This window comes from Paenibacillus auburnensis, assembly GCF_927798115.1.
GTDB classification, from domain to species: Bacteria; Bacillota; Bacilli; order Paenibacillales; family Paenibacillaceae; genus Paenibacillus_AQ; species Paenibacillus_AQ auburnensis.
On the sequence record NZ_CAKMMG010000003.1, the window covers coordinates 346029 to 403699 of the forward strand.

Here is a 57671-nt window from a genome sequence, read left to right on the forward strand (position 1 = left end):
ACGATTGTAAAGGCTGAACGGCTACTCTCCTGCAGCCGCCGGTTCACTTTGTTAATGAAATCGATATCAATGCTTATCACCATGACCCCCAGCAGCTTGCCGTCCTCCAGATCAAAGATTTTGCGCATATGATAGATCGCCCAATTGTTCTCTTGCTTTGTCTGCAAATCAATACGGGAAGGCAGGTCCCTGGTTATATCGTCTTCTTGCAGAAAGTTGGTGAACCACCTCTCGTTGCGGGGGTGATAAGTGTAATCGACTGGCTTATTTGTACTAACCAGCAGATCCTGGCCGCCATTCAAGTTATAAATATAGACCGAGAAGGCCCGTTCCTTCATCGTAATATAATTCATCAGCAGCTGCGTAGCCTGATTCTCATTGCTCTGTGACGGGCTCTTAAGATAATTCTGAACCGGGTAGTTCTCTTGGGAAACTGCCGACACATAGCTGTTGATTCCGTAAGAGGAGATTAGGGAGATCTGCTCGATATCCTCCAGGAATTCCTCGATCCGGATATTCGATTGCCGGGTGATGTCCTCCAACAGATCAGTGTACTTGCTCTCCAGCATTTGTTGCGAAGAAATATAAGAATTAATAAACAGAATGATGATAGGGATCAGGATCGAAAGGATAAACAGGAGCACCATCTTATTTTTAATGCTGATGAATTTAAATTTTTGGTACAAGAGAACAACCTCCATACCCCAGTATTACAACGACTCTATGATATTCTCTGATGCCAGAGGTTGGCTACCCTTAATTTTTGATTCCCGATCAAAAACGACCCGAATGTAAAAAAATGAATCGTATGTTGTCAAATTTGTACATTTCATCGTACAGGCCGTTTCATTAAGCTGAATATAAACCAGGATAGAAAGGAGAATGATAGAAGCCCCATTCAATCTACCCACCAAAGACAGGTTGCTAGTTGAACTCCGTGTATTATTCATTAAGGAGGAATGATGAAATGAAGAGATTCAAATGGATGTCCGCATTTCTTGGCGCTGCTCTTGCTTTGACCTTATTGCCCGCAAATACGGGACATGCAGCGAACTCACAATTCATTGTAGATTTATCGAAAGATACCGGGACTATCAGGTATGGTGCCAACGGTTTTCTCTATGGTCTCAGTGATCCGGGCATTCCAAGCGATAATATGCTCATCCCTCTCAAACCGCAAACAATTTCTCAAAAAGCCCCGAATGGACTGCAGCACCCGAATGGCGACGCACTCGTAGTGGCTCCCCAATTCATCCGGGCGGGCGGACGACAAATTTTGATTGAGATGCAAGATATCTACCAGAATTGGCCCTATGAAAATAACGGCCTGGCTGATTACTTAACGAAGGTAGATACGATAGTGAATAACGTACTAGCTGACCCAAATAAAGAGGTCTATGCCTTTATTCCATTCAACGAACCCGACTGGATTTGGTACAACCCCACGGACAAGCTGCAGAACTTTTTTAACGACTGGAAAACCGTCTATCAACGGATCCGTTCGATTTATCCTAACGCAAAAATTGCCGGACCAACATACTCGTACTATAATGCGAATGTTTACAGCCAGTTCATGACCTTTGCAAAAGAGAATAACGTACTGCCTGACATCATGCTATGGCATGAGCTGGACAATTCATTCTTCACAGATTGGTATACGCATTACAACCATTATCGCGGAGTTGAAGCTAGTCTCGGTATTGCTGCGCGGCCGATCGTCATTAATGAATACGGAAGAGCTTCAACCGACATCGGCGTCCCGGGAAATCTTGTTCAGTTTATCGCAAAATTTGAGAGCAGCAAGGTAGACGGCAATCTTGCCTATTGGACTACGGCAGGCTCTTTGAACGATCTGGTCACTCAGAATAACCGGCCGACAGGCGCATGGTGGCTTTATAAGTGGTACGCCGGGATGACGGGCAGAACGGTGCAGGTCACTCCTCCTTCCCAGAATGGTTCGCTTCAAGGCGTCGCATCTCTGGACAGCTCGAAGAAGCAGGCGCGTATTATTCTGGGAGGTTCACTTAACAGTACGGACGTTTTCGGCACCGATGTAGTCATCAAGGGCTTCGGTTCAGCTTCCTACTTTGGTAGCTCTGCTCACGTCACGGTATGGGGTACGGATAACACGGGAACAACCCCCGCAAATGTTCCGTATGTGGTGCAAGAGGGAGACTATCCGATTGTTAACGGGCAAATTACAGTACCGGTCAATGGGTTAAAAGCGCAATCAGCCTATCAGTTAATCGTTACCCCTGATAAGGACTTGTCCCCCGTTGGCAGCTCTACCCGTTATCAGGCCGAGTATGCCGATATCACAGGAACAGCTGCAATTACTTATGGATCAACAGGGGGTTACTCCGGCACTTCATTCGTTGAAGGGTACGGAGGAAGCAACAACGCCAGTACAAATTTTGTAGTAAATGCCACAGGGGATGGTTATTATAATGTCACGGTCCGATATGCAGCGGGGCCGTTAGGCAGTGCACCTGCTACACGCAACCTCCGTATGGATTTGAACGGCAGTACACTGACAGACTTATCCCTACCGGCTACGGCCAATTGGGAAACTTGGGACAGTTCTACCCTTCGTGTCTTCCTCACCGCCGGCATTAACCGTATTAATCTGAAAGCGTTCACAAATGATGAATCGGATGCCGTAAACATTGACTATATCGATGTCGTGCCAACATCGGGCAGTATCACGTCATACCAGGCGGAAGCATCCGCCAATAGTCTCGGCGGCAATGCTGCCATTTCCAGCAGTGCCAATGCAGCAGGTGGCAGTGTAGTAAAATGGATCGGAGCGGGATCCGGGAACTACTTACAATTCAATACCATCAATGTGCCGGTGACCGGGCTTTACCAGATGGTCGTTACGTATGCCAATGCCGAAGTTGTAGGAACACACGCTTACAACAACAATATCGTGAACCGTTATGCCGATATCAGCGTGAACGGCGGAACGGCGCAGCGTAAGTATTTCCGCAATACGCTGAACTGGTCAACCTTCTATACAACAGTCGTCGACGTACAGCTGAACGCCGGCAGCAATACGATTCGCTTCTCTAACGGCACAGCCTACGCTCCGGATATCGACCAGATTTCCGTAGCTGCTGCAAAGAACTGATGCTACTAAAAACTGTTTAGGCGACAAATTAAAATAAACATAGGATGGCCTTAGTCTTGAATCAGGGAGACTAAGGCCATTGCTATGATTGGCATGTGTCTATGTTTGAAAGCTAAAAATTCATTCTTTTTAGCATTGTACTAATTCCGCGCATAACATGGTGCTACGAAATTCCCAGCTATATCATTTCTTTCTGAATATAATCAAAATATTCAAAATGCGCAGGAGACCGGCTGATCTTTCCGTTTCCTGTTGCATACATTCCGAAGTATACCCCTGTGAAACCTCCTGCTACCTCTGTTGCCACATACGAGCATTCCCCGCTGCCGATTATAACCCACTCCTGTCCGGCTAAGGAATAGCTGAAGATATACTGTTGGGAATCCGATCGGATGCTCAAAACCACCTCGGTTGCCACCAGCTCATCCTCCCTTTCCACCTTCCACAGCGAACCGATACGCCGGCGCAAGAACAGTGTCCTGCGGCCGTTATCTTTTCTCATCCCAATCTCGTAATGGGCTCTTTCGTTCATATAGACGGTCAATCCAGCTTCTTCACCGTCATTAACCGGATCAAACAGCAGCAGAGCTGAGACCGCACAATCGAAATCCTGCTGCCTGCGGCCGACAAAGGCCAGCTGCTGTGAGTCGTCCAGTGTATATTCTGTTCCATATAGCGTTAGACAGCTTTTCCGGTCAGAAAGCGAGTAGCTCTGTTCAGGCGGATTCTTAAAAAAGTTCCACTGCAGGCCCAGAGCCCCGCCATCGAAGCCGTCCCTGCCAAAGCGGGATAACCCCGCGTCATAGCCTCCGAAAAACCCCGGAGCTTCCATCTCCAATCCGATTCGTCCGTTTTCGCCAATCAGCGGCCAGCCGTCCTCGGTCCAGGTTACAGGTGCTAGGTACGTTTCCCTGCCCAGATGGTGGTGAAAGGGATACCCGACCGGCCGGATGCCGAGCAGTACGGTCCACCATGTGCCGTCATGGGCCTGAACGAAATCAGCATGTCCGGTAGCCTGAACCGGATGGCTGATGCTTCTGTGAGTCAGAACGGGATTGTATGGACAGGTCTCAAAAGGCCCGTAAGGCTGGCGGCTTCTGGCAACTGTCACCATATGGCCGTACTCCGTGCCGCCTTCGGCTATAAGCAAATAATAGAAGTCATTTATACGGTACAAATGCGGGCCTTCCGGAAAGCTGCCGCCGGTCCCTTCCCAGATCAGCTGCCGTTCTGTCAGAATGTCACCTGTAGAGAGATCCATTTCCGCCTGATAAACCCCCGGAACAGCATCCTTGTAGCTCCCCGTACCTGTAATATATACTTTTCCGTCTTCGTCAAATAATAGTGACGGATCAATTCCTCCCCATTGGTCCAGATAAAGAGGCTCAGACCATGGACCCTCCGGCTTTTCCGCCTGGATGATAAAGTTCCGCCCGCCAACCGTGTTGGTGGTCACAATGTAGAACTGTCCGTTATGAAAACGGATTGTCGGCGCATAAATGCCCATATAGCTGAACAACGGGCCACCGTCTGCCCCCTCGCTGCTGAGCAAGGGCACCTGGCTCTCCCTGGTTAAGCCGTAGCCGATCTGCCGCCAGTTAATTAGATCCTTGCTGTGGAAAATAGGCAGCCCGGGGAAATAACCAAACGAGCTGTTAACCAGGTAATAGTCGTCATCCACCCGGCAGATGCTCGGGTCCGGATAGGCTCCGCTAACAATCGGATTGCTGAATTTCATCTCCATGCTCCTTCTCTCTTTTTATTTGACAGCGCCAATGGTGATACCCTTAACAAAATATTTCTGGAAGAACGGATACGCGATCAGGATCGGCAGAACTCCGATAGCCGCAATGGCCATCCGGACGGAAGTGCTTGGGAGCTCCGCTATCGCTGCTCCGGCGTTCACGCCAGCAGCATTGCTGTTGCTTGTCAGGAACTGAATGTCCATCACCATCTTGGTGAGAATCGTCTGAATCCCGAACATCCGGGTGTCGGTAATATAGATCAGGCCATTGAACCAGTCATTCCAGTAGGCGATAGCCTGAAACAGCCCGATCGTTGCCATAATAGGCATGGATAACGGAAGGATGATCCGGTAGAAAATTTTGATCTCCCCCGCCCCGTCTATACTTGCCGCATCAATCAGTGCAGGCGGAATCGAGGTCAGGAAGAACGTCCGGACCAGCAGGATATTAAAGCCGTTCATCAGCAGGCCTGGCAGGAGCAGGCCGAAGAGTGTATTTTTGATATCAAAAAGCTGTGTATACACCAGATAAGTCGGCACCAGACCGCCGTTAAACAGCATGGTAAAAAAGACGATGAAGGTCCAGAACCTGTTCAGCGGCATATCCCGGCGGGATAACGGATAAGCCAGCATCGAGGTGATAGCCAGACTTACTGCAGTTCCAACCGTTGTTATAAGAATTGTAATGCCGTAAGCCCGGCCCAGCTCCAGCTGATGCTGCCAGAGATACTCATAGGCCTTCAGGCTGAACGCCTCCGGGAAGAACGTATAGCCCTGCCGGACGATACTTTCTTCACTGCTGAACGACGCAATTATCAGCAGGGCAAAGGGAACAAGACACGCCGCGGCAAATAGCCCCAAGACCATATTAGAAATCCATTTCATTGCTTTACTCTCGTTAATCATAATCCGCTCACCCCGATTCTGTTTAGAATAACGCATTATCTTTGCTGAACCTGCGGACAAGCAGATTCGCCCCGAGCACCAGAATGAAGCCGACGATGGACTGATAGACGCCGGCCGCCGATGCCATCCCCATATCCCCTGATACCATCAGTCCCTTATAGACATAAGTATCAATCACGCTCGTCGTATCCGAAATAAATCCTGCATTCATTGGCACCTGATAGAACAGCCCGAAATCGGAGTAAAAGATCCTGCCGATACCCAGCAGTGTCAGCATGACAATAACCGGCGTAATCAGCGGAATCGTTATGGAGCGGATCTGCGCCCACTTGGAGGCTCCGTCCAGCGTTGCAGCTTCATAGTATTCCGTATCAATACTTATAATAGAAGCCAGAAAGATTATGCAGCTGAAGCCGATAGATTTCCATAGATGAATAATCGTCAGGATAAACGGCCAGTACTTCGGCTCGGTGTACCACGAAATCGGATCAATCCCCAGGAGCGGCAGGACGGTTTTGTTCATAAAGCCCGTCTCCAGGCTCAGTCCGGCATAGGCCAGGTAACCGACAACAACGAATGAAATCAGATGGGGCAGGACAATAACACTCTGATAGAACCGGGACAGCACCTTTTTCTTGATCTCATTGAGCAGAATGGCAAAGGCGATCGCGAATAGCGTTCCCAGCACGATGAACACCGCATTATATAAGATCGTATTTCGCGTGATGATATAAGCGTCACTTGTCTGGAACAAATATTTGAAATTCTGAAAGCCGATCCATTCGCTGCCGAATATGCCTTTGGTGAAATTAATATTTTTGAAAGCAATGAATATCCCCAGCATCGGGAAATAATTGTTGATCAGCAGATAGACGATTCCCGGAATCATCAGCAAGTATAAGGGGGCATATTTAAGCTTCTTGCTGCCTTGCTTTAAGCTCAGCTGCTTCATTTGGACTGCACTTCCTTTCCTTTTGGCAAAATAGCATTTTAAAAATACGATCCAACCAGCCTTCTGCTGATTGGATCGTAAGCCTTCCTATTTGGACGCGTTGCCGGCAGCCCATTCATCCAGCTGCTTCTGCTTTTCGGTGATGATGGTATTAATACCGGCATCATCGAGCTTCTTCAGGAATTCGGGAAGCGCTTTGTCCAGCTCAAGCACGCCGCTCTCGATAGCCCGGCGGTATTGGTCAAGCACCGCATTGCAGGCGGCAATTTCAGCCTTTACAGAATCACCGTTAAAGGTAAAGCCGAGGGCTTTGGATTTGGCGGCAGACTGGTTGAACTCGTTCATCTTCACATACACTTCAGGATCATCGCCCTCGAAGACATAGGAGAGGAACTGGTTGCCGTGCATCCAGCCGTCACTCTTGTATCCGACATTGTCACCTGTAACTCCATCCGGGTATTTGATCACATTATCCGCACCTTGGACTTTTACATAATGCTTGCCTTCAATCCCCCAGTCGATCAGGTTTACAATGTCCTTGTCGGTGTACATCAGGTTCAGAAACTGCAATGCTTTTTCCGGCTTCTCTGAAGTGGCTGCAACACCGATAGCAACGTTAGTCACCGTATCGGTCATGGCCACTGGCTTCTGCGTACGTGCAGCAGTCATTTCCACCCCGACATTGCGGCTTTCCTGTGTTTCAAAGCCCGGCTTCATCGCGGATAACCAGCTGGCTGCCTTGCCGGATTTCACCATCACATTGTTTAATTCCGGGCTGGTTGCGGCATCCTTGACCAGGTAGCCTGCCAGATACCACTCGCGGATCTTGGTTACAATCTGTTTATACTCCTCGGAAGCGAACAGGTTCACGACCTTCACATCATCAAGTCCATGATTTAGCAGGACACCCAGGTTGTTCCCGAGCGGATCCTGGATTCCGTAAGTACTGAGAATCGATCCGTTCGTCAGGTTGGTAGCACCGGCCATTCCCGGCTCATTTTCTTTTACTGCCTTAAAGACTAACTCGAAATCATCAAAGGTTTTCACATCATCTAGGTTGATGTTATTTTTGTCCACAATATCCTTGCGGACTACTATACCGAAATCCTGCGCCAAATCGCGGAGACTCGGTACACCGTAGCTGACGCCGCCAACCTTGGTAGCGTTATAGTAATCGACGCCAAGGGCATCGATTGTCCCTTGCGCATTGGCTTCCATGATATTGCCAATCGGGTACAAGGCTCCTTTGGCTACCTGATTGCTGTAGGTGCTGAGCATGGCGAACATATCCAGCTTTTCCCCGCTTGATAGCATCAGGTTGATCTGGTTGGTGAAAGCGCTGTTACTAATCGGCAGAAGCTTGACCTTTACATTGATTTTGTCCACCGAAATCTTGTTGATGGCCTCCTGTACCTCCTGTATGTCTGCCGGTACATTGGAGAACGCCGGATAAGCGTACACCACTTCATAAGGCTCCTCTTTACTCCCGGACGGATCGGCACTGCCTGCTTCTTTGTTCCCTCCGCCTGTATTGTTACCCCCGGAATTTCCTGAACAAGCGGTTACTGCAAGCATAAATACCAGTATGAGACTCAACCAGCCAAGCTTTTTCTTCATTTTTCATCCCCCTGTACCGTGTGTGAGTTGGAATCGAATTTGCATCGAATCTGTTTATAATGTTACAGCGGGCCACATTTCCTCACTACTCTGTTTTCGACCTCACATTTGCACATTTTCGACCTGTATGCTTTTTACTGCTTATGCTTGTTCCGGTAGTCCTTCGGGCTCATCCCAACCACCTGCTTGAATCTCCGGGAGAAGTGGGCCAGGTTGGTGTAGCCTGCGCGGGAGGCAATGGAGCTGACAGACTGATTGGTTGCCGTCAGCAAATCGCGGGCCAGTAGCATCCTTCTGGATACAATAAACTCTGTGACGGAATGGCCGGATTCCTTCTTAAAGAGCCTGTCCAGGTAATCCGGGTTCAGGAAAACATGGCTGGCTACAGCCTCGCGGGTCAAATCCTCCGATTCCAGCTCCTGCAGGATGAACTGCTCCGCATCCTTCATAATCGGCTGTGATTGCTGAACCGTTCCTTCATAACCTGTCGCCTTGGAGAGGGTATGCTTCATCCACTCCTTCATATCCGTCAGAGAGCGGGCGGCCCGCTGGAACAGCACGGAGGAGGTTTCATCGTTAAACAGGAGCTGGGCCTCAATGCCGCTTAGCTTCAGTACATAATAGACCATCTGCAGAAAGTTATGGTGAAACCGGTATAAGCTGTCTGCATCTATGGTCTCCGCACCGCTTAGGCCATGAAGGAACTTCTCCGCCTCTTCCAGCACTCTGTCCCCGTGTCCCTCCTTCAGCAGCACAGACCAGGTACTCATATCCGGCAGAACTATATTCTGCTGGCCATAGGGTTTATTCCGCCACAGCAGCACTCTATTGCCGTGGGCTACATTGTTCAGGTCCCATTCCGCCAGCCGGCCTACCATATCCGTCAGCTCATGACCAAGAACCTCATTGCCGATGTAGACAGATATGTCGCAATAGAAATAGGTGCTTGCTGTATCTATAAAAGCACGCCCGCTTGCCTGCAGCGTCTCCTGGATTTCAAGTGCATTCCGCTCCACAGGAATCAGCGCCAGCAACTTGCGCTCCGGCAAGCCGAATAGCAGGCCGCTGCCCTGAATACCCAGCAGCTCGGCGCCGGAGTTGATCAGGGCATATTCGATGATTTTTTCGTCGCGGGGCGAAAAGGATTTGTTGTAGCGCTGGATGGATATAAGGGCAGGCAGCAGCCTCATGTCCGTATCATACGGAATGTTGCGCACTTCTGCTTCCCTGCGGATCAGCTCCGGATTGGACGGAATCGTATGGTTAATGATGTCCAGCCAGAAGCGCTCCGCCAGCAGCGGCTGGTGCTTGGACCAGAACTCCCCGAACCGGCTGTATTGCTTGGTCTCCTTGTCTTTATTGATTTTCTCCGCTGCCCTGCGGGCGACATCACGCAACTCATCCTCAGCAACAGGTTTCAATAAATAGTCAAAGCTCCCAAGCTGCACCGCCCGCTGCGCATACCGGAAATCGGCATGGCAGGTCATGAACACAGATTCGGTGCGCGGATAATGCTCCCTTACCCAGGCCAGCAGCTCAAGTCCGCTCCCTTGCGGCATCTCAATATCGCATAGCATGAAATCCACCTGAGCGCTTGCATAGATTTCTTTGGCCTGGCGGGAATTATAAGCCGTATAGACGGGACCTATCCCTAGGGAGGCCCATTCTATTTCACTCTTCAGCGAATCCGCAAACAGTTTTTCATCATCTACAATCAGCATGGTTAACATGGTGCAGTACCTCCAGGGCTATGGTTTGAATGATTATCAGGAGCAAACGGAAGCGTAATTCCAACGCTTGCCCCGTGCGGCACAGCATTGCAGAGGGTAATTTCTCCCTGCCCGTGATAGAGGAGGCGGAGCCTCTGCTTCAGGTTCCGTATGCCGATATGCTCACCTTCTTCATCAACGATACGCTCCTCCTGATTTATCATGCGGATAATCTCATCCCGAAAGCCCGGACCGGTATCACGGATCTGGATCTGGATTCCCGCCTGCGGCTGTTCACTCATCTCAAGTTCGATATACAGGTATACCGGATCATCCAGGGTAATGGCATGCTTAACTGCGTTCTCCACAAAGGTCTGAAGGACAAGCGGAGGCACCGGCGTACTCAGCAGAAATTCGGGAGCCTTGATCTCGGGAATCAGCTGACCGGGAAACCGCAACTCCTGAATGCGCAAATAATTGCTCACATGCTGCAGCTCGTCCCTGAGCGTGACAAAGCTTAGATTACTCTGAAACATATAACGGAAATAACGGATCAGATACAGCGACAGCTCCTCCAGCAGCTTCACTTCCCTGGTCCGGGCCAGGGTATGCAGCAGGTTTAACGTGTTGATATAAAAATGGGGCTTGATCTGCAACTGCAGATGCTGGAGCTCCGCCTTCTGCTTGTTCAGCTGCTCTTCGTAGACGTTAATGCGCAGGTTCTTGATCTGCTCCATCATATTGTTGAACGTATCGTTAACGGCCCTGAATTCAACGGACGTGGGAAATTGCTTAATCTGGGTATCCAGGTTCCCCTGCTGAATCCGGTTCATCGCTTTTAACAGGCGGTTCAGCGGAATAAGCAGTGTTTTGCGCAGCAGCACCAACCCCAGCAGCAGAATGAGTATTGAGGCAAAGGGCAGGATAAACGAGATCGCCCGCAGTGTCGGCAGCTGCTGCAATATTTTTTCCTCCGGTATAAACGCATACAGGCTGAAGTCTCCTTCGTGGGAACGTTCCCCTACCGTCAGATAACGCTCCGTAGCCCCCGTCAAATAATAGGACCCCTCATTCAGCTTGATCTCGGCCCCTGTATCACGGATAAAGCTCTGGTTAACCAGCGCATTTCCGCGGTCGTCCACGAGCAGAGCCGCTCCTTTGTCGCCGATCCCCAGAAGCTCCAGCGGGGTTTTAAAGGCATTCATATTGATCCATGCGCCTACCACCGATTGATTCGGCATTACAAAAAAGCGCATCAGGTACGTCTGGTCCCCGCTGCGCTGAACATACCAGCTCTTCATATGCTGACGCTGCAGGCTTTCGCTTTTGCTAACCTCACTGACAATATAGTCCTTCATGTACATCCTGTCGATATAGGTGGATCTGGTCTGAAAGGAATACAAAAAAGCATCATCCGAAGCCAGGTACACAAACAATCCGTCCAGCACAGAATAACGCAGAATAGAATTGGAGAGGTTGTTGTTAATTCGCTGTTTTACAAAGAGACGCTCATCCGCCGCGCTGTAAAAATCAAAATCCGACAGCTCCGGATCAAGCATCAGGCCGTTCAGATAATTATCGGCTTCCTGCAGCCGGGCATCAACCTGACTTCTGTACAGTGACAGAAGATCCTTGCTGGATTCCGCCACCTGGGTTCTTACCGTATGAATGGCATACACATTGGAATAGATCAGGAATGCAATCAGCGGAGTGACAATCAGAAATAAGCCGGCCAGCATTTTCACGCGGATGGACTGCCAGGTTAAAAAAGGATTGTGCCGGATACGAAGTGTACGGGGCATGGTGATCTTCCTCTCTGTGCTGAGAATACGTTATCTATTCTGACAGAACGATAATACATCACTAAGCCGGTATTGGCGATATGATTATTTTCTATATGCACTCCCTGATCTTAATCTTTGCATCCTGAGGCTATGCAGCAGTTATTGTGAAGCTTCTACCATTCCCTAAAACTGCCAACCACGCAGCAATCCCCGCTCCATTGGAACGGGGACTTTTTCTTATGGGGCCATATTGTATTTACAGGTATTTAATAGTAGACCACTCAGCCAGCTGATTATCACCGCAGCCTGTGCACGGTTTGCAGTCTCACTTTGCTTTACATCATAATTTCAGGTCAGGTTGTTTCATTAAAATCCCCGTTCTTATTCGCAACAATAACTTGTAAAGTAACCACCCGGTATTGCGAACTCAGCTCTTCTTCAGGCTTCATGCTTAAGACGATACGGCCGTCTAACGCAAAGTGTACCGGTTTGACACGAGCATGTCTTCCGGGATCACCCAGCCCGCCATTACCGGAGCCTTCTTTCTCTCCAGGTGTACGGGCATGGTAGATGATAACGGGATTGCCAAACTCATCGGTCGTAAAGGAATTATGTCCCGGCCCTTGCTGATCCAAGAGATCATCAGTGGTGAGCGCCGGATAGGTGTTTTTAGTCCAGTTGAGCGGGTTCAAGAGATCCGTGCCCTCGATTGCTGTCATAAGACCTATACAATAAGACCAATTAACAGAGGATGCAGAGAAGGCAACATATATCTTCCCGTCCTTCTTGATTACGGCCGGTCCCTCGTCAATCATGCCGACTCCGTCAGTCGCCTTCTCCCAGGCATATTGGGGCGAGGAAAGAATGACGGAAGGACTGGTCAGCTTCCACGGACACTCCGGATTGATGGAGGCGATCAGCAGGCAGGAATGACCGACGTATTGCGCCCATATGACATAATGCTTGCCTCCGGCTTCAAAGTAGGTCATATCCAGCGAAAAATTGCTGAAGGCGATTTTGTCTTCGGGAACAGGCTCGCAAAAGGTCGCTTCAGTTCCCCAGTTTTCCGGCTTGAAGGGATCCCCGTCGCCTCCACAACCAATGACAGCTGGACTAATCGCCCATACATCAGACTTCTTTCGGCTGGCTGTAAACAGGACATACCACTTGCCCTTAATCTGGTGAATTTCAGGTGCCCATATAAAGCGGTGATTGCTTGCTGCATTTTGTTCATCCCAAATGACGATTTCCTCCACGCCTTCTTCGGTATTGCCGTAAAGATCGACTGTTCCGCCGAGCCCCTCCAGCGTCCGGGAACGGCGCAGCACAATCCGGTCGTAGCCCTCGGGGTCCTGATCACCTTTGATAGGATAGCTCGCTGTGAAATAATAATAGCCGTCACCATTTCTGGTTATAAAAGGGTCAGCCCGGTATTTAATGAAGGGATCGGCATATACATGCTGCCTGATGGTTCCTTTGACCGTGTATTCTCCTGCGGTATGAATGTCCACCTTGGCTGCATCAGCCGCTTCCCATAGCACGCCCATCCGTTTGGATGACCCATCGCTGTACAGCACTTCAACACTCTCCGGCAACATCACAGATTGTCCAATCGCCACGGTTACGAATGGATAATTGACGCCAGTATTGATTATCCTTGAGAAGGCTTGGACCACCCGGTCATACTCCGCTTTGGTCAGCATAATTACCGAAACCGCACCCGCCGCTTCAGGTATAGAGATCGGAACCATCTGCCTGTCCAGTGAAGCAATCGGCTTAAAACAGCGTGTTGCCTCAAGGTCCGTAATCGTCTCGTAATGCTGGCCGTCACCGCCTGTCCAGCGGACACGGTAGGCTTTTATATTTTCGTCATATTCAGCAAAAGGGTCTTGAACCGCTATGCCATTGTCATTTAATATAAGCAGACGCTCATTGGTGAAGGCAGTTAAATCGTCCGTGTCAAATAGATAAACCCTGCTGTCGTCATTGCCGTTTGCGGCAATTAGACCGAAGGTACCATCCGGTTTTCGGAAGAGGCTCGGCGAAGCCATCTTGCCTGAACCGACCGGCTCGGCCGCATAGCTGCTCGTGGGAAAGAGGATCGGCCTGCCGTTGTTTAACAAGTCATATTCACTTGCTCCTCTCATTCTTACGGCCGCATACAATGCCGATTCGCGCTGGCCAGAAACATGGTTATCGTCGGCTCCCGTCCCCTTTGTATAAGTAAGTAGACTGGCATAATCTTCAGTTATTTCCCCCGTCTCCTGGACCAGTTCCGGACTGCCTGCGTTCTCCTTCACATGAATGGTTAGTACCGGATTTCGAAATTCCAGCTTCAACTCGCGTTCAGGTGTCATATAAAGAACGGGTGTACCGTCAAACGCCCAGTGGACACGCCGAAGACCTGCGCTCCGGATGCCGCCGTCCGGTCTGGCATGGAATACCAGCACGTCATTACCGTCCTCATCCTTGGTGAAGCCGTTATGGCCGGGGCCTAACTGACCCTCAACATGGTCGGATGCTAAAACGGGATAACCGGTCAGCTTCCAGCTTTCGGGATCTAGCAAATCGGAATTTGCTTTGGCTGACAGAAGCCCAACCGCATAGGTGTTGTCCGTGCTGCTTCCAGAGAAGGTGAGGAATACGTCGTTGCCACGGCGGAGCATATACGGCCCTTCATTCACCTCGCCTTGTCTGTCCCAGCCGTAGCGCGGCTTTGCAAGGAGAACCGGATCCCCAGCAAGCCGGGCGGGATAGACCGGGTCCATGGATGCAATCATCAGGTCGGCCGAATCAATCCCCCCTTCGATTTCGCGTTGCGACCACACGTAATAATGTGTGCCGTTCACCTCGAAATACGTCATATCAAGAGTTATTCCGGTGCTATCGTATAACGGGGTTATGCCGTCACTCTTCGTGACGCGCTGCGGTAGGCTCCAGTCTGCGGCCCGGCACGGGTCGGCACCTTCCAGACTCATGACCCGGCACTGCACGTGTTTCCACCAATCCGGCTTGCCGCTCTCAGTTGATCCAGCAAACAGGATATGTAGCTTGCCTCCTATAAGCTGCAGCTCAGGCGCCCAAAATAGCCCAGACAGATCACCTGTTTCACTCCGGTCCAGCAATAGATGATCCGGTGCATCAGCCAGTCCCTCCAGCGTATCAGCAACCCGGATGTACAAATGCTCCTGTAGCGCCTCATCTGTAGCAATGAAATAATATCGCTCCTCGTAACGGACGATATCTGGATCGGCGCGTTTTTCGATTAATGGCCAGGCATAGTCTTTGATAGCGGCCTTTCCGGTTATTCGGTACGTTCCAGGCTTGTCGAAATCTACGCCCTCGAACGCCACCCGGTCCCAGTGAACGATTTTGTCCGCTGTCGAGGAATCGCTGTAAAGCGCAGTGAGTCCAGGAAGCTCATCCATTCGTAACCTTGTACCAGCCGTTACACTCATTTCCGGAAGCGGATGAACACCGATATTTTCAACTTCCCCAAGCTTCCTGCGTAGGTAACACTCTTCTTGCTCGCTAATCGAGAGCACACAGGATACATAATCTTCGTTTATCTTCATGTCATTGCTCTGCCGATTTCTTACCGAAACCGACCCTGGAGTGAATTGTTTAAAATCGGTCGTGGTGCTCTCCATGATGTCACCGTCTGTAGACACCCAAGTTAAAACGTATAAACCGTTTTCATATGTCACTTGCGGTCTGGAAAGAATCATGCCTTCTGCTATCGTAATCAGGCCTTCGAAGAAGTATTCAACCAGATCCAACGTTGTCCAGAATAGCAATGAGCCAGGCGAGGCGGAGATGCTTGTTTCCTGTTCTCCTTGCAACATGCCCTCCCTACTCTCTGCGACAACACCGATTTTGCCGTCGGCCATGCGGAACAACCAGGGGTGAATTAAAGTCCTCGTAGCACCAGATTTGAAGCTGGACGTATTATCGTAATTAGCAGGCGCGAACAACACACCATACCCAAAATTTAGCGGCACAATTGAACCCTGCTCATAAATGGCTAAATGAAGGCTCTGCCCCAACTTCCACGTCTTCGAAGTATCTGTGTATGCAATTACCTTGTGAAGCTTTTCCTGTGGGATCTGCCTAAAGTAATTATCCATCGCATGCATACTGGTCCCCTCCTAATTCTTTTTATAACACTATTCGTTTGAGCGTTTACAATTAACGAATATCCTTATCTGGTAGACTGATCCACCAACAGCCGTTGAACTTGATAAATTGCTGACCTTTACATCCTTTACTGTTACCCAAAGTCCCTGCGATTCAAGTGTAGAGAACGACGTCCCATTCATCGTCGAGACGGCATGAAGAACTTCACCTTCAGTCCTTGTCAAACCTGGAGCTCCATAAGACCTGATAATTCCCTTTTCTTCATCAATAATAGCTACCGGCTCTCAGGAGCAACCCGCTTCCAGTTGACAAGTTCCAATCCCAGAATGACGAGCGAGCTGCTGCAGGCCATCACGGCTTAACGCGAATAAATTTGATTTTCCTCCTTCTCGCCCCCAATAAAATGACCAAATAATTACCCATCTAACAATGTATCCATCATCCCCTCATAATTAATATTTTCATTAACTAAATAACATTTATATTTATCTTTATATTACCATAGATATTTCTGACCGTCATCTTTAGCTGTCATACTGATTAAGGGTATGGCGGATTAAAGTCTTTCAACCACACTAGAGCCGTCAGATACTCCTGCCATGCTAGATGCCTTGAGCTGAGAGTAAATTATAACTCCTGTATCAACCCCGCTAACACTATACGTTGGAGCAGGGGACCTTACCAATTTGCTGATTTCTCCGCTCGCTAAATTGAACCACAGGACGATATATTTTGTGCCCCCGAAAACTGCCAACCATTGCAGTTCGACGCCTATCCTTTCTCATCCAGGAAATTGATATCGACATTTCATCGATCTCTACATTTGATTTCGCTTACATTCAAATAAAATACATAAGGTAGATAAAATGAGTAGAAAAAAAGCGCATGCCAGAAGGTCAATGCGCTTTTTTCTTTTACCTAAAACTCAAAGGTTATCTTGTCAAATACCTTTCGTAGGCATCTCTATGGATTTGCACGATCTGTTTAATACCCATTTTCTCAATAGTTTCTACGTATTTATCAAATTCGGTAAGCGGCACATTGCCCAGAATAAACTTGGTCATCATTTCATCGTGATAGGTGGTAATCGGCGTTAACACCGATGCCAGTTGACGTGATTCCTCATCGGTAAAGCGCAATCCAGGCAGTAAAAGCGAGTCATCCGCTTTCATCCATACCTGATTGGCTGCCTTCTGTCCGTCATAGGTCATAAGTGCATCAAGATAACGTCCATCCTGATCCATAGGACCGTCCATAATGGACATCGCATAGCTGGCCAGCGCCTGATCGTACGTCAAATTCGGATTGTTCATAATTTTGTCGGTAAACTTGACGGTATCTCCCTCCATGACATAGCTTTCACCTTCAATACCGAAGTTGAACAGCATATGTCCTTCTGGGCTATAATTAAAGTCCATCCATTGCACAATGGTCGGAATATCTGCTTCTTTTGCTGATGATGTAATCGCTTCCCCATATGCAAGAACTTTTGTATCCAGGGTCATGTTGTTATATGGCTTTCCAGCCGGGCCGATTGGCCATGGCGCACCGGTCAGGTCAAATTCAGGATTCGTATCCTTCATCAGATTGAAATATTTGCCCATCCCGCTGAATACCCCGGCATGATAAGCGCCCGCCAGATTATTCGTTATTTTGTAGTCAAAGGTTGTACCGTCGTTAGTCATAATTTCAGGGTCAATCAGACCTTCGGCATACCATTTCTTCATCGTTTCCAGGAACTCCTTGAATTCAGGCTGAATGTGCCCGTAAACAATATCGCCATCCTTCATCATGAATCCGGTTACACCAAAGGCAGGAGCAAAGAGACCCAGCGTTCCCAGATGGCCCGGTCCCCAGTTTCCAGTAAACGGAAGCTCGTCTTTCTTACCATTGCCGTTCGGGTCCTGTTCACGGAACGCCTTCAGAACGTTATACCATTCATCGATGGTCTCAGGGACCTCCAAATTGAGCTTATCGAGCCAGTCTTTGCGAATAATTAGGCCACTCGTAGCATTAAGCTTCAGTGCATCTGTACGAAGATACGGGAACATATAGATGGTACCGTCATCAAGCGAGATCTGCTTGCGGATATCGTCATCGCTTTCGATCAGTTTTTTTAAATTAGGCGCGTAGAGATCAATATATTCATTGAGCCGGATAATCTTACCGTCAGCAAGCATTTTCTCGGGTCCGCCAACCGCCTGCCCCCAATTGTAATAGATGACTTCAGGCATATCGTTGGTAGCCACTAGCAGATTAAACTGGTCTGCCTGCTGTCCAAGCGGCGGATGAATGAAATTTGCTTTAATGCCCGTCAGCTCTTCTTTCTTTTTATAAGCGGCCATCTCTCCGAAATTTTCCAGCGAAGCTGTCAATTTGGGATCATTCGGACGCCAGTAATCGATTTCAAAAGGCTTGTTCACAATAGGCAATGAAAGTTCTGTCAAAGGCTCTTTACCCGTCGCTTCCCCCGGAGCATTGCCCGGTGTGTTGTTCCCATTCTGACTCTCTGAATTATTGCCGGAACAAGCGCTCAGGACGCCAACTAGCAGAAGCATCAAGCACATAAACATAACGGCTGTCTTTCTTCTCATTTCTAAGACTCCTCCTTGTGATGGTTCTTTATAACAACACAGGACGATTAACTTTTACAATCTTTGTAAAGGCGACCTTCCTGTCGTTACTACAACAAAATCATTTTATTGTTTCACCGCACCCAGCAGCGAGCCTTGCACAAAATATTTTTGGATAAACGGATAGACAAGCATAATCGGCAGCGTGGAAACAATGATGGTCGCATACTTGAGGTTTTCGCTAAAGGCAAACCCGGTATCAGCGCCCGGTCCCATGGATTCCATACTGTTCGTCAGCAAGATATCTCTCAGCACAATCTGAATCGGATAAAGGTCCTGGCTTCGCAAATAAAGCAGTGGTCCCATATAGTCATTCCAATGATCCACCGCATAATAGAGCGTAATAACTGCTAGCACCGCCTTAGAAACCGGAATAAAAATACGAAATAGAATCTGAAAGTCATTCGCCCCGTCCAGCTTGGCTGATTCCACCATTTCCTTTGGAATACTCTCGAAGTTCGTTTTCATAATGATCAAGTAAAATGTGCTGATCAAGCCAGGTATTATGAGCGCCAGACGTGTATCCACCAGACCGAGATTTTGAACAAGCAGGAATGATGGAATCATCCCCCCGCCAAAAAGCATGGTAAAGATGATCAGCTTCATAAACAGACCTTTCCCGTATAAATCGGGCCGCGACAGTCCATAAGCTGCAATCGAGGTCATCAGTAAGTTGGCAAGTGTGCCGACAATAACATAAAACAACGTATTTAAGTAACCGGTAAATATTTTTTCATTGGTCAATACCTGTTTATAACCCTCAAGCGAAAACCCTTGGGGCCACAGCATAAAGCTACGGTTCATCAGCATCTGCTGGGGATCGCTAATTGAAGAATTGAATACATAGATCATGGGATATGCACAAATAGCCATAAAGATTGCCAACATAATAAAATTAGCTGTATCAAAAATGATTTCTCCTGTCGAGCGTCTTATCTTCATCCTCGGTCCCCCTACCACAAGCTGGTCTGATTAGCCTTCCGGCTGATCATGTTGGTGATAATAAGAAATATTAGGTTAATGATGCCGTTGAACAGCCCAACCGCTGCCGCATAGGAGAAGTTGGCCTGCTGAACCCCTACCCGGTAGACGAATGTTGCAATGATGTCGGACACCTCATAGGTGGGCGCCGTTTGCATAAGCAGCACCTTCTGCATATCGGCATTCATAATGCCACCCATACGAAGAATGAACAATACGATAATAGTGGGGATAATGCCAGGCAAGGTAACATGAAGGAATTGCTTCCATCTGCCTGCTCCATCAATTTTGGCCGCCTCATACAGCTGCGAATCGATACCGGCCAGCGCCGCCAGAAATATAATCGAGCTCCAGCCCGCTCCTTGCCATATATTTGACAAAATGTACATTGGCCTGAACATGTCCACTTCGGTAAAAAACATAACTGGCTCCAGACTGAAGAAGGAACGAACGATATTGAATAATCCGTTGTCCAGTGAAGAGAACGTTTTCAGAATACCGACCACAACGACGATGGAAATGAAGTGAGGCAGGTAGCTGACAGTCTGCACCACCCGTTTGAATTTGGAACTTCGGACTTCGTTCAGCAGTATAGCTAGAAGAATGGGGGCTGGAAAGCCCAAAATAATACTGTAAAAACTTAGAATAAGTGTGTTCTTTAACAGCCGTCCGAAATAATAACTGTCAAAAAACGTCCGGAAATGCTCAAAACCGATCCATTCGCCTCCCCAAATTCCATGAGACAAACTGTAGTTTTGCTGAAAAGCCATTAACAGACCGTACATCGGTCCATAATGAAAAATTCCGTAATAAGCCATGACCATCACAATCATTAGATAGACATATTTGTTTCGAACGATCTCTTTACGGATAAATTCAAGCTTACTGGGGCTGCGTGCGCCTGGGTCCAGGTGCAAAGTAACGGGTTCTTGCTTCGTCTTCACATCGATATCCTCCTGTATACAAAATGGGGCTTGGTTTGCTAAATCAATGTAGCATGGGGCAGATACACAAATATACAATCATTTCATATGACAATCGCAATGCACATGCCGTGAATATAAAAAGGCTTTCTTCATGGGGAAGAAAGCCTCTGTAATCATCAGAAATGATTATCGCTTTGCTATTACTGACCACGAATCCGTGTTCGAAATTCACCGGGTGTCATGCCATACATCTTCTTGAATACTCGGATGAAGTTCTGCGAATTGTTGTACCGTAGTTTGTCTGCTATATCCGAAATGCGTGCATCGCTGTCTCTCAACAGTTCTTTCGCCTTCTCCATCCGATACATAAGGACGTATTCCGAAAATGTCATCCCTACCTCCGCCTTGAATACATGGCTGAATTGGGAGACTGGCACCGATATAAAACCTGCAACCAACGGTATGGATAGATCATAGTCATAATTATCATGAATATAACTCAGCGCCTTTTGAATGGTGCTATGCGTCCTTTGCTGCAGGCGAAGACGGACATGCTCCGTCATACGCGGATACACCTCGTTCTTTAACCAGCCAATCATTTTTTCTGTTGTATTGAAGGAGAGGAGACGCTCGTATGGATTATACGGAAACATTTCAGTATTATCGCCATCAAGTTCCAGCATAGTACGCAAGCAAACGGCCAGCAACTGAATATAGGACTGCCGAATTTGTCCCGAATCTCCAGTTTCTGCACGTAGCGTTTCAGCAAATTCATCTAGTAGCTCCTGAATTTTCGACAGATTGCCAAGCTTCAGACTGGTAATGATTTGTTGTTCACATTCCGATGGATACTGCAATGAGGCGCTCTCCAACTGTACCTGACCGATATACAGAACCTTTCCACTGCCCTGAACCAGCTGATAATCAAGCGCTTCCATGGATTCACGAAAACTCCTTCTAATTTGCCCGAACCCTTTGCAACTCCGTCCAATTCCTATGGTCACCGTAATATTTAGCAATGATCCCACCGTATGACGGATTTCCTCGGCAATGCCAAAGACATGCGACGGAGCGACCTCCACTCCTTGATCCTCCTGATGATTTAGCAATACTACGATATGGCCGCTATGTGTCTGAATAACAAGTCCATCGGTTACCTTATTAATAATTTCCTTGGCAATATTCATGACGGCATAGTGAAATAGAATCCGGTCCTGCTCTGTCTTTCCACGCATATTATCCGGTTCAATGCACAAGATCGAATAATGCTCAGATCTAACCGGAATTTCGTAATACAAGGCCTGGTCTGCCATCTCCTCCCGGTAAGGCTCTGTCAATAACCGTTGAATGAAGTTGTTTTTCAGAATGGGCATCGATTCGTCAATTTGCTGTTTGAGCCTGACCTTGTCATGCTCCAAAAATTCGAAATATTGCCTAATCAACTCAAACTCATTTTGCTTGCCTTCTCCATTCGGGAGGTCCCCCTTATTTTTAATTGTTTCTACCAACGACTGAAGAGCATACAACCATCGTTTGGATACCACACCTGAAGCGACGATGCTTACTGATACCAAGATCAGACAAATCCCTACCGTCGTCTGTTCAATCCGTTTTAAGTGCATTGTAATATCGCTGTAGGGAACAAGTGTAATATATCTCCAGCCATTATGAGGCGATTCCAAATAATTGACCGAGACGCTGCGGCCTTCAATATTTTCGATCCACATCTTTTCCGATATATGCATATTCATGATCTCTCGAATAAATGGAGTCTCATCAAGTGGCGAATGAAATAGATGGTTAGATGAATCTGAGAATACATTATAGGAAGGGGTAACAATAAGCAACTCGCGATTTTTACCCAGTTTCATACTGGCAAATATGCGAAACAGTGTCGTTTCATCCAGATTGACAATTAAATATCCTTCTGAACTGTTGTCATGGGTAACAATTTTTCGGATATAGGTAATCTGATGGAGCACTTCACGATAAGCAGTCGACTCTACTTTATGATCCAGCCATAATTTCTCCGGTCTTTCACGATCAATGGCTTGCTTGATGTGATGTGCCAGTGTGTTATCATCTTTAATCCCCCGATCAGAGGATACGACCTTCTGTTTTTCTGGCAGATATAAATATACGGAGTCCACATCGTCAATCAAAGTCTGGATGGAGCTAAGCAGCGTCAGCGTCACCCCGTAAAGCTCGTAATTGCTATCTGGATCCGGCAACGATAGAAAACGCATGAGTGTCGGATTACTTGCATTTTGCAGCGCAATGTTTTCGAGTGTCATCAGCTTCTCATCGATTCGCTGCTGCACCTGCAGCATCATTTGGCTGTTCGCCGTCCTGACCTCGTTCATAATACTGCTGCTTGCGCTCCAATAAGCCATCGTTCCCATTACCAGCACAGGAATACTGGCCAGAAGCGACCCCATAATTAATACTTTTCTCTGCACTGATCCCCATTTAAACGTTTGGAGAATTTTCATCCACATCCGTTATAATCCTCCCGCCTATTATAATTCCGCACTTCGCTGAAAGGGTCCACTCTCTATTATCCCATGAACAGGCGGTCTATGAACATAATCATTTTATATGACCATCTTCAGACGCATAACAGATAGCTCCGAAAATCCATCAACGGGAGATCAGGCAATAGCTTAAATAAGCGACCAGATTGTAAAGCCCGTTATAATATGTAGACAGACAAATTTAAGTATACGTGCACCTAATACCTTATCTTCACAAAACATCTGAATATTTAATTATCGGTACGATATAAATCTTCGCACCTTTTTAAAATCCTAGCTTCAAAAAAATGCCCGTACACTCGGTCTGACCCAAATATACGGGCTGTACTATTGTTTAATTACTGGATTTCTCTAAATGTTGAATTTGCTAATGCATTTGAATTATTTACAAAATCGATTCTTAACTGAAAACTGCTGTCAATTTGGATATATCGATCAGGGAAGTTGTAGGAGCGGTATGATACCCATGAAGTATCTGCAAGTCCAGGTACTCTCATAAAGGATGAATCATTCTTAAACAGATCCGTTCCATCAGATTTTTTTAAGACAAGACTGTAATTACTGTGCCTTAAATAATAGCCCGGGTAGTTCACTGATTCAAAAGAGATTGTTCCACTTCCGGCAAGTCCTGAAACTATTCGGAATTTGGAATCATCGAGCGGACTTACATTCTGATCAACACGTACTTGAAAGTTGGTATGTCTAATAAAATTACTTTGGGAACTGTAGGATTCAATCCTTTTAATCTCTCCTCCAGCCCCACTGGCATCTCTGAATGCATCCATAGCAGGTGTCCACATCCCGTTTGTATCAAGTGCTCCCATATCATAACCGCCATTTGGACCAGGAGGTGGAGTCTCTGGGGCCCAATAAAAGACACCCGAGCCATTGCCTCCAATTCTCTTCATTAAGTTAATCCAGTTGGCAATCACAGTTTTTGTCTGTGCACCTTTGTACCACTTTCCACCGACTTCTGTCATCATTACTGGTTTGTTGTATTTGGCTTGTAATTCTTCTGCCCGGCTAGCTACACCTGCCTGAAGGTCGAGAGCCGCATAGGAGGAGAACCCAATCATATCCGTCTTACCGCCATTACTAAAGAATGGATCAAGGAATGCTTCCAGATTTCTTTGCGGACCCGCCAAATGAATCATAGCAATGGTCGAAGGAGACACAGACTTCACAGCGTCATAACCAGCATTGAACAGGCCTACCATCTGAGTCGGGTTCGACAAACCGCCAATCCATCCACACAGTCCTAGGTTCGTCTCATTACCGATTTGCACCCATGCTGGGGTTACACCCTGACCAACAAGATCTTGCATAAAATTATAAGTATAGTTATAAAGTGTCGTTTTAAGATCATTGTAGTTTAGACCTTGCCATGCTGCTGGACATATTTGGTAACCGACCGCATTCCATGAGTCTCCATAATGGAAATCAATCATGACATCCATTCCCTTGTCATGCGCACGTTTTGCCAATGCAATTGTACCTGCTTGGTTAGCATAGCTATCATTCTCATTCGGATTAACCCATGTTCTTAATCTGACTGCATTAATACCAAAATCCTTTTTTAAAATATCGAAATAATCCCCTTCAGTACCATCTCGATAGTAGAGTTTTCGGCCTTCTGCTTCTATTACTGGCAACATACTGACATCCGCTCCATAAGCAAATTGAGGAGCAACTGGAGCAGATGCTGCTGAAGCCGTCGGATCTCCGTGCAATGCTAGGAATATACTACTTAAGAAGAACATACTCAATAGCATTGAAATGGACCTCTTGAACCTACTCTTAAACATTTTATCAAACACCACTTTTCTTGTTAGTTTTCACAGAGTAAATAGAACTCTAATCCTTTATGTTTCCGATTTACTCTGTGATATTTCAAGCATATTATGTTAGCGCTTTCTTTCCAACTCGACAAACCTTCGATTTACTTTAAAAGTCTTATATTCTTAATTATACTTTCGATAATTAATGTTACAAATTAAACTCAAGTTAACAAAAACAGCCCCGCTATTAAGCAGAGGCTGTTAATGAATATTACTGCGCTGCTAAAAATGCATCAATCTGCGACTGCATTTCTTGCTGAACTTTTTCAAGTCCCGCCGTCTTCAATTGCTTAGCGAGCTGTGCGTACCCTTCATTAGTGTTCTCAATTGCTCCGTATTCCAAAGGAGCATTATAACGAATCATTACATTATTTATGTTTGAGATTTCATTCTTAACATTTGTATCATCAAATACAAATTTTTCAAGAGGATAATGATATACTCGAGATTTAAGCTCATTAAGCATATCTAAAGCTTCTTTCGGAGTATCTAAATTTTCGCGATTGATGTTCGAATTGAAACCCCAAGTCGAGTAACCGCCATAGTTAGCGGCCATTGGTCCAGCAGAGTATTTATCGTCACCTTCTGGTTTATAATGCTCACCAGCAATTCCTAACAGAACAAGATCATGAATTTCCTTGTTGTTTTGAAATAAGTCAAGAGCCATCAAAGCTCTTTCAGGGTTTTTACTGGTAGCATGAATACCCATACCATTTTGTGTTGCAATTGCAGCACTTGTTTTGGCATTTGGCGAAAGAGTTACGATCTTGAGATTTACGTTTGCATTTTCACGCTTTGCTTCCGCCATGTTACTTGCCAAAGTAAGAAGGTTTTGAGTAATCATTGAAACTTTGCCTGATTTTACTTGCGGCCAAATGTCAGCTTTATTATTGATAATATTTTTTGGCCAAACTCCATTGTCGGCCAAATCTTTATAATAATTCAATAAATCTTTATATTCAGGTGTTTCGATTACATTAAACAATTTACCAGTTGGGTCGTCAGCTTTGAATGCAATAGGTACCGCATAATTTAATAATCTCCAATTGTTAAGCTGGAATAAGGTTTGAAGATCCAGGTCATGCCAAACGACTCCGTTTCCGGCTGCGTCGCTATACGCAGTAACGCCCTTTTCATTTTTTGCGATTGTCTTTAAGTAAGTTGCAAACGATTCAAGGCTATTGACTTCAGGTAGGTTATATTTTTGGCGAAGATCCTCGCGAATGAGAGATAATTTATCAACAACTTCCATATGATTATTAGGAATCATATAGATTTTCCCGTTAACTTTAGCTTGATCCCAATTCACTTCTGGTATATTTGCTTTTGCCACCGGTGCATATTTCTTCAATAAATCCTCTGTCAGTTCTAAAAACCCCCCTTTAGTTGCTTGATCGTTATAAAATGCCCAGTTCGACGTATAAATTAAATCAAAGTCTTCATTTGCTGCGAATTTAATAGGATATTTCTGAGACCAATCAGCCCAATCCAGGTACTCAACTTCCACAGTAGCATTTATTTTTTCTTTCAACTTCTTGTTAATTTCGTCGTATACCTTTTGAGAATCGGCAGGCTTTGCACCAAGCATGACCATTTTCAATCTAACTTCTTTTGATGTATCGATATCCGTTTCTGTACCAGCAACATTTGTTTCAGCAGTAGCTGCTGAGTTGTTTGTCTTACCTGTACTTTCCGACTGATTACTCTTGCTGTTATTTCCACTGCAAGCACTGATCGCCATGGATAGCGTCAGTAAAAGAGTCAGTAGCAATAAAAACGACTTTTTCTTTGATACTTTCATTTTCTCAATTCCCCCTAAAGTATGCTACTTGATATTGATAACCAGGTCTCCCTGAGGTCATCCTTTCACGGAACCAATCGTTAGTCCTTGAACAAAAAATCGTTGAATGAATGGATAGGCTAACAGAATTGGTCCTATTGCCACAACCGTCATTGCATTCTTAAGGCTTTCAGTAGGAAGGCTGACATTAGTAACGACACCAGATAAAAGCATCGCTTTACGAATTCCCTCCATATTGCCGAGCATTTTATAAAGGTAATACTGAAGCGGCATTAAATTCTCGTTCGATATAAATAAAAGAGCGTTATACCAGTCATTCCAATAACCAAGCGCAATAAAAAGTCCGATAGTAGCCATTGCTGGCTTGGACAATGGAACAATAAGCTTGATATAAATCAAGAAGTCTCCCGCTCCATCAATTTTTGCCGATTCTGCGATTGCATCTGGAATGCTACTCATGAACGACTTCATGACGAGAATATTGAACACATTCAATAACATGGGCAGAATTAGAATAATCAACGTATCCTTTAAATGCAGATAATTGACGACTAAGAGGTACCAAGGTACAAGACCACCACTAAACAAAGTCGTGAAGAAAAAGAAAAACGCAAAACCACTTCTCCATATAAAATCTTTTCGTGTAAGAACATATGCCGTCATCGATGTTAAAAATAAGCCGACTGCAGTGCCAATTACGGTAACGCTAATTGTGACAGCATAAGCCCTAAGCATTTGATTCGGATATTTGAAAAGTAATCCGTAGGCTTCAGTGGAGAAATCTGAAGGAATTAGTTGAAACCCTTTATCGATAATGCTATTTTCTGACGTGAAAGAAGACGACAAAACAAGCAGGAATGGCACTAGACAAAACATAGCAATCAATGACAAACTAGTATATCCGATTACATTGAGCAGTAATCGATCCCTTCTTTTCACTCGTTTAGATAATAATTTCTGATGTTGTTTGGTTGTTATCAAAGGCGAGTTCAACAGATATCTCCTCCATTTCTAGAATAAAGCCCGATCCTTGTCGTACTTTCGAACAGCATAATTTGCTGCTAGAATTGTTACAAATCCGAGGATAGATTGATAGAATCCAGCTGCTGACGACATCCCAATATCACTGGTTAAAGTTAGTGCTCGGAACACAAATGTATCAATTACATTTGTCGACTCAAACAGAAGACCATTATTACCGACCATATTATAGAACAAACCGAAATCTCCCCGGAATACATTTCCAACTGCAAGCAATACTAGAATGATAACCGTTGGTAATAAATTCGGAATTGTTATTTTCCAAATACGTTGAAATACGTTAGCTCCGTCGATTTCTGCTGCTTCGTACATCTCCGTGTCGATTCCAGTGATTGCGGCTAAGTACATAATGGAGCCATAACCCACAGCCTTCCAAGCCGAAACGATGACCAGTATTGTAGGCCAGTATGCTGGGGTGTTATAAATATCGATTGGCTCCATTCCTACTCCTCTCAATAAACCGTTTACTAAGCCGAAGTCATAGTTGAATAGATTGTAAGCTATTGCACCAACAACAACCCATGATAAGAAATAGGGCAAAAACATCATTGTCTGGATCACCTTACGGAACCATTTTTTCGCAACTTCAAACAATAAGATTGCCATAATAATTGGGAGTAAATTGTTCACTATTATAAACGCTATGTTGTAGAGAACTGTATTTCGTGTAACATCCCAAGCATCACCCGATTGAAGAAAAAATTTAAAATTATCAAATCCATTCCAGGGACTTCCAAAAATTCCATCATTATAATTATACTTTTTGAAGGCTAACACTATACCAGCCATTGGAATATAGGCGACTAGGATAAAAAATAATACGCCCGGTAGTAACATAAGCAGAAGAGTATGGTATCTTACCAAGTTCCTCCAGAAATTATTGCGATTCAAAATGATCGTCTCCTCCTGACTAGAATATATAATTATTGTAGATATAAAGCGCTTTCGTTCATACGTGATAAACCTTTGTTATTCTTTGAATCTCTTATGAGATTAGGGGCAGTGGCGTACTTATGGCGGCAAAGGAAAAGGCATTACCATGAGCATGTCCCCGCAAGGGAACGCCCGCTGATAATGCCCCATTGAATCATTTCATTCCACTCTAAAGTCTGAAACGTTCTACTTCGAAAAGTTAACCTGCTATAACTCCATCCGGATTTAAACGAAACTAAATAACCAGTCGCCAATTGAATTCCGGCGACTGGCTGCCTAAGCCTAAAGGGTTTTGATCTCTGTCTCATAAACGGGGGTCGTCCCAGATTTTATTGTCCGGCTCTTAATTTCAACCAATTATGATCATGGCATTATTTATTTTTTTTATCTAAAAAAACGGCAGCCTGTTTTTGCACTTCTTTTTTCACCTTTTCAATTCCAGCCGCTTGTAATTTTAGTTTCAAGTGTTCGAAAGCCTGATCAATATTGTCAACCGCTCCAATATAGATGGGACGCGCATATTGAGCAGATACCTTGGACAGAGAGGAGATTTCACTTTTGACATGTTCAGGGTTAAAGCTAAATGAGGTATACGGCGTGGTTATAAAATTATCCTTAATGTTGTCAAGATGCTTAACATAAGCTTCCGGCCAGGAAGCCATAGGTTTAAGATACTCCTTGTTTACAAACCAGAATCCAGACCTATCAAGCGGATACGCGTTGGTTTCTGGCGTAACCCCCTCTGGTAAAGCAATCTTATCATCACTTGTTAACACATAATGCTTTCCTTCGATTCCATAGTACGTCAAATAAACGTAAGAAGGGTCCTCCATAATGAGATCGATTGCTTGGAGCGCTCGTTCAGCATTACGTGAGCCAGCCGCTATCGCCAAACCATTGATGAGCCAAGAGCTCATAGGTATTTTCCCATTTTCATCAGTAACCGATATAATGTCTACATCAATACCTTTTGATTCACATTCTTCAATCATTGGTTCTATATTATTGGAGTTTCCAAAAGCTACACCAGTCTTGCCAGCACAAAAATTATTTTGGGATGGAACATTATTCGCATAGGGGTTTTTATTAATATAGCCTTTATCATACCAATCCTTCATGATCCCAGCAGCATACTTCTGTACACTCAGAAAAGGTTCTTCTATCATTGAATATAACTTGCCGCTGGGATCATTATAGTTAAATGTAATTCCCTGATCGCTTGGATTTCCTGATTCAATGGTACCACCAGGAAAGGCAATCTTGTCATTCATGATGTAAATATAAGGAAATGCTAAATCATACTCCGCATCGATATTCATCGGTACCATCCCTGGTTCGTTCTGCTTGATTGCCTTAAGATATGGGCCTAATTCGGACAACCGTGTAATAGGAGGAATACCGTATTTCTCACGAAGATCTTTTCGTATTACGAAAACGCTGGCCATTTTTTCTGGTGTAGAGGTTGGAATCATATAAATCTCCCCATTGATCTCTGCCTCTTTCCAACCAGCAGGGTCCATTTTAGCATTATGTCTTGGGAGATATCGTTTTATTAACTCTTCGCTCAAAGGCAAAAAGGCATTCTTAGATGCCTCTTGCACGTAATAATTCCAATTGGAGGCATAAATAATATCTACATCTTGCCCTGCCGCCAATATGAGGGAGTATTTGGATCGTAGATCACCCCAACCAATATAATGCAAATCAATAGTTGCATTAATATCGTTTAATAGCTTTTTATTAAGCTCTCTTAGTACTTCGGGCATCCCTTGCGGCGCTTCTCCAATCAAATACATCTGAAGTGTCACTTTGCTTGAGTGATCGGGTTCTGTCAAAGTATTTCTCTCGCTATCCGACAAAGAAGATTTATTCGTGGAATGATCACAAGCACTACTGAGAACCGTTAAAGTAATTAGTATTACTTGAAGTATCATTAACTTTTTAACATTCTGATTCATTACAGATCCTCCTGGCGAATCTGAGGTAGTCGTAACGTTACGATGGTTCCATGGTTATGCATACTTTGAAAGGTCAGCCCGTAATTACCACCATATAATAGTTCAATTCGCTCCTGAATGTTCCTGATGCCAAATCCTCCAGTATTTTTACTTGCAAAACCGGTTCTTACTTTCTTGATCTTTTCTACATTCATTCCTACACCGTCATCTTCTACTCGCAAAATCAAATCAGACTCCTGTATTTCTGCAGCAATTTGAATCGTGCCTCCTACCACAGGCTTTTCTAGTATACCGTGAATAATAGCATTCTCAACCAAGGGTTGAAGAGTAATTTTGGGCACTTCTAAACCATACAGTTCATATGGAATGTTAAATATCAATTGAATACCTTGCCCAAACCGCATACTCTGAATTGCAGCATATGCTTCAATATGACGAATCTCACTCTCAAGTGTAACCTTCTCCTCACCGTTAGAAAGACTAAGTTTGTAGAAAACAGCTAACGTCTTCACCAGCTTGGAAACCTCGCCCGGTTGATTCTCAATAGCCATAATATTAATTAAATCTAACGTATTGTATAGAAAATGAGGATTAATTTGAGCCTGAAGTGCCATTAACTCTTTATTCTTCACTTCTTGTCCTAATCGATAGGTTTCTTCCATCAACTCAGAAATATCCTGAACCATTAAGTTGAAATTATGGGCGAGCTCTCCGATCTCGTCTTTACTATCTGATATCGACGTATAAACCTTAAAATCGCCTTTTCTTACTTTTCGAATATGGGCAATAAGTCTTCGAATACGCTTCGTCATCGAACCTACAGCAATATAGGTTAAAGGAATAGCTAGAGGAAATACGAAAAGAAACAGTTGGATCATCCTGTCTCGAGACTTATTACTAGCTGAAAGGATATCGGAATAAGGTACGATAATTGCAAGTTTCATGTCTGTATTCGAAATTGACTTTACCCCAAGGAGCATACGATTGCCATTGATGTATATCTCCTCGTTCCAATAACTATCAGAATCTGATACATGCAGCCGCTGTTTTAACATGTCGTGTAATTTACTGATTTCAAGTGAATATGAATCGGATGCACTTATAACTTCATCTCGCTCGTTGAATAATACGGCTGAAGCATTTGGCGTAATGACTGCATGATCCAATACCGAATCGAATGAGTCTTGTGCCACACTTGCTTTAACGATCCCATCAAATTGTTGCACATTGTTTGCCGAAGGAATTTTACGGATAATAAAGATTTGATCAGAATCAGTCGCTGACCCAAATACAGTAGAGGAAAGCCAAGAGATTTGAAAATTAGTATTAGAAAATTCAGGGAACCATTTGTATTGCTCAAGCTCCGTTAACTTTAGAAATTCTGAATTCCCCGGTTGTCCTGCAAGACCTGCCTTCATATAAAGTTGTATCTTTTCAATATCTTCATTGTACCGAAACTGGTTAATCACATCGGACAGCTTGTTCGCGTCTGAATCCCATAAATTAATGTCTTTGTATCTATTAGGATCGGTGAGGATCAAAGTATGAACGGTATCGTTAAGTGCGATGAAATTCAAAACTTCCGTAATCGCTTTTGACTTGTACTCCAAATAGGCTGTTGTTTCTTCAAGAACTTTATGTGCTGAAAAAACGGCTTGCTTTTCACTTTCTTTTTTGGTCTCACGCAAACTAATGGTTAGAAGCAAAAGGAAAGGTATAGTAAAAACGATTAAAATGGTTATAAGCATTTTGTATCGGATGCTAAGATCACGAAATGGTTTAAATATACGTTTCTTCACCTGTTAATTTTCTCCCGATATTCCGATGGTGTGCATCCCACAACTTTTTTAAAAAAACTTGTAAAGTAGTTGGAATCCGCAAAACCCAGTCGCATTGCTATTTCGTAAAGCTTCATCTGTTTACTTGCGAGCATGGACTTAGCTTCAACGATACGTAAATCATTGATGTATTCTTTAATCGTTTGGCCACGATATTTCTTGAAATAAACAGATAAATAGGTCTCATTAAATCCAACATGATCAGCTATCATTTGAATTGTAAACCTCTTCTCATGAAAATGGGCATTTATATATCGAAGGATGTCGCGAATTTTCCCATTATCCTCGATATCTTTCTCTTTGAACAAATCCAAAAATGAAAGAATGTATTCTTCAAGTTGTTTTAAGCTCATTAACCGGCCTATTTCTTTCCAAATATATCTGCGCCCCTCCACTTTTTCTCGGTCTGCGAAACCTTGATTAAATGCGGTTTCAAGAATTATAATCAAATATTGAAAATAAATATCTTGAACACGTACTATATCTGGATCTGCTAGTTCACGTATTCTTGTGGTAAGTAAATGTAATTCTCTTCTAGCCCCTTCCATGTTACCCTTGCGAAGTTCTTCTCGGAATTGCAGAATGTCCTCACGGCGATACTGAATTGAAGTTGATTCCTTTACCACATCTGCAAATGAAAGCTTCTTTTCATCTTCGTAAAACAACAATTTACAAGCTTTTACCGCGCTATTGTACCCGAGTGGTATTTCGGAAAGGCACCTAACCGGCTCTCCAATTCCTATTCGAAATGAAATAAGTGGATCCAGAATGCTTCCAAGTTCTTGAGCCAATTGTTCAACAATATATTTACCTTCTTGAAAGTTATTCCGATATACACCGGGCAGAATAATAATTAACAATTTCTTATAATCAAATCCGCTTATACCTTTTATACTTGAAAGTAAAGACATTTCGCCCAATTTTTGTAGCACATCTTCATGCACGGTCTCCCAGTCTTCTGGTATCAGAGACGGCTTCCAAAACAAGGCTACAGCCAATACCGTTAAGCTACTCTTAGATGGAAGCAAAAACGTTTCCTTGCTTTCTAGTGCCTTTTGTACATGCGCCGAGTTAGGATCTGATATTATCTTCCGTACCATTTCCTGGCGTAAGAAAGGAAGACTCCTGTCATATCCCACTTGCATCTGCCGTTCATAAGTTTTGGATTTTACAGCTGATGCAACCGTATCCATAACTTCTTTAATATCAATTGGCTTCTCAATATAGTTAAACGCTTTCATTTTTATTGCTGCTTTCAAATATTCTTTGTCAGAATATCCACTAAGATAAATTAATTCGCCATCTCCGCCATTCTCGCGGTAAAGACGAGCAAATTCTACCCCGTCCATTCTTGGCATACGAACATCACACAGAAGAATATCAGGCTCCCATATCGAAATTATATCTAAAGCTTCCAGTCCGTTAGCGGCAGTACGTACTTCTGTGATACCGATAAAAGTCCATGAGATTTTACGCTCTAGATGCTCTCTTGTTCGAATCTCGTCATCAATAACAAGAAGTCTCATACCTCTTCCTCCAAATCCTTTGACTAAGCTCACCTAATCCCAATTAATAATAATCTTTATTTTAGCAGTTTAGCTTTGTCGCTGACATAGTAAAATCTTATATTTTCTTTGAAATCCTTTGATATTTCTAATTAAGTAGTGTATGCAAACTATAAATTGAAAAAAAGGGTAAGTGATGAGATGATACGAAATTCGTGACGACCAACGGGATAAGATTAAGGACTTGTTGCCGGCGGAACGAAAACCACAAGGAGGGAGACCCCGAAAGATCATCGCAAGATGTTGAACGCAATGCTGTGGCGGACAAGAGCGTCCTGGCGAAACATGCCGGAATATTATGGTTCTTGACAGACGATTTCGCTGCTGGCAGATTGCCGGGATTTAGGACCGCATCCTGGAACACGTTTCCGTGGAACCCGACTGGGAAAGTATGATTGATGCGACGATTGTTCGTGTCCACCAGCAAGAGCGGGCGCAAAAGGGGAGATCCCAAAACATGCGGTATTCGATGCCTTTTACAAACCTTATTGATTAATCGGGCGGCACCGAGGAAAATCGAAAACCATCGTCAATCGCGGCCTCCGTGAAGACGTCGTGCTCGGCACCGGCGTAAGGGATGGTATTATCACCGGAAAATCTCTGGTCGGATCAACAGGAATTCCCTGCTATTATCAACAAGAAATCCTTGGTTGGATCAGGGAAATTCCTTTGGTCTTTTAGGCTGGTGGTCATCCTACCCGATATACCTTCTTGAGAGTAGTCAAGGAGGAGAAAGGATGACGATGAGTATGGATCAAATCCACCGGATCATGCGTCTTCCCATAGCCTATCGTAGAGAATATGCATTTAAGTTCAATCACACCTGAAGACATTATTGTTTTATACCATAAAAAAGAAGCGGATTTTAATCCGCTTCCCCTCTAATTCTTCCACTATATTCCAAATTTTATACTCACCGCTTCGCCTTATAAAACTCATGATAAAGCTTCATCAGCGCTCTCTTCTCTATCCGCGACACATAACTCCGCGAAATCCCCAGCTCCTTCGCAATCTCCCGCTGCGTCCGCTCTTCTCCGCCAGTGTCGAGGCCAAAGCGGCCAACCACCACTTCCTTCTCCCGGTCATCCAAAATATCCAGATTGCGGTAAATCTTGCTCTTCTCAATCTTCAGATCGACTTCCTTCACAATATCATCTGCGTCGGAACCGAGGATATCGATCAGCGTGATCTCATTTCCTTCTTTGTCCGTCCCTATCGGATCATGCAGGGATACGTCCTTTTTGGTCTTTTTAAGCGATCTCAAATGCATGAGGATTTCATTCTCGATACAGCGGGCGGCAAAAGTGGCGAGCTTCGTGCCTTTGTTCGGGCGGTAGCTCTCGATGGCTTTGATCAGCCCGATGGTGCCGATGGAGATGAGGTCCTCCATGTCCTCCCCTGTATTGTCGAATTTTTTGAGGTTGTGGACACGAGATGATGTCACTTACTTGTCTGATCATCAGCTGGTTGCTCAACAATGCCTCCGAATCACCGCATCGTTCGTGCCTGGTCAACCTGTGCGATGAGTTCTTGGATTACCTCATCTGGCGAACGTTCGTTCATCCAGTTTTGACCGAACATCTGGAATATTTTCACCATAGGGAAGTCCTCCCAAAATCCGACGAATTCATCGTTAAGATATACCTTATCTGTGACGTATTCGTTCATTTCATTCAGGGAATGCTCTAATACAGCTTTCGCAGCGGGATCACTCAACCATTCACTCAGAAGGCTGAACTTGTGGAACGTGATTTCTTCCTTTCCGAAATCGCAATGCAAGCGCCCGGTGATTCGGATGTCTTTGGATGAGCTGCCCAATAAAATCTGGAAGAATCCCGTGTCAGCTGCCCAACGATTATACTTGGTGTTGTAGTAAGAGAAATCTCTCTCCTCCAACTCAAAGACGAGCTTCTGTGTTTCACCCGGATCAAGCTCGATTTTGGCAAAAGCCTTCAGCTCCTTCTCGGGACGCGTCCATTTGCACTCTTCATCATGCACGTACAGTTGAACGACTTCTTTTCCTCTTCGCTTGCCTGTGTTCTTCAGTTGAAGAGATACTGTGACTCCTGTCCCCCGCTGCTTCACTTCCAGGTCGGAATAGACAAATGTAGTGTACGACAAGCCGTGTCCGAAAGGAAATTGCGGCGCCAGCTCCTTGCGGTCATAGTAACGATAACCCACGAACAGTCCTTCGCGGTAATACAACTTGCCGTTCTCTCCCCGAATACGCATATGCGAAGGATTGTCCGACAGCTTCACGGGAAAGGTCTCCGACAGTTTGCCCGAAGGATTGGTGTGTCCGAACAATACCTCTGCGACCGCTCTGCCCAAGCCTTGACCCGATAGCCAGGAATGGATGACGCCCGGCACATGCTGCACCCATGGACTCATGACCAAGGCGGAACCGCTGCTTGTCACCACGATGCACTTAGGCTGAGCGGCTGCAACCGCTTGAATCAGCTTCACTTGATGCTCAGGAAGCTCAATGCCTTTAAGGTCATGCATTTCCGATTCGGCATATTCCGGTTGGCCTACGAACAGGACAGCCACATCGGAATTCGCTGCCAGTGAGACGCTTTCCTTGATCAGCTCATCATCGACGGAATCATCCTCCGGGTAACCTGCCGCATAATTCACGGTAACCAGGTCGCCTGCCAGCTGTAGTTTCAATATGAGAGGAAACTGCTCAAACAAGGGCTTATATCTGCGACGAACGTTATGTCAAATGCACGCACAAATACAGCAGCTAGGATCTTCATCCAAACTGCTGTATTTATCATAGCTTTTTAACCATTACCATTTCCCCATTAATATCCATTTCTCCATTGAATTCAAACCCTAATTTTTTGTATAAACTTAAAGCTCCAATATTGTCTTGGTATATACTTAAATAAATTTCACTACAATTAAACCGTTGTACCAAATATTCTATAAGTGTCGTTAGTAATATTCTCCCTAATCCACGTCCTTGATACTTCTTATCGATCAGATATCGATCAAACCACACCCTGCCTCCCTTATCCTCTTGAGGGAAAAAACCAAACATAGCAAATCCGACCAAGGCTTTATCTACATACAATCCAGCTGACTTATAATACGAACATTTTTTAGCATCCTCTAAACTTTCAAATGGAGTTTCAATATAAGCTTTTTGATGATCATGTACACGTAATGAAAGGATATCATTTAAATTTTCTTCATTCACTTCTCTAATCTCTATTTCCATATTTCCCCTCCTTTATCATGCTTGTTTTTCTTAAAAGAGAATCAACTAGATATACTTAATAACTAAGCAGGACAAATTTATCTTCTTTTTCAGGACCATCTCCTTGCCTAAGAGAAGCTATAAACTCAGTAAGCAGAAAGCTATTATTATCAATCAGGTTATTGCACCTAATATCTCCAACAGGTGCACATAATTAGGCTTTACATTTTTATAGTCTCAATATCAAACTTTCTGTTTTATGATCGATCAACCTCTAATATATCAAGTAAAAACAAGAATATTGGTATACCAATTATCAATCCCCAAACTCCGATATAGTGCTCAGAAAAAAATAAGATAATTAATGTAACAAACATCGGAAGATTCATTTTTGATGACATGAGCTTTGGATTTAAAAAGTATCCTTCAGCAAAATGTATGAGTGCGACCATAATTAATAAATAAAATGTTGTTTGCATACCTCCAATATTATACGCAATAATACTTAATGGTATCAGTGAAATGATAAATCCAAAAACGGGAATTAAACTTAGCAGAAACACCATAATGGCTAATGCGAGTAGATATGGAAAGCCAAGTAACCATAAACCAAGAACTGTAATAAGTGTATTAACCACTGCTATCAAAATTTGTGCTTCAATCACTTTGCCAAAAGAAGTAATAAATTTTCCGCTTAAGTATTCAACCTCTGTATAAATCCATCCCAAAGCACTATCTTTTAGCCTAAAAGTAAATTCAACTATTCTATTTTTTTCCAGAATATAAATAAAACTTAGTATAATGGATAAGAGAAAATTAGTACTCCAATTACTAATTTTCAAAATATATTCGACGCCACTGTTAAGATAAGATTGATAATTTAAACCTTTAAGAGAATCAAATATATAGAGTATTATTTGATTTTGCGGTAAGTCATCCATACTTATATTTGATAAATAAGTCGCTAATTGAATAATTTGTTCATAAACTAAAGGAAGGTATTTAATCAACAGAACTGTAAGTATAGCGACAAAAGATATGTACAGAACTATCACGATTACTTTACTATTGACTTTGATGAAGCGACTAATTAACTTACTGACTTGTCTCTGGAAACTACTCATAATGAATGCAATGAGTAGAGTCAGCAATATTAAATTTAACATATCTCTAATAAGATAAATGATGAATGCAATCAACACTAGAATTAAGAACCGCCGAAAATTCAAATTTGTATGAAGTTTTTCAATTAGATTCATATTGGACTCCTTTTATGTGTCTTATCATAACCAGCTACACTGCAGCACAATATGAAGGCTGGGGGGAAATTTTTGAACACTTTTTTATATCAACTTTTTTAAAGAACAATTTAAATAGTTTTTCGTTAAACAGTGAATGTTGGAAAGTAATAAAGCTACCACCCATCATTAATTGCTTTCTTGAACTATACAAGATGCTAATATACTCTCTACGCGTTGACTTGTTTAATGGGATGCTAGAGACTATATAATCAATCCAGGGTATATCATGAGCATTCATAAACTCCTCTAGTTTTATCGCATAATTCAGTATAAGAAGTGTCAATTTTTTATATCATAATATGTAATTGCACCGGTAATACCTAAAAGCAGAGCTATAGAAAGTAATCCGGCCAATAGTTTTGTTCCCACTGTAGTTCTCATATTCAATTCTTCCTTTCAAGTGTCTAACCTTTAGAAGGTTTAACGAAAGTAGCGGCGAACTATGACTATAATTATTAAGTCTAAGTTCGCCGCCGCTTCCATTAATACAACTTTTCAAATGAATACATCGAATCTGATTGACCTGGCATTATCCCCTTCTATCTCGGAATAATAGGTAAAACGACATTCGATGGATGTTCCTTGTCTCTGTGAATTGTAATAACAGGCACAATATTGTTAGGATCGTTGGGGTTGTTTGTCGGACTCAGTTCTGGCAGAATTTCAAACGTGGGCCAGTCTGCACCAGCAATAGAAACTCTAATGCTATGCCCTTCTTTGAATACCCAGGAAGTAGGCATTAAATCAACGGTTAGTTGCACAATTTTCCCGTTAGCAAAAACATCTTTGTTGTATTGTTTGTTTTCATAACCATGCCAAGGAAGTTCAGGTTTGACATCTATCCCCTTTTCTCCACCTAGTATCATCGTATTATTGTCATGTAGTTCATTAAAACCCGCACGTAAAAGTCCTTCAGTGACTAATACAGCTTCTCCATTCGGATCTACATCTTCGAGATAAATAAAGAAGTCTCCGTTACTTGCTGTGGAGGAGGCCCAAAAATCCACAATAGGATGCCCTGTAACCTCTGTATCTTGAGTCAATGGTAAGGTTGTATAGGTCAAACTTTTTTTATCCATCTCCGTGCGGACTGGCATCTCATCTGGACTCATCATTTGCCAGCGACTGGTTTGATAACTTTCCCCCCATCGTGCATCGTGCTTAAAATCAACTTGGTAGAGGTCTTTGCCAGGTGAAGCACTCCCAGTATCCAGTTCTCCATCCTTGGAAAAATAGTAGGTTTTTAACTGCTGCCTTGCTAGCGGCCATTCATTTTCGGAACGCCAGCCATCACCATTCATATTATAAATATAGATAGGCGGTTCCGTGTCTATCCCGTTTTGTATTCCTTTAAGATAGCGATCAAAGAAGCGCAACATTTCAATTCCGTACTTTGATAGTACTTTCTCTTCGTCCTCCCCGAAGTACTCCCAGTAAGGTGAAGTGCCTTCGTGATATCCTGCATCAATAACCATTTTGGAAGGATTGGTATCCTTCAGTGTTGAATACAGCTCAGTAGTACCGCGTATAAAAGGATCCATCCAGCCCCCATGATTATATATTGGGATACCACTCTCCATTACAGCAGCTAATGCACTGGCTGGCCCAACGTTATAGGCAGTCACTGTGTGTTTCTTGTTACCGTCTGTATATTCCCAATCATCGTCTATAAAAGCAGTGTTTGGTCCCAACTCACTGTATGGTGTGTTTTCAAGATGTTCATGTACCCCAAGATAATAGAGGTGTTCTCGTTCCTTTCCATCCTCGTATTGTGGTGGATCATTAGCATCAGCAGGGTAATTGTAATCGTCAATAAATGTGCCGTTACCGTTTAAGTCTAGCGGAATTTCATCAACGAGCTCACCATCACCATCCTCATCTACTACAGGCGCATTCGGGTAATAGCCTTCGTCTGGCAGATGATAGTTATGTTCAAGATATTTCTGCATATCAAGCTGTGAATAGGCCCATAAGAAAATCCCCCCCGGTCTTATCTCTCCCGTAAAACCGTCCATAGGTACAACTTCAGGGAAAATGGCTTTCAGTGCCTTAGGAGCCTGCCCAGCCGTTATAATCTGTGAATAACCAAGGTATGAACCGCCCAACATCCCAACGTTACCATCACTCCATGTTTGCTCTTCAATCCAGTCTACAAGCTCATAACCATCCTCAGCTAGCTTTGGCGAGAAATCTACTTTTGTTCCATAGCTTGCGCCTGAACCACGCATATCTACAACGACATAGGCGTACCCATGCGATAAAAATAGGTTTACTATCTCTTTCGTTGATCCATACACAGTACCGAAGCTATTAGCCCTATCTACAATCGGCCCCCATGTTCCAACAGCATTTTTAATAAATGGCTTTTCATACCACTTTATATCTGGCATAATGAACGACCGGCCATAAGGCGTATATTGGAATATGACAGGAAATTTCTGCTTATCTGGCCCGTCGGCAGGTATGTAAATATCAGCTGCAAGTTTTGTGCCATCCGTCATCTCCACATATTCCGATTTTTTTTCATAATCCTTGTACTCTGGGGAGGAAAAGCCAGCGTACTCAAATGGCTCGCTGACTTTTTTATTTGTATTGTTTTTACCGGAGCAGGCAGTAACCGTTAAAATTAAGATCAAGAGAACAATGGCCATTATATGTTTTAGCTTATTCTTCATTTTATAGTTCACCTTCTATCCATTTTTTGAGAAGCTCTACTTGTTGATTAGTTTTGGCTTAAATCTGTCAAGATACCATACAGCAAGACGATCCGATATAACCAATAGGATTGCAGCAATGAGCGTTCCTTGCCAAAAGAGTAGGCTATTTGACTTCAGAAAAACTTGAGTTACAATACCGAGCAGTCCGATAAGCGTCCAGTGAATGCAGTAAATAGTATTTATATTCTTGCTCAATCTCATCAAGGGTTGAAAAGACACTTTAGAGAATAGTTTTAGGATTGCATAGTTCAATCCAAAGAACGATAACGCTATTAGGATAAAAAACACTGCATCCAACAGTCCCAAAAAATAATAAGAACCCTCTGATGAAAACATTAAGCCGTATTGAAAAGTTAAAATGAGATATAGCACTCCCATTCCACCACAAAGCATTGACACTAATGAATAGAACTTCCCTTTATCTTTACATTTTTTTAGATATGAACCGAAAACAACACCAGCAATCGGGAATATAATCCAATTCAAGAAAGGGAAATATGTTTCGGTAGCTGTTCCCCAAAGAAAGCCAACAAATTGATCTTCTACATAATTTCCGGTCGATACCCGGCGTAAAAACATCCCAATTATTGACGCAGCCCCACCAATGAGTAATAAGATAGAGTGTTTTAGTTGCATCTTCTTTGCTAACGCTAGAAAGATAAAGGCTAAGCCTGCAAATTGGAGAATATCAACACTGAACAAAGAGAATGTATTTTGTAAATAAGAACTATTATGTGTTATCTCATATTTCAGAAGACTAGGTATGACAAACCGAAATATATTCAACAACAAACCAATACCCAATAGGCTTAAGCCACGTTTAAGTAAGTCAATTGGTGCATTCTTTCTGGAGTAGCTGATCCCTATTCCAAGACACATCATAAACACCGGGGCTGCAAAGGGACCACCAAGTACATTTCTGACTAACATAAATAAAACACCTTCAGATTTAGGAGAAAATTCCTCAAAAACATGGGTCCATATCATAAATAAGATCGCGAATGCTTTAGCCATATCCAATTCAGGTTGTCGGCCAGTATTTATGTTCTCATGGCCAAAGCAGTTTTTTATTGCCGTTAACATAATGATCACCTTTCTAATTCGAAGATCAGATCGATCTTAACTATTTATTTTATTTAACTTTACAAATATAATCATAATAGACACTGAGTCGTTTTAATATATTCAATATGGCACTCAAATATCTAGTAGACGACAATGTATAGCCAATATGTCGTATAGAAAGGATGGGTTTTATGAACAATGATGATAGGCGGATACGAAAAACAAAAAAAGCTTTGAGGGAAGCGCTTGCTGAACTGATGATGAATAAAGAGCTGCGCAGTATTACTATTCAGGAATTGAGTGATACGGCAGATGTACACAGAGCTACTTTTTATGCACATTATAGGGATATTTATGATCTGTATGAGCAACTTGAAGAAGCCATGGTTAATGAAATGGGGGCAATTATTATACATGACCCTACTCACACATACGATGAACTTTTTAAATCGGTCATTGATTATGTCATCGAGAACTCAAAAATGTGTCGCATGTTTCTAAAGAACCATACTTTTCATGAAAGGATCAGTGAATTTCTAGAAGAAAAATATTTTGATATTTGGAAATATGAAACCGGAGAAGTTATGGTCACAGATGAATGGGAATTTTTAGCGAATTACCATATTCAAGGCTGTCTTGCGATTGTCACCCGCTGGGCCGAAAATGACTATATTTATCCTAAAGAAAAAATTACAGATATGATTTTAAGAATAGATAATCACTTCGATGAAATCTTGACGTAGTTAAACCTGCTAATATGTTCACTACAATTCCTCGAGAAAACTCTTTAACTTGCTGACATAATTAAGCAGGAGCCGACGATTTGTAACTAGTTACAAATCATCGGCTCCTGCTCTGAAGCTTAATATTCACCTTGCAACACCTGTAATTCAATAGACGGATTTTCAAAATCATCGTATAATTCGCAAGCAATAATTAACTTAATTTCCTCTATATTCAGTTCTTTGATATGTCTCTGCAGTTGTTTAATCTGGTTATCTTTATTCTGTTTATTGTATGTAATACAGATAAACTCACCTTTGGGAATACTACTGACAATATAATCAGAATTTAAAAGTGTGGGCCTGTTTGAGTATTTCTCATTAATCGCTAAGTATGCTGAAGAGTATTTCTCCTCACCATCAATAATCAATGATGGAATGTCAACAAAGTAGCCACTTTCAAAAGCAAGTTCCACCCCAGTCCGGGAGGTCTCATTCTCAACTAATCTTCCGTTAACTTCAAAATTAATTACTTCTTGCTGTTTTATCAGATGAATAATTATACGTTCTTCTACCTTTCTAAAGTATGGGGCCTGATTTTGAACAACAGATAGACCATACTCAATCGCTTCAGCGATCCTGGAGAATCTTTCTTTAGCTACAATAAGTGATTGAATTTGTTCGTCCAGGGAGTGCTGAAAAATCCTGATCTTTTCAACGATCTCCTTCATATCACCCATTGCTAATGTAGGTTTTAACTCATGAAGAGGTATCCCATATGTTTTAGCATATTTAATGATATCTATATAAATAAACTGGTCGATACTGTAATATCGATACCCATTGTCCTTATTGATATAGGATGGTTTTAACAAACCCATTCGATCGTAAAGACGCAAAGCTTGGATCGATATATTGTTAATTTTTGCAGTTTCGCCAATTGAAAAAAATTTTTTCATCAAAACGCTCCTTTACTCTATACCAGGTATAGACTTTATACTCAGATTGTAAGCAAAATCCGAGACATGTTCAAGTACCGTAATATGATTAAAGGGGGATTCCTGTACAATGAACTTCAAACCTAATACAAAAATCAAACTAGATCACCTTGGACAGTTTTATGCCACAATTAATAGTGAGAACAATCCAGGGACATATAGTGTCTCTGCTCACCTAAAAGATCCAGTAGTTCCCGTAACACTTCAACAGGCAGTTAACGACCTTATGCAACGGTTACCGTTTATGAATGTCCGTAGTAAACGGGGATTCATGTGGTACTTCCATGAATTGCACGAAAACCCTCCAATAATTGTAAATGAGAAGGATTTTCCGGCATTGTGCAGTTCATTCAAAATGGGCACCGGCCATCTAATGAGAATTATTTACGGAGATCGTTCAGTTACGATTGAGGTATTACACACTGTATGTGACGGACGTAGTCTTGCAATGGTGGTTAGTTCTTTATTAGCCAGATATTTCGAACTCTTAGGTGAAGCAATTAAGAAAGAAGGTTTAATTGACTGCAATGAGACTGTGTGTATGGAGGAAGCAGAGGATGCATATGCTCGCTACGCAGATTTAAGGAAATCCAAGCCTGAAGGCAGCGTTAAAGACGTTTATGTACCTAAATTCCAGCCGACCACGATTCGAATTATTACTCATAAAATTAGACTTTCAGAAATAAAAGCTAGAGCAAAATCGCATGGCCTCACTATTAGCGAATATATATTGGTTCATATTTGCAGCGAATTTGCAAAACAGAGGGAACTAGAAGATTGTACAAGTGGAATTACGGTCAATGTCCCCATTGATTGCAGAGGGTTTTTCCCTAGTAAATCTTTACGCAATTTTGTATCTCATAAAACGATTACTATGCCTGAATCAATGAATTTTTCCGATATGGGACAAGATATAAGAAGACAATTTACAGGAATTACACAGGATTATATCCAGTCTAAAATTAGCGAGATGGAAAGAGCTATGAAAATAGCAAATTTTCTTCCTTTGTTTGTAAAAGAACAACTTATCAGGAAACTTGGTGAGGAGGAGAGCGCCGGGTATACTACCGGTTTCTCAAATTTGGGATTAATAAGACTTCCCAAAGAAATCCTGGACAAGCTTGATTCATTCTCTTTTACACTAGGGGCTGAACCGGCCATGCCTTATCAGTTTGCATGTGTCGCAGTTGGAGATACCCTTACTTTTACAACAACCACTATCGCAGAAGACGATACAATTATAGATCGTATCTTAGAGGTTTTGTAGCCATCTAGGGCTTAAAGGCCTAGATGAACTGGAGAGGTTAAACTGATAAACAATTTGTCTTTCTTGGTATATTTAAGTGAGGTCAATAAAAAAGACTGCATGCTCTTGATGAGTTGCAGTCTTTTTTGATCTTTCCGTGTCTGCTTAGTGTTACCTGAATTCGGCAACGATTGTTGCGAGTAGCTTCTAAACATGTCTATCTTATTTATCAATCCCATTTTTCTGCTTTGCTAACCAAAGAAACCAAGCTATTCATAGGGGAAACATCGCAAATACTACACTTTAAATTTATTTATTCTTTCTTGGAGCTCTTCGGCCATGTTGGAAAGTGAGTTTGCCGATGATGTAATCTCCTCCATCGATGCAAGTTGTTCCTCAGTTATAGCAGTGACATTATGTACTCCACCTGAAGCATCTTCAGCAACATTGGATATCTGCTGCATATAGCGGACCAATCCATTCGTACTTGAAGACATTTCTTGTGATCGTTCAGATACTTCCTGAATATCACCAGCAACCTTTTTCACTGCATCAGAAATCTGCTCGAACGCTTGTCCAGCCGCATTAACAATTTTAATCCCAGCTTCTGTTTCACTATTGTTGACTTTTACTGCCTGAATCGCATGATTCGTGTCATTCTGAATGATCTCTACTAGATCAGTAATTTTTTGAGCAAATTCCGAAGATTCTTTGGACAATTTACGCACTTCTGTGGCTACAACGGTGAATCCTTTGCCATGTTCACCTGCATGCGCAGCCTCAATAGCTGCATTCATTGCCAGAAGGTTCGTTTGATGAGCAATACTGTTGATTGTTTCAGTAATAATACCAATCTCTGCAGAACGTTCCCCCAGACCAATGACAAGTTCTGTCAGTGATGCTAATGAATTTCGAACAGTATCCATTTGTTCCACAGCATTATGAATAATTGAATTACCATTTTTTGATTGGTTTACAGTAGCAACTGCGGATGTGGATACACTTTTAGCTAGTTCTGAAATCTGTTTCGAATTGTTGGCCATCTGGGTCATCTCCTGTAAGGAACGATTAACCATATTAACTTGATCAGCTGTACCCACAGCTAGTTGCTCAATCGTTCTGGAGATTTTTCCTGATGCACTCTTATTTTGTTCTGCACTTGCTAATAGTTCTTCCGAGGAGGCTCCTACCTGTTCAGAAGTCTTAGAAACGGATTGAATCATTGCATGTAAGCTTACTTTCATCGTGTTAAAGGAAGCATTCAGCGTGCCGAGTTCGTCTCTACTTTTAAGCATAATCGGCTCACCAGTTAAGTCACCTTTTGCGATAAGGATGGCAGAAGCATTCAGCCTCTGTATAGGTTTTGAGAAAATATTAGCAATGAAGAACGCAATAAATACAGCAAGTAGTAAGGAAATTACCGTGACCAATAGAATGATAAGAAACGATTTATATGTAACTTCCAAAGATTTATCTGTAGCTTCTTCTGATAATTCATTAGTCCCCGATATAACCTTTGCAATCAATTCATTGGCTTTCAACCATAAGGGATAAGCTTCTGAATGTATCCTGCTGGCTTCCTCGTAATTATTCGCCAAACCGATTTCAATAAACTCTGGTATTTTATTGAGATAGGCCTCGTAGTTTGTGCTAAATTCATCATAAAGCTCCATTGCTTGTTCACTACTCTTAATTAAATGGATCAGCTGTTTACGTTCATCATCTATCTTGATTGTGAGTTGCTCCAAGTCCTCCTTTAATTCCATAATCCCATTCCCATCTCTCTACAATAATTGAGAGGGCTAAACGTTCTACGTTTGAGATATCACCATTCAAGGTTCCCAATAGAGTGATACCCGGCACCCAAACCTGATCAATTTCTTCAGCACTCTCAGACATAGTATTAATCTGATTTAGTGAATACATGCTTATAAAGGCAAGCAGTACAACCACAATTAAAAAACCAGACAACAATTTCATCCGAATGTTCAGTTTTAATCTTCTTAACAGAGCCTTCACCCACATGCTCACACATCCTTACTCCTCAGATTTGAACCTAAAATCATGTATTACATATCCTTATCCGTTGAAACACCTTTGCGATCTAAGATAATCTGTATAGCAAAGTTCATTCTCACAAATTCTTGTTAAATAGGAATTATTCAATAAATATTTCCCCGCTTTAAATTGACTGTGACTATTTTCTGATCAGCTATTTTAAAGACACCACTTAGGTAAAACTAGTTGACTGAACCGATCTGAATATAGATAGATTAACCCCCTTTTTTCCTTACTTTAAGCTTGAGCAGCAGTAAGTACCAATTTCCTTCTCTTTAATGTTTTTGGTGCTTTTAAGGACAAAACAGAGGCTCTGGATGCCTCTGTTTTCTGTAATGGATACTTAATAATGATTGAAATCTTGATAATGGAGAAAAATGATCTTATTACATTGCTCGTTAAGTTATTATTTCTGTCCACTACTAACTATTCTTGCTTTTGAATGATTCCAGAGCCACGCAATTCCTATACTACACAGTCCAATCAATATTCCCCCAGGAATGATCATCGGAGCTGGCAAACTACCCAATCCGATAACTTCTTTTGTCGCAATCGTATAAGTAATTAGTAACCATTGAATAACGTAGATCGTATTCAGATTCGATGAAAGATATTTGATTATGTTCTCCATTTTGCGCCTTACTGGTGTTGAAATGTAATAATAAACAGATATTGAAACACCTAAAATACATGAGATCCATAATGTACTAAACAGGTTCTGCTGATAGTAGGAAGCACCCTCACCCGTGAAATATCTCCCAACACTATAACCTACGGTAGTTGTCCCAATGGAAATCGCTGAAAGACCAATAGAACTGATTAAAAGAACCATTTTGTAGAACGCCTGCTTATCAGTTACCCTACGTAAAATGCTTGCAAAACAGATACCAAGTACCGGATAAACCAGCCACAATGTGGTTGGGAATGCAATATACTTATTAGTAAAGAATAGTAAGCCCAATACGTATTGAACCACTTTCGGAGCAGAGTCAAATAAGCCGATAAAAAGAGTCCCTATTCCCTGAAGTATTATAGCAATGCATAGCATCATCCATTTTTTAATAACTAGTTTTCTCATTAGAGCAACAGAAAGGAATGCCATTCCGGCAAAGTGTAAAATATCTACTGTTCCTATAGTATCAATCAAAGCCTTCTTATAATCGGTTTCGATTGATAACACATTTGAACCAATCATTAAAAACGTTTCACGGAAAAAGTTAAGTCCATAGCCAAGGACAATTAACTTAACACCCCGTTTGGCGAAATCCCCTGAAGAATTGTACCTTGTGTATACCATCCCTACACCCATCGCAAACATAAACATTGGTGCAGCCATAGGCCCTCCAATAAAATCAAGGAACCAATAATAGTATGGCATACCATTATGATCAAGCTGACTCATATTGTCTCCAACATGGATAATGACCATAAAGAATATTGCCAGTGCTTTCGCTACATCAAATTCCAGTTGTCTTCCTTTATTCACTTCTTCTCTTGCTAACAATTTGATTCACCTTACTTCTTTCTTATTTTTCTGTACTCTTTTTCTCTAAGCTGCGATCGTAATATTATTCTGTTCTTGACTGACAACCTTAGACCATTTCTCATCCTTGCAGTGAGGGACGGAGCTTCCTATATTTATACATCATTAAATCTCACAATTTAATACATAAACTGGAGGGAAATTACGTAATACTCGTACTATTTTTGTTTTGTTGAAGTATTGAGTAATAAGATCTTTTTTTCCAAAGGAATGCAAAACAGCAATAAACTTACCAGCACTGTTCAAATTTTTTTGAGACACATAAAGAATATGAGTAGACTCCCTTAAAGGTATACTTTCACTGGGAAGTCCTGAAATGATGAAATCTACCCATTGGATGCTGTATATTCTCATGTACCATTCTAGATTCTCTGCAGTATCGTTGATAATTAACAAATTATCTTCGTGCTTAAATTTATCTAGAAGTAGCTGGTAAAATTCTGTGTTGCGTTCGAATAGTAATAAAATCGTGTTTCTATTTCTTAGCTCCAAAATTCTCTTTGTAACTGCTCCTGTCCCTGGGCCAAATTCTACAATGTAATTAGCCTGATCAAATTCAATCCCCTCTACGACTTTGTTCACAAGATAATTTGAACTCGGTAAAATGGACCCTATATATCTGGGATCTATAATGAATTGCTCTGCGAATAAAAGAAATTTTTTTGACATACCATTTCCCCCACTGCTTTCATCAAATTGTATTTCAAACTCAATCATTCCAAAAACTTATTGATGAATAAGTCATTCAGGTCCGAACCACTACATATTTAATCGGTAGCCGGCTCCCCAAACTGTTTCGATAATTCTAGGTTTGGAGGGATTATCTTCGATTTTTTCTCTAATCCGATTAATATGAACTGTTACAGTAGCAGTGTCACCAATATAATCAAACCCCCAAATTTTTTCGAATAATTGCTCCTTAGAAAATAAAATATTTGGATTCATAGCGAGAAAATTCAAAAGTTCAAATTCTCTATTTGCAAATTTAATTTCTTGTCCATCACGATAGGCTTTCCAGCTTCGAGACATGATTTTAAGGTTCCCAACGACAATTGATTTTTCGTCTAAAGCATTTTGATTCATTGATATTGAACCAACCAAACGCTCATATCTTTTCAAATGAGATTTAACTCTTGCAACCAGTTCAGCTGGATCAAATGGCTTTGCAATGTAATCGTCTGCCCCTAGACCCAATCCGCGAATTTTATCTATAGATTCTGATTTTGCTGTAACCATAAGAATTGGAATATTTATCTGGTCTCGAATCACGCGGCAAATATCATACCCGTTACATCCTGGAAGCATCAAATCAAGAATTAAAAGGCTATAGTCACCTGTTAATACGGCTTGTATGACTTCATTTCCATTCTCAATGATTTGCGTTTCATATCCATTAATCTCCAAATAGTCTCTTTCAAGCATAGCTATTTCAGCATTATCTTCGGCAATCAATATCCTGTGCATTTTCTGGCCCCTTCCACTCACTTTAAGGTAATAATTATGGTTAGCCCATGATTATTCTTTGCTTCAACTGTCCCACCATGAGCTTCTACAATATGTTTAACAATATACAATCCCAAACCACTACCTTTAGAATCACTGCTACTTCTTGCTTCATCACAGCGATAAAATTGCTCAAATAGATAGGGTAATTTTATGGGGTCAACTCCACCTCCATTGTCAGAAAACCGAATGCACTCCATACCTTCACGGGATTCTACAGAAATTTTAATGACTAAGTCCTCTGTGTTTGCATATTTCATCGAATTATCCAAAAGATTTATAAATACCCGGTTCATTTGTTCGGTATCCATTTTAATGTTGTGAGGCCCTTCTGATTTTTCAAAGAAAACCTTAACATTTTTTTGTTTTAAATCTGCCTGCATATCAGAAATAAATGTTGTTATAAATGTCGTAAAATCCACTTTTACAAGATACAAGGGAAGATTACTTGTTTCAAGTTTTGAATAATAGAACAGCTGCTGTAATAAAACATCCATGTCACAAGCCTTTTTATATGCAATAGATAGATATTGTATTTGCTTATTCGGTGTATTAGCTATCCCGTCTAAGATACCTTTGATATAGCCCTTTACAGAAGTAAGAGGGGTCCGGAGATCATGCGAAATACCTGAGATCATATCAGTCCTCGCTTTCTCATAGCTCGCATTCTTAGACTGCTCCTTGATCAGATGATCTTGCATCTGATTAAATACTGTACATAGCGTTTCAAACTCATCTTCGCCTTTATAAACGATATGAGTAGACAGATTTCCTTCTTCAATTCTTTTGGCACTCTCAATGAGCTTATTTATCGGTAACATTATTCTTTTTACAAGCCGCTTGGTGAACAACAGGCTAATTAGTAATAGAATCAGAATGACGGTAATCCCAACAATAATGTAGGTTACAAGAAAATCCCCAAATTTATTTGGACTTGCTCCAAACCAACTATAATTGCAATTCCCATTGATAGCCCAAAGGACCTGCTGTTCTCCATTAGTTGTTATAATTTTGGAAACAGCAGTCGTATTTTCCCAATAGAAAATACCAACTTCCTCTGTAATGGTTTCAGTGGATTCCACATATTCTATTATGGCCGTTTGTCCATACCGCAAATTAGAGAATCGCTCTCCGACATTACCTTCCACATATAGCTGATAATTATACGGATTTAGCTCTTTGCCTAACTCTTTCCAAGAGGATTCATTGTATTGAAAATCTTCTATAATTGATTTGATGTTGAAAATGTTAGGCTCCACTCGAATACTGTTATAAACAGCATCATACTTGCTTTCCAGAGTGCTTATCATCCCCCCCACTACCCCCAGTAAGGTAAGTAGAGAAAGTAATACAATTGATGTATTAAGCATAAAAATCCTATTTCCAATCTTCACTACCATTCGTCCTGTCTTTATTAGATTTGGGTTCATTATATCTGTTAACTATAAATTATAAGAATGCAAATTATAAATTATTTCTAAACAAATTTGATAGAACGTTATCTTTAATTGTTTAGAAGTTGTTTATGAAAACTCCTCAGATAGTTTATGAATACTATCTAAAATAAGCAAGGAACATAAGTCTGGTTACCCCAATTCATCTTTTTGTAATGGAGGAGTAAAATGATTATCAAAAAAAAATCAAAGTTAAAACGTACGCCAATGATTCTAATTATCACCTTCAGCTTAGTTTTGGCTGGTTGCACAAAGAGCGCTGAACAGAGTAAAGAGAAAATTAGCAAACCGTTTGTATACTCAGGTTACACTGAAGAAGTGTATGACAATTACACCAAAAAATCTGAGTATGTTGAAATGTCAGATGGAGTAAAAATAGCTGTAGATATTTATCTGCCTGCTGACGGACCTAAGCAGGATTCATTTCCCGTCATACTTCAATACACTCCTTATGGAAGATCTTTTATCCTTCCAAAGATGACGTTGTTCGAAAAGATTGGAATGAAATATTCACTAGGTACATGGGGGCCTGTACTGGATAGAGCCAATTCAAAAGATACGGTCTATGGCTCCAATAAGGAAATGATTCAAAAATTCATTGCGAATGGATATGTTTATATCTGTGCTGATATTAGGGGTACAGGCGCATCTTTTGGTGTTAAAAGAGATTTCATGCCTGAAATAGCTACAGATGGGGCTGAATTAATAGATTGGATTGCTGATCAATCATGGTCAAATGGAAACGTAGGTATGTTCGGCGGCTCTTATCTAGGTTATTCACAGCTTGTGACTGCAGGTGAAAAGCCAGCAGCATTAAAAGCCATCTTCCCGGAAGTTGTTCCTCTTGACGGCTACACAGGAGAAATCCGACCTGGTGGTGTTTTCTTACAACAATATTCAAGACAGGATACACAAACTTATTTTGAACTTAATAATTATTTGCCAGATAAATACGTGTACCCCACTACACCCGTTATTGATGAAGATGGCGATGGTGAATACGATGATGAAATCCCGAGGGATTTAAACGGGAACGGCTCATTTCTTGATGACTACAAATTTCCCGAAGACCCAAATGATCCTCCACAATATGCTGACGGTGAAGTCCGGGATCATATCTACTATTTAGCTACATATGAACACAAACAGAATATTCCTTATAACAATGTCGGTCCTCAAACACAATTTATTGATTCAAAACATGATTATGGTGAAGGTGAAAAAGAGCTAACTGCGTATGATGTGGGGCCAGCTAATTCTGTAGCAGCTATCATGAAAAGTGATGTTGCTATATATAACCATGGCAGTTGGATGGATCCTTTTGTACGGGGAACGAACGAGCTCTATAGCACCCTTAAGGATACAAACCCTTCCAAGATGATTATTGATGTGGGCTATCATGAAACGTATTCACCATTCTGGAAGTACCTCGGCGAGGATGAAGACAGATCTATCGCTTTATATGCAACAGAGATGCTGAGGTTCTTTGATAGATATTTGAAAGGCATACAGAATGGAATTGATACAGAGCCCCCAATTTACATTTACAATATGAATGGTGATGGCTGGCGATTTGAAAATGAATTTCCACTTGCCAGAGAGGTGCTCACCGATTATTACTTTGGAGAGAATTCTACACTGTCTCCTTCCAAGGGTGCTGCGGGCTCCGATAAGTACTTAGTCAATTTTGAACATGATTCCAGTTGGCCTAGTCAGGATTCAGATAGCAACGTATCACGTTGGGTCATGACTGCTCCTGATGAAATGCCCATTAGAACTGAAATGGATAAGCTGGCACAATTGTATACAACCGCTCCGGTAACTGAAGATACAGAGGTTACGGGATACCCTATTGCAAATTTATCAGTCTCTTCTACAGCTCCTGATGGAGATTTTTACATCTATTTAGAGGATATTGATGAAACGGGCGAAGCCGTACTGGTAACAGAAGGTGTCCTTCGTGCAGGTTTCTCCAAACTATTTAATAACGACAATATGATTAATGGCGGAAAAGAAGGAATTAATGTTTTGCCTGAACTCCCTTGGCACGGATATGAGGAGAAACAGTATGACAAAGCGGTTTTTTCCAATAACAAAATTGTTAAGTTAACAATTGATCTATTCCCTACATCTTGGGTGTTTAAAAAGGGGCACAGCATCCGTGTTTCCATTGCAGCCTCCAACTCACCTACTTTTGAAATTTCTCCCACTCTAAGTTCTTCGAATGATCCGAAAGATTCATCAAATATTGTTCCAACCGTAACCATTTATCGGGATGCTGAGCATCAATCAATGATCACTTTACCCATCATTCCATCTGGAGGAAAAAAATAAATGAAGCACAATAAATTATTTCGTTGGTCATTAATAGTATTAGGCAGTATTATTGTTATTTTCGCGTTAATAATTGGAGGATTGTTGCTTAAAAGTTCCATGGAAATTAGTTCACTTTCAAAGCTAAAGCTTGAAGATTCTCCAACCGCTAAGTATACAAATCACATGCCAGAGAATGATGAAATATTCTCATGGGTCGAAAAATTAACAAAAATGGGTGTGCGTCTGCCTGGCACAAAAGCACATGAAGAAGCTGTCAACTTTGTAAAGAGCAAGTTTGAAGAATTTAAATTAGAGAATGTTCATACTGAAAGTGCAGACACCATACTATGGACAGCAAGTGAGTGGGGTCTGAAAGTGAGTGGAAAGACGATTGATTCGTACTTCATGACCCATTCATTCGATACTGGTAATATGGGCGCTTTTGCTACTCCTGACGGCGGGCTTAATTCAGAAATTGTGTATGTTGGGGAAGGAACAGAAAATGATTTCAAAAAAATAGATGTAAAAGGCAAAATTGTAGTAGCCGATGTAGAAATGGGAAGCGTCCCTACAGGACTTGCAAAATTAGCGGGGCATTTATACTACGATCCAAATAAAACCTTATCCCTTTTTTCATCAAGAATTGATCCTTACAGTGCAAATACCTACCCCGACAACTATTATAATGCTTTAAATAATGGAGCTGTTGGTTTTGTAGGAATTCTGTCAAACTATATCGAAAGCAATCAATTTAATAACGAAGATTATTCATACCTTAATGGTCCAATGAAGATACCAGGACTATGGATCAGCAAGTCCGCCGGGAAACAAGTAAAAGAAATGATCGCCAAAGGAAGCACTGACGCTTCAATAACCCTTGTTGGAGAACGCAAAACAGTTCAAGGAAGTGCAGTTGTAGCGTACCTTCCCGGAAAATCTAAAGAGACTATACTTGTCCACTCACACCATGATTCATCAACACCTGGAGGTGTAGAGGATGCTTCAGGAACATCTGTCGTACTTGCACTAGCAAAATTCTATTCGCAAATTCCTCAGGAAGATAGAGAAAAGACAATTATATTTACAACAATGGATACTCACTTCACCGGTTATCAAGTACATGATGAATTTATAGCCAATCATTTACAGGGACAGGATAACATTTTGGTAGACGTTGCTGTTGAGCATATTGCTAAAGAGGTCGTTGAAGACGAAAACGGGAATATAGAGTTCACAGGTGAGGTTGAACCGAGAGTCGTGTTTATAAGCGATGCTGATTCTCTAATAGATATTACAAAAGAAGAAATTGTCCGGCATCGATTGGACAGATCAATGATTCTACCTGCAACACTTTTAGGAGACGAGGTTCCAACAGATGCTGATTCATTCTATCATTCTGATGTTCCTATCATTAGTTTAGTCAGCGGACCGATTTATTTGTATGACAATATGGATACCTTAGACAAGGTAGCCAAAGAAGAGTTACAGCCTACAACAGAGACATTCGCAGATATTATTTGGAGACTATGCGGATTACCTGCTGAGAAGTTTAAATCAAACGATTAGGACAACTCAGTACTTAAATAACTGGTCTCTTATGCAATCTTGTGACCATACTACCGTTTGGTTTATCACGATTTAACCGCATTGAACAGTTATGTAAAAGCTCGTACTGTGCCTGGAAATCATATTTTCCAGTTGTACGAGCTTTTTATTTTGATGGAAAGCAGGCACCGGGTCTCGCCAATAACTTATACGAGAGTTTGCTTATTGGTAAGCCCAGCTGAATTGAAACGCGAGTTTCAACAGACAGAGGCGAAAAAAGTAGTCGTCAGTGATTTAACATACGTCAAAGTCAAAAACAAATGGCATTACGTATGTATCTTTGTCGATCTCTTTAACCGCGAAATTATTGCCTTCAGCACAGGATCCAACAAAGATGCAAGCCTTGTCGCACGGGCCTTTCTTCCATTCAAGGTGACCTGCGGGACATCCAGCTGTTCCACACCGACCGTGGCAGCGAGTTTAAAAATCAGCTAATTGATGAGACCTTAGCGACCTTACATATTGGCCGCTCTTTAAGCATGAAGGGCTGTCCATATGTTAATGCCGTGGCGGAAGCCACGTTTAAAATTATCAAAACAGAGTTTGTCAGCCAGTTGAAGTTTGACAGCCTGGAGCATCTCACGCTTGAATTCAGTGATTATGTTAACTGGTTTAACAAGCGGCGGATTCACGGAACACTAGGCTATGTAAGCCCGATTGAATATAAACGGTTGTCCCTTAAAAAGGCTGTCTAATTTTTTGAGATTGTGGACCGATATGTTCTAGGTTACTATTGCAGTGAAGAGTCTACATACAAACAAGTAACCGCTTTTCGGTACGCTCCCTATACTGATACTTTTTTTGGGATAACCTTATTTGAAGTATTCTTCAGAGCACCACTTAATAATTTGCTCCCTTCCCTTCTCATGTATTTTTATAAGTTGGTTTAATACAAAAATTCGCTGAACTATATCTTCTGTAAAGAAAAGTTGTCTCTTATAATAATTTATTTGATTCTGATATGGTCCTTGATACTTTTCGTTCTTTTCGTATATATGGAGCAGTTGAACATGAAGATCAAATATTTCTTTATATGTCGCCATATATCATAACACCCCTTAATTTCAATTTCGGCGATTTCTAAATCCTATTTCTAAAAAATCAAAAAATAAAAGCAACTCGTCCGTAGACAAGTCGCTTAATAAATGCTCTTTCGTTAACGGATGCTACTTTGTAATTTTGAACTACCGCTTCACCTTATAAAACTCATGATACAGCTTCATGAGTGCCCGTTTCTCAATCCGCGACACATAACTCCGCGAGATCCCCAGCTCCTTCGCAATCTCTCGCTGCGTCCGCTCTTCCCCGCCGGTGTCGAGGCCAAACCGCCCCACCACAACTTCCTTCTCCCGGTCATCGAGGATGTCCAGATTACGATATATCTTACTCTTCTCAATCTTAAGATCCACTTCTTTAACAATATCATCCGCGTCAGAGCCGAGGATATCGATCAGCGTAATCTCGTTGCCTTCCTTGTCCGTCCCGATCGGATCATGCAGGGATACATCCTTTTTGGTCTTTTTAAGCGATCTCAAATGCATCAGGATTTCGTTTTCAATGCAGCGGGCAGCAAAAGTAGCCAGCTTAGTTCCCTTATTCGGCCGATAGCTTTCTATGGCTTTAATCAGACCTATAGTGCCAATAGATATTAAATCCTCCATATCTTCCCCAGTATTATCGAATTTTTTGAGGTTGTGGACCGATATGTCACAGTGTATATGTTACTCTCACAGGAAAGAATCTACATCCAAACAAGCAACCGCTTCTCGATACGGCGGCTTCTATATTGACACAACTCTTTTGGAATCCTTATTCGAAATATTCTTCAGCACACCACTTAACATTTTCCTCTCTTCCCTTCTCATGGATCTTTATGAGTTGGTTCAACACAAAAATTCGCTGAACTATATC

39 protein-coding genes and 1 pseudogene (2 of these 40 cut by a window edge) are annotated in these 57671 nt (G+C 42.4%); 6 read left to right on the plus strand and 34 right to left on the minus strand.

Going from position 1 to position 57671, the window contains the following annotated elements:
- Positions 1-686 carry the 5' portion of a sensor histidine kinase gene (locus L6H70_RS15340; protein ID WP_236334561.1) on the minus strand. The gene continues 1141 nt to the left of window position 1, outside the view, so only the first 686 of its 1827 coding nucleotides appear in the window; it begins with the start codon at positions 684-686; the stop codon falls past the left edge of the window.
- A 281-nt stretch (positions 687-967) separates the two neighbouring features.
- Between L6H70_RS15340 and L6H70_RS15345 the strand changes: the two genes are divergently transcribed.
- A complete protein-coding gene (locus L6H70_RS15345; protein WP_236334562.1) occupies positions 968-3130 on the plus strand; it encodes a carbohydrate-binding protein in 2163 nt (720 codons plus the stop codon).
- Positions 3131-3308: 178 nt separating this feature from the next.
- Here the strand turns inward: L6H70_RS15345 and L6H70_RS15350 are convergent, their stop codons facing one another.
- From L6H70_RS15350 to L6H70_RS15465, 24 genes are all read right to left on the minus strand, one after another.
- Positions 3309-4868 (minus strand): glycoside hydrolase family 43 protein, encoded by a 1560-nt coding sequence (locus L6H70_RS15350; protein ID WP_236334565.1) that lies wholly within the window; start codon positions 4866-4868, stop codon positions 3309-3311.
- Positions 4869-4889: 21 nt separating this feature from the next.
- Positions 4890-5780: a carbohydrate ABC transporter permease gene (locus L6H70_RS15355; RefSeq protein ID WP_236334732.1), complete on the minus strand. Its 891-nt coding sequence runs from the start codon at positions 5778-5780 to the stop codon at positions 4890-4892.
- 22 nt (positions 5781-5802) lie between these two features.
- Positions 5803-6732, minus strand: a complete 930-nt coding sequence (locus L6H70_RS15360; RefSeq protein ID WP_236334566.1) for an ABC transporter permease — start codon at positions 6730-6732, stop codon at positions 5803-5805.
- An 87-nt stretch (positions 6733-6819) separates the two neighbouring features.
- Positions 6820-8349, minus strand: coding sequence for an ABC transporter substrate-binding protein (locus L6H70_RS15365; RefSeq protein WP_236334568.1), 1530 nt, complete (start codon positions 8347-8349; stop codon positions 6820-6822).
- A 134-nt stretch (positions 8350-8483) separates the two neighbouring features.
- Positions 8484-10079, minus strand: coding sequence for a response regulator (locus L6H70_RS15370; RefSeq protein WP_236334570.1), 1596 nt, complete (start codon positions 10077-10079; stop codon positions 8484-8486).
- Positions 10073-11860: a sensor histidine kinase gene (locus L6H70_RS15375; RefSeq protein ID WP_236334573.1), complete on the minus strand. Its 1788-nt coding sequence runs from the start codon at positions 11858-11860 to the stop codon at positions 10073-10075. The genes L6H70_RS15370 and L6H70_RS15375 overlap by 7 nt, the downstream gene beginning before the upstream one ends.
- Positions 11861-12195: 335 nt before the next feature.
- Positions 12196-15978 (minus strand): family 43 glycosylhydrolase, encoded by a 3783-nt coding sequence (locus L6H70_RS15380; RefSeq protein WP_236334575.1) that lies wholly within the window; start codon positions 15976-15978, stop codon positions 12196-12198.
- 933 nt (positions 15979-16911) lie between these two features.
- On the minus strand, positions 16912-18573 hold the full coding sequence (locus L6H70_RS15385) for a type 2 periplasmic-binding domain-containing protein (protein ID WP_236334577.1): 1662 nt from the start codon (positions 18571-18573) through the stop codon (positions 16912-16914).
- 105 nt (positions 18574-18678) lie between these two features.
- Positions 18679-19548 (minus strand): carbohydrate ABC transporter permease, encoded by an 870-nt coding sequence (locus L6H70_RS15390; RefSeq protein WP_236334734.1) that lies wholly within the window; start codon positions 19546-19548, stop codon positions 18679-18681.
- Between the two features lie 17 nt (positions 19549-19565).
- Entirely contained in the window at positions 19566-20510 is a 945-nt protein-coding gene (locus L6H70_RS15395) for an ABC transporter permease (RefSeq protein WP_236334736.1), read from the minus strand.
- Positions 20511-20719: 209 nt separating this feature from the next.
- Positions 20720-23017 (minus strand): helix-turn-helix domain-containing protein, encoded by a 2298-nt coding sequence (locus L6H70_RS15400; RefSeq protein WP_236334578.1) that lies wholly within the window; start codon positions 23015-23017, stop codon positions 20720-20722.
- A 374-nt stretch (positions 23018-23391) separates the two neighbouring features.
- Complete coding sequence (locus L6H70_RS15405) at positions 23392-24825, minus strand: glycosyl hydrolase 53 family protein (protein WP_236334580.1); 1434 nt, start codon at positions 24823-24825, stop codon at positions 23392-23394.
- Positions 24826-25102: 277 nt separating this feature from the next.
- Positions 25103-26692 carry an ABC transporter substrate-binding protein gene (locus tag L6H70_RS15410; protein WP_236334582.1) on the minus strand — a complete coding sequence of 530 codons (1590 nt, stop codon included), beginning with the start codon at positions 26690-26692 and terminating at the stop codon, positions 25103-25105.
- 57 nt (positions 26693-26749) lie between these two features.
- On the minus strand, positions 26750-27670 hold the full coding sequence (locus tag L6H70_RS15415) for a carbohydrate ABC transporter permease (RefSeq protein WP_236334738.1): 921 nt from the start codon (positions 27668-27670) through the stop codon (positions 26750-26752).
- Between the two features lie 33 nt (positions 27671-27703).
- Complete coding sequence (locus L6H70_RS15420; RefSeq protein ID WP_423802831.1) at positions 27704-28570, minus strand: ABC transporter permease; 867 nt, start codon at positions 28568-28570, stop codon at positions 27704-27706.
- Positions 28571-29037: 467 nt separating this feature from the next.
- Positions 29038-30624, minus strand: a complete 1587-nt coding sequence (locus L6H70_RS15425) for an extracellular solute-binding protein (protein ID WP_236334585.1) — start codon at positions 30622-30624, stop codon at positions 29038-29040.
- The gene (locus L6H70_RS15430) at positions 30624-32423 is read right to left on the minus strand and encodes a sensor histidine kinase (RefSeq protein WP_236334588.1); all 1800 of its coding nucleotides are present in this window, start codon (positions 32421-32423) and stop codon (positions 30624-30626) included. Before L6H70_RS15430 ends, L6H70_RS15425 begins: the two co-directional genes overlap by 1 nt.
- Positions 32420-33988 (minus strand): helix-turn-helix domain-containing protein, encoded by a 1569-nt coding sequence (locus tag L6H70_RS15435; RefSeq protein WP_236334590.1) that lies wholly within the window; start codon positions 33986-33988, stop codon positions 32420-32422. Before L6H70_RS15435 ends, L6H70_RS15430 begins: the two co-directional genes overlap by 4 nt.
- 952 nt (positions 33989-34940) lie before the next feature.
- Positions 34941-35471, minus strand: a complete 531-nt coding sequence (gene sigK / locus L6H70_RS15440; protein ID WP_236334592.1) for an RNA polymerase sporulation sigma factor SigK — start codon at positions 35469-35471, stop codon at positions 34941-34943.
- A 44-nt stretch (positions 35472-35515) separates the two neighbouring features.
- Complete coding sequence (locus tag L6H70_RS15445) at positions 35516-36697, minus strand: glycoside hydrolase family 3 C-terminal domain-containing protein (RefSeq protein WP_236334594.1); 1182 nt, start codon at positions 36695-36697, stop codon at positions 35516-35518.
- Positions 36698-36803: 106 nt separating this feature from the next.
- Positions 36804-37253: a GNAT family N-acetyltransferase gene (locus L6H70_RS15450; RefSeq protein ID WP_236334596.1), complete on the minus strand. Its 450-nt coding sequence runs from the start codon at positions 37251-37253 to the stop codon at positions 36804-36806.
- A 236-nt stretch (positions 37254-37489) separates the two neighbouring features.
- A complete protein-coding gene (locus L6H70_RS15455; RefSeq protein WP_236334597.1) occupies positions 37490-38491 on the minus strand; it encodes an AI-2E family transporter in 1002 nt (333 codons plus the stop codon).
- A 581-nt stretch (positions 38492-39072) separates the two neighbouring features.
- A complete protein-coding gene (locus tag L6H70_RS15460) occupies positions 39073-41208 on the minus strand; it encodes a CocE/NonD family hydrolase (RefSeq protein ID WP_236334599.1) in 2136 nt (711 codons plus the stop codon).
- Between the two features lie 36 nt (positions 41209-41244).
- Positions 41245-42333 carry an acyltransferase family protein gene (locus tag L6H70_RS15465; RefSeq protein WP_236334602.1) on the minus strand — a complete coding sequence of 363 codons (1089 nt, stop codon included), beginning with the start codon at positions 42331-42333 and terminating at the stop codon, positions 41245-41247.
- Between the two features lie 173 nt (positions 42334-42506).
- Between L6H70_RS15465 and L6H70_RS15470 the strand changes: the two genes are divergently transcribed.
- Positions 42507-43058, plus strand: coding sequence for a TetR/AcrR family transcriptional regulator (locus L6H70_RS15470; protein WP_236334604.1), 552 nt, complete (start codon positions 42507-42509; stop codon positions 43056-43058).
- Positions 43059-43177: 119 nt separating this feature from the next.
- On the opposite strand, the gene L6H70_RS15475 is transcribed toward L6H70_RS15470, so the two are convergent.
- The gene (locus tag L6H70_RS15475; RefSeq protein WP_236334606.1) at positions 43178-43996 is read right to left on the minus strand and encodes a MerR family DNA-binding transcriptional regulator; all 819 of its coding nucleotides are present in this window, start codon (positions 43994-43996) and stop codon (positions 43178-43180) included.
- 109 nt (positions 43997-44105) lie between these two features.
- Between L6H70_RS15475 and L6H70_RS15480 the strand changes: the two genes are divergently transcribed.
- On the plus strand, positions 44106-45302 hold the full coding sequence (locus L6H70_RS15480) for a hypothetical protein (protein WP_236334609.1): 1197 nt from the start codon (positions 44106-44108) through the stop codon (positions 45300-45302).
- Between the two features lie 275 nt (positions 45303-45577).
- Here the strand turns inward: L6H70_RS15480 and L6H70_RS15485 are convergent, their stop codons facing one another.
- The 6 genes from L6H70_RS15485 to L6H70_RS15510 all read right to left on the minus strand — a co-directional run bounded on the left by L6H70_RS15485 (position 45578) and on the right by L6H70_RS15510 (position 51779).
- Positions 45578-47029, minus strand: coding sequence for a methyl-accepting chemotaxis protein (locus L6H70_RS15485; RefSeq protein WP_236334611.1), 1452 nt, complete (start codon positions 47027-47029; stop codon positions 45578-45580).
- Positions 47001-47306: an MCP four helix bundle domain-containing protein gene (locus L6H70_RS15490; protein ID WP_236334740.1), complete on the minus strand. Its 306-nt coding sequence runs from the start codon at positions 47304-47306 to the stop codon at positions 47001-47003. The genes L6H70_RS15485 and L6H70_RS15490 overlap by 29 nt, the downstream gene beginning before the upstream one ends.
- A 439-nt stretch (positions 47307-47745) precedes the next feature.
- Positions 47746-48843, minus strand: a complete 1098-nt coding sequence (locus L6H70_RS15495; protein WP_236334613.1) for an acyltransferase family protein — start codon at positions 48841-48843, stop codon at positions 47746-47748.
- A 144-nt stretch (positions 48844-48987) separates the two neighbouring features.
- Positions 48988-49599 (minus strand): class I SAM-dependent methyltransferase, encoded by a 612-nt coding sequence (locus L6H70_RS15500; protein ID WP_236334615.1) that lies wholly within the window; start codon positions 49597-49599, stop codon positions 48988-48990.
- A 42-nt stretch (positions 49600-49641) separates the two neighbouring features.
- Positions 49642-50346 carry a response regulator transcription factor gene (locus tag L6H70_RS15505; RefSeq protein ID WP_236334617.1) on the minus strand — a complete coding sequence of 235 codons (705 nt, stop codon included), beginning with the start codon at positions 50344-50346 and terminating at the stop codon, positions 49642-49644.
- Between the two features lie 17 nt (positions 50347-50363).
- On the minus strand, positions 50364-51779 hold the full coding sequence (locus tag L6H70_RS15510) for a HAMP domain-containing sensor histidine kinase (protein WP_236334619.1): 1416 nt from the start codon (positions 51777-51779) through the stop codon (positions 50364-50366).
- Between the two features lie 228 nt (positions 51780-52007).
- Here L6H70_RS15510 and L6H70_RS15515 point away from each other — a divergent pair, with 228 nt between their 5' ends.
- The 3 genes and pseudogenes from L6H70_RS15515 to L6H70_RS15525 all read left to right on the plus strand — a co-directional run.
- Positions 52008-54173, plus strand: coding sequence for a CocE/NonD family hydrolase (locus L6H70_RS15515; RefSeq protein WP_236334621.1), 2166 nt, complete (start codon positions 52008-52010; stop codon positions 54171-54173).
- Entirely contained in the window at positions 54174-55721 is a 1548-nt protein-coding gene (locus tag L6H70_RS15520) for a M28 family peptidase (RefSeq protein ID WP_236334624.1), read from the plus strand. It begins immediately after the preceding gene.
- Between the two features lie 222 nt (positions 55722-55943).
- A pseudogene (locus L6H70_RS15525) lies at positions 55944-56455 on the plus strand (IS3 family transposase); the annotation flags it as partial.
- 489 nt (positions 56456-56944) lie between these two features.
- On the opposite strand, the gene sigK (L6H70_RS15530) reads toward L6H70_RS15525, so the two are convergent.
- Both sigK (L6H70_RS15530) and L6H70_RS15535 read right to left on the minus strand, forming a co-directional pair.
- Positions 56945-57478 (minus strand): RNA polymerase sporulation sigma factor SigK, encoded by a 534-nt coding sequence (sigK, locus tag L6H70_RS15530; protein WP_236334742.1) that lies wholly within the window; start codon positions 57476-57478, stop codon positions 56945-56947.
- Positions 57479-57569: 91 nt separating this feature from the next.
- Positions 57570-57671: the final stretch of a hypothetical protein gene (locus L6H70_RS15535; protein WP_236334626.1), read on the minus strand. 129 nt of this gene lie beyond the right edge of the window; 102 of the gene's 231 nt are visible here — the last part of the coding sequence; its start codon lies beyond the right edge, outside the window; it ends in the stop codon at positions 57570-57572.

Excerpts from the sequence above, each read along its gene's own strand:
- L6H70_RS15480 (WP_236334609.1), top strand. The coding sequence starts at position 44,106 with ATGAACTTCAAACCTAATACAAAAATCAAACTAGATCACCTTGGACAG.
- L6H70_RS15345 (WP_236334562.1), top strand. The coding sequence starts at position 968 with ATGAAGAGATTCAAATGGATGTCCGCATTTCTTGGCGCTGCTCTTGCT.
- L6H70_RS15515 (WP_236334621.1), top strand. The coding sequence starts at position 52,008 with ATGATTATCAAAAAAAAATCAAAGTTAAAACGTACGCCAATGATTCTA.
- L6H70_RS15385 (WP_236334577.1), bottom strand. The coding sequence starts at position 18,573 with ATGAGAAGAAAGACAGCCGTTATGTTTATGTGCTTGATGCTTCTGCTA.
- L6H70_RS15420 (WP_423802831.1), bottom strand. The coding sequence starts at position 28,570 with ATGTTACTACCGGGCGTATTATTTTTTATCCTAGTCGCCTATATTCCA.
- L6H70_RS15450 (WP_236334596.1), bottom strand. The coding sequence starts at position 37,253 with ATGGAAATAGAGATTAGAGAAGTGAATGAAGAAAATTTAAATGATATC.
- L6H70_RS15350 (WP_236334565.1), bottom strand. The coding sequence starts at position 4,868 with ATGAAATTCAGCAATCCGATTGTTAGCGGAGCCTATCCGGACCCGAGC.
- L6H70_RS15475 (WP_236334606.1), bottom strand. The coding sequence starts at position 43,996 with ATGAAAAAATTTTTTTCAATTGGCGAAACTGCAAAAATTAACAATATA.
- L6H70_RS15465 (WP_236334602.1), bottom strand. The coding sequence starts at position 42,333 with ATGTTAACGGCAATAAAAAACTGCTTTGGCCATGAGAACATAAATACT.
- L6H70_RS15520 (WP_236334624.1), top strand. The coding sequence starts at position 54,174 with ATGAAGCACAATAAATTATTTCGTTGGTCATTAATAGTATTAGGCAGT.
- L6H70_RS15455 (WP_236334597.1), bottom strand. The coding sequence starts at position 38,491 with ATGAATCTAATTGAAAAACTTCATACAAATTTGAATTTTCGGCGGTTC.
- L6H70_RS15460 (WP_236334599.1), bottom strand. The coding sequence starts at position 41,208 with ATGAAGAATAAGCTAAAACATATAATGGCCATTGTTCTCTTGATCTTA.
- L6H70_RS15375 (WP_236334573.1), bottom strand. The coding sequence starts at position 11,860 with ATGCCCCGTACACTTCGTATCCGGCACAATCCTTTTTTAACCTGGCAG.
- L6H70_RS15490 (WP_236334740.1), bottom strand. The coding sequence starts at position 47,306 with ATGTGGGTGAAGGCTCTGTTAAGAAGATTAAAACTGAACATTCGGATG.
- L6H70_RS15405 (WP_236334580.1), bottom strand. The coding sequence starts at position 24,825 with ATGCTATTGAGTATGTTCTTCTTAAGTAGTATATTCCTAGCATTGCAC.
- L6H70_RS15355 (WP_236334732.1), bottom strand. The coding sequence starts at position 5,780 with ATGATTAACGAGAGTAAAGCAATGAAATGGATTTCTAATATGGTCTTG.
- L6H70_RS15425 (WP_236334585.1), bottom strand. The coding sequence starts at position 30,624 with ATGAATCAGAATGTTAAAAAGTTAATGATACTTCAAGTAATACTAATT.
- L6H70_RS15360 (WP_236334566.1), bottom strand. The coding sequence starts at position 6,732 with ATGAAGCAGCTGAGCTTAAAGCAAGGCAGCAAGAAGCTTAAATATGCC.
- L6H70_RS15470 (WP_236334604.1), top strand. The coding sequence starts at position 42,507 with ATGAACAATGATGATAGGCGGATACGAAAAACAAAAAAAGCTTTGAGG.
- L6H70_RS15505 (WP_236334617.1), bottom strand. The coding sequence starts at position 50,346 with ATGCACAGGATATTGATTGCCGAAGATAATGCTGAAATAGCTATGCTT.
- L6H70_RS15410 (WP_236334582.1), bottom strand. The coding sequence starts at position 26,692 with ATGAAAGTATCAAAGAAAAAGTCGTTTTTATTGCTACTGACTCTTTTA.
- L6H70_RS15500 (WP_236334615.1), bottom strand. The coding sequence starts at position 49,599 with ATGATTGAGTTTGAAATACAATTTGATGAAAGCAGTGGGGGAAATGGT.
- L6H70_RS15380 (WP_236334575.1), bottom strand. The coding sequence starts at position 15,978 with ATGCATGCGATGGATAATTACTTTAGGCAGATCCCACAGGAAAAGCTT.
- L6H70_RS15370 (WP_236334570.1), bottom strand. The coding sequence starts at position 10,079 with ATGTTAACCATGCTGATTGTAGATGATGAAAAACTGTTTGCGGATTCG.
- L6H70_RS15435 (WP_236334590.1), bottom strand. The coding sequence starts at position 33,988 with ATGAGACTTCTTGTTATTGATGACGAGATTCGAACAAGAGAGCATCTA.
- L6H70_RS15400 (WP_236334578.1), bottom strand. The coding sequence starts at position 23,017 with ATGTGGATGAAAATTCTCCAAACGTTTAAATGGGGATCAGTGCAGAGA.
- L6H70_RS15365 (WP_236334568.1), bottom strand. The coding sequence starts at position 8,349 with ATGAAGAAAAAGCTTGGCTGGTTGAGTCTCATACTGGTATTTATGCTT.